Source organism: Nitratireductor lacus (assembly GCF_056431025.1).
Window position 1 is genome coordinate 1 of the sequence record NZ_JBWKMB010000030.1, and the last position, 42653, is coordinate 42653.

The following is a 42653-nucleotide window of genomic DNA, read 5'->3' on the forward strand; positions in this document are numbered from 1 at the left end:
CGAGGATCAGCGGCATCAGCGTTTCGGCAACGAACCGGCCACCGAAGATGCCGAACATGCCGTCATCGTCAGGGCCAATCCGGAAGGAATTGGGTTCTGCCGGTTTGTTCAAGCCACTCTCCTCATGCCGGAGCCGCGTCCGCTTCAAGCGCCTGCCGGATGGCGGCGAAGAACGCGCGTATCAGTTCCGGATCTTTCTCGCCGGGCGCGCTTTCCACGCCAGACGAAATGTCTATTCCGCGCGGCGACACGGCTTTCAGGGCCGCACCGATATTGGCCGCATTCAGACCACCGGAAAGCATGTAATCCACGTTATCGTCAAGGCCCGCCAGAAGCTGCCAGTCGAAGGACACACCATTGCCGCCGGGAAGCTCGGATCCTTTCGGCGGCTTGGCATCGAAAAGGAACCGGTCGGCGATGCCGCGATAGGGTGCGATGCGCTCCAGATCGGTCGCCTCGCGGATGGCGAACGCCTTCATCACCGGCAGGCCGTAGCGCGCTTTCACCTCGGCGACACGCTCCGGGCTTTCACCGCCATGAAGCTGCAGCATGTCTGGTCTGACCGTCTTCACGATGGCATCCAGTCCCGCATCACCGGCATTCACCGTGACGGCAACAGCCTGTGCGCGGCCAAGGGCTGCTTTTCGCAGGCTTGCAGCCGTATCGGCCTCCACATGGCGAGGGCTTTTCTCGAAGAAAATAAAGCCGATATGGCTCGCCCCGCCATCGAGTGCTGCCGCCATGGCGTCTTCGGTCTTCAGCCCGCAGATTTTCACGTCGAGTGTCATAACAGGGAAGTGGCACGAAATGGCGGCGGAGTCGAGGCTGGAGGCGGTCGCGCCAGGCGTCCTCGCCCTTCGACAGGCTCAGGATGAGGGCTACTTCAGCGTAGCCGCACAAAACGACTGAAGAAACACGCCAGTATCTCAACAGCCCTCATCCTGAGCCTGTCGAAGGGCGAGGGCGCTTGACTCAGTGGTTCGAATGAAATGCAATTTTTAAGTGCATTTAACGTTCTAGCGGAAAGCGCAATGGAAGCCACGGTCTACATCCTGCGTTGCGCGGATGACTCTTACTACACCGGATTGACCAAGCAGCCGGTTGAAAGCCGCGTTTGGGAGCACAATGCGGGGATTCTTGAAAGTTATACAAAGTCTCGCCGCCCGGTAAAACTGGTCTTTACCGAAACCTATGACCGCATGCTCGATGCGATTGCCCGGGAGCGGCAGATCAAGGGCTGGTCTCGGGCCAAGAAAGAAGCGCTGATTGCGCTTAACTATGAAGCGTTGCCGGAACTGTCGCGGAGCGGTCGGGGAGATGCCAGTGCCAGGCGCCCTCGCCCTTCGACAAGCTCAGGATGAGGGCTGTTGAATTGCTGGCGTGTTTCTTCAGTCGTTTTGTGCGGCGATGCTGAAGTAGCCCTCATCCTGAGCTTGTCGAAGGGCGAGGGCGCCTGGCACCGGCATCTCAACAGCAATCAGGCAAACCTGCCCTCAGAGACAGACTCGGCACAGCCCGCCCGTCACTCAAACCCGATGGCCTGCAAAGCCGTGCCGTTGCGCTTCAGCCAGTCCCTGCAGCGATCGGTTTCAGGGCAGAGCTCACGGCAGAGTTTCCAGAAGCGGGCGCCGTGGTTCATCTCTTTCAGATGCGCGACCTCATGAGCGACCAGATAATCGATCACCAGCGGCGGGGCCATCATGATGCGCCAGGAGAAGGAGAGAGCGCCGTCGGAGGTGCATGACCCCCAGCGGCTCTTCGTATCGCGGAAGCGGATGGCGCGGGCGCGTTTGCCGATTGATGCGGTATGCTTTGCCACCAGCGCCTCGATGTCGCGCTTGGCCTCGCGCTTCAGGAGATCGGCGACCCGGCGCGGCAGGCGTTCCCCATCACCCGGTACAATGAGCACAGGGGCACCCTCCTGCACAACAAGCCGCGCGGCACCCCGACCCGCAGGATCGTGCACGATGAGATGCGGCACGCCGCGCACAGGGATCTTGATGCCCGGCCGGACCAGAGGACGCTCAGGAAGTTTTTTCAGCTTTTCCTCAAGCCAGCCGGTGTGGCGGTCAAGAAACTCTTCAACCTCGCGGGAGCGGGAGAGGCCCGGCGGCACGGTGACGCGAAGCCCACGCCCACCTGGCTCGATGCGTAGGGTGAGACGCCTTGCTCTGGCATTTTCGACAATGCGCAGCGGCAGTTCCCGCCCGGCAACGCGGTGTATGCGCTCGGCCGGGGGAGCCGCCACTTTCAGCCCGATCATCTTGTTGAGGAAACCAAGCGCCATTGGGAAAGAATAAGCGATTCGTGGAGAAAAACGCGCAAAGAAAACGGCACCTCAATGAGATGCCGTTTCAACCGTTTACCTGTTGTCCACCGGATCAGGCCTCGTCGGTCACATCCGGGACGGACTTGCCGCGGCCCGATTTGCGACCCTTGTTGCGTTCGTTCATGAAGCGATCGAACTCTTCCTGATCCTTGGCCCGGCGCAGCTCGCGCATATAATCGTCGAACTCGTCGCGCATCTCATCGAGCTTGCGGCGTTCCTCGGCGAGGCGCTCCAGCTCCTTTGTGCGCCAGTCGTCAAAGGCAACGTTGCCTGTAAACGCATGACGTCTTGATGCACGCCGGCAGCCGGCAAAGACTTCATCGGTTTTTCGGTTTACGTCCTTCTTGAACTCCCCGAGCCGGTCACCCCACAGAATGTAGGCGAGCATGGCGAGGCCGAGCGGCCAGAACACCATGAAACCCACCACCATCAGAGCAATCGTCGCAGGCGTCCAGGCGGGACGGATAAGCGCAGAATTTGTCATGTTCACCCGTTCCTTTCCTTGAGCATGCAACCCCCGGGAAGCTGCATGATTTCGAGATGGGGGCTGTTTTCCCAGATTCAAGGAATTGATAAACGAGAATCGCACAAATCATTGTTTTTTCGGTATTTATTTGCGGGATTCTGCCACACTCCGGCAACCGGGCTAAACGACGCGGTCCATCAAACCTTCCAGTGACCGCAGGATCAGGGCTATGTCCTGCGGTCTGGAAAGCCGGTGGTCGCCGTCGCCAATGAGCGACAGTGTGACGTCGTCTGCCGGCAGATGCTCGGTCAGCCGCATGGCATGGGTGAAGGGGACGTCGGGATCGGCCTTGCCCTGAAGGATATGGACCGGGCAGTGGGTATCGAGAATGCCATTGAGCACCAGATTGCGCTTTCCGTCTTCAAACAGCGCGCGCGTATAGATGTAGGGCTCGTCGGAATATTCGGAAGGTTCTTCCATATAGCCCTTCTCCTCAAGCTCCCGCCGATTTGCGTCTGACAGTTTGGGCTCGACCAGTTCGCTGGTGAAATCGGGAGCGGGAGCCAGAAGCAGAAGGCCGGCGAGACGGCCGCCCTCACCTGCCCGGTGCAGTTCCTGCGCCATGCGCAGCGCGATCCACGCGCCCATGGAAGATCCGACGAGGATCTGCGGCCCTTTCGTGAAAGCCCGGAAGACACCGAGGCTTTGCTCCAGCCATAGCGAGATCGTGCCATCCGTGAATGCACCGCCGGATTCACCGTGACCGGAATAGTCGTGCCGCAGGAAGGCGTGCCCCTTCTCAGCGGCCCAGCCGCCCAGCGCCTCGGCTTTGGTGCCGAGCATGTCGGACTTATAGCCGCCCAGCCAGACGACGCCCGGTGCGCGGCCCTCCCGACGCCGGTATGCGATCTGCGTATCGCCAATCGTCAGAAAGCTCGCCCTGCCCTCACTCATCTACTGTCTCCCATGCCGGAACCAACCATCGATCACACGCATTCCCATTCAGGCAAAACGAGAAACGTGATTCTTTTGCCCTTATATGCTATTGACACTTCGCCTGCCGAGACGACATACGCCTCGGCCTGAAGACAATGCCGTAACCAGTGATTTAACAATTCGAGGAGATCACGACCATTCGCAGACCATTCAAAGCGCCGCCTCAGAAAGTAGAAGGCCCGCGCGCAAACCGCGACATCCGGGTTCCCCAGATTCAGCTCATCGACGACGAAGGCAACAACCGTGGCGTTCTCGACACGGAAGATGCCCTGCGTCTTGCCGAGGAAGCCGGCCTTGACCTGGTCGAGGTGGCGTCCAACGCCAAGCCGCCCGTCTGCAAGATCACCGATCTTGGCAAGATGAAGTATCAGAGCCAGAAGAAGGCTGCCGAGGCGCGCAAGAAGCAGAAGACCATCGAGATCAAGGAGATCAAGATGCGTCCGAACATCGACACCCATGACTATGAGGTGAAGATGAAGGCCGTGCGCCGCTTCTTCGAGGCTGGCGACAAGGTCAAGCTGACGCTGCGTTTCCGCGGCCGCGAAATGGCGCATATGGAACTCGGCATGCAGCTCCTCAACCGGGTCAAGGAAGAGGTCGAGCCAATTGCCAAGGTGGAAGCCGAGCCGAAGCTCGAAGGCCGCCAGATGATGATGGTTCTGGCGCCGCGCACGACCTGATTGGCACTGCGCCCGTAAAGACGCACACCAACACGACAACAAGCCGGGGCTCGCTCCGGCTTTTTCTTTCGCAAATGCGCCGCATTCTGTCCCTACGCATTGTGCCCCGTGCGCCCAAGAGCATGCATGGCGCTGTGGCAAACCATCATCGAGGGATATGAAATGTCGATCCATCAAATTGCGCTGGGGCAGTTCCAGCGCCTGCGCATCGCGAGTTTCTGGCTTATCGCGGCGCTGCTTTGTGGCTTCGTTCTCTTCTTCCACTCGGGCTGGGCGCACTATCAGCCTCTCGGCATCGATATCGAGGAAATCATCGAGATAGCGGGGCTCGGCCTGATCGGCATCGCCATCGCGGGCAGGCTCTGGTGCACGCTTTATATTGGCGGGCGCAAGGCAGCAGAACTCGTGCAGGACGGCCCCTATTCCATAACCCGCAACCCGCTCTATCTCTTCTCCACCATCGGAGCCATGGGGGTAGGTGCCCAGACCGGAAGCATGGTGGTTGCGGCGATCTGCGGCGTTCTGGCAGCCTTTATTCTCAGCATCACCACGCGCCGGGAAGAACACCACCTGCGCGAAACCTTCGGCGAGGCCTATGACGCGTACCTGGCGCGCGTGCCGGCCTTCATCCCGAACCCGAAGCTCTTCCACGATCCAAAGACGCTGACCATTCTGCCTGAGCGGCTATACGGCACGCTGCGGGACGGGCTGATCTTCTTCCTGGCCATGCCGGCCTTCGAGCTGGTCGAGTATGTTCAGGATCTCGGACTGCTGCCCATTCTGTTCCGTCTCTACTGAGCCGGCGCCGCCACGCGGTCAAATCAGGAGTTGCGCAAACGGCCCGCCGCCGCTATAAGGCCGCGTTCCTGGACCGGCCGGCAGGGCATGCCGTGGCGGTCCTTAATGCTGAAATGCGCATGCGCGACACTGTGGGAAGCCGACGCCACCCGGCGCGCTTTTTCCGCAGACCGGCGCAGGCGATAGAACGGAGAAGCAAAATGCCCAAGATGAAGACGAAGTCTTCTGTCAAGAAGCGGTTCAAGGTAACCGCCACCGGCAAGGTGAAAGTCGCAGCCGCTGGCAAGCGCCACGGCATGATCAAGCGTTCCAACAAGTTCATCCGCGATGCCCGCGGCACGATGGTTCTTTCCGATCCCGATACGAAGATCGTGAAGAAGTTCATGCCCTACGGCCTGTGATCGCAGGAACCCGGAACAGATTTAAGGAGATCATGTCATGGCACGCGTAAAGAGGGGCGTTACCGCCCACGCCAAGCACAAGAAGGTCATGAAAGCCGCCAAGGGTTTCTACGGCCGTCGCAAGAACACCATTCGCATCGCCAAGCAGGCGGTCGAAAAGTCGTTGCAGTACGCCTACCGCGATCGCAAGGCCCGCAAGCGCAATTTCCGCGCTCTGTGGATCCAGCGCATCAACGCCGGCGCACGCGAACACGGCCTGACCTATGGCCGCTTCATCGACGGCCTCAACAAGGCCGGCATCGAGATCGACCGCAAGGTGCTGGCCGACATGGCCGTGCATGAGCCGCAGGCCTTCGCCGCTCTGGTGAAGAAGTCCAAGGAAGCGCTCGTGTACCTCAAGGACACCACCCCGAATGCTTTTGAAAGCGCTGTCGCTTAAGGCTGGCGCTTCCCGAAGCAATCAAATTTCGTTCGGGAAACCCGCGCTGGCAGGGCTGGCGCGGGTTTTTCTTTGTGATGATGACCATGGACAACGAAACGACAAGCGAAAAGGACGTGCTTTCGCCAGCGGCGACGGCGGAGCTCCTGCGCCTGCTCATCACCGGTGAGCATCAGCGCGTTTCGTCAACCGTGCTGGACGGACATACCGTCTGGATCAAACGCTATGACGTGGAGCGGCAGCCCTTGGCCAAATGGCTTCACGGGGCAATGACGCCGCTGATGCCGGCCGCCTTCCTGCGCGCCTCCCCCAGCACGAACACCGCGTCCGCCATCGAGCGTGAAGTACGCAAGCTCGATGCCTTCCGCGAGGCAGGGCTGCCGACGGCGAAACTGCTTTTCCGCAACGACCGGGTTCTGGTTCTGTCGAATGTCGCGCCCATCGCCCAGAGCGAGCTCGACATGCTCGCGCGCCATGGCGAGGACGGCGCCCATGACGGGCTTCTGGTGCAGGCAGCGGAGGCGTTGCGCAGGGCACATGGCCTTGGCCTGTGCCATGGCAGGCCGCACCCGCGCGACATGTTCATCACCAGTGACGGCCGCTGGGGCTTTGTCGACTTCGAAGAAGAGCCCGAAGCCGCCATGCCGCTGGCGACGGCGCAGGCGCGCGATGTGTGGCTTCTTTTCCTGCAGATCTGCATGCAGGCGAAGCGGCCCGACACGCCGCAAAGTGCATTCGATGCCTATTTCGCCGAGCCGCCGCGGCTGGTGGCGGAAGAACTGCGGCGGATCATCCGATTTTTCGCGCCGCTCATCCCCCTTCTCGGCGCAATCGAGCACTGGGGGCTTGGCAGCGACGGCAAGCGCGTGTTGAAAGCAACACGGTTTTTGAAAACGGCTCTCGGCAACGCGGCGGCCACGCCCGCAGAAATGAGCCAGCACGACATCAAACCCAAAAAGGGCTACGAGGCATGAGCGAACTCGAGGAACTGGAAAAGACCATCGCCGGGCAGATCGCCACGGCCGCCGACGAGCAGGAGATCGAGGCAGTGCGCGTCGCCACGCTCGGCAAGAAGGGCTCGGTCTCGCAGATGCTGAAGACGCTCGGCTCCATGTCACCGGAAGAGCGGCAGGTGATGGGCCCCGCGATCAACGGGCTGAAGGCGCGCGTCACCGAAGCGCTGACTGAACGGCGCGACGCGCTACGCAATGCCGCCATCGACGCACGGCTCGAGCGCGAGAAGGTGGATGTCACCCTGCCGGTGCGTCGGGCACCCGCCGAGCGCGGCCGCATCCACCCGATCAGCCAGGTGATCGACGAGATCACGGCGATCTTCGCAGACATGGGTTTTTCCATCGCCGAAGGGCCGGACATCGAGACCGACTATTACAATTTCACGGCGCTGAATTTCCCCGAAGGTCACCCGGCCCGCGAGATGCACGACACCTTCTTCTTCCCGCCGGATGAGAAGGGCGAGCGCAAGCTCCTGCGCACGCACACTTCGCCGGTGCAGATCCACACGATGGAGACGCAGGAACCGCCGATCCGCATCGTCATTCCCGGCAAGACCTATCGTCAGGATTCGGACGCGACCCACTCGCCCATGTTCCACCAGCTCGAAGGGCTGGTGATCGACAGGACGGCCAATGTCGCCAACATGAAGTGGGTGCTGCAGGAGTTCTGCAAGGCGTTCTTCGAAGTGCCGCAGCTCAACATGCGCTTCCGCCCGTCCTTCTTTCCCTTCACCGAGCCGAGCCTGGAAGTGGACATCCAGTGCGACCGCTCGCAGCCGGGCGAAGTGCGCTTTGGCGAGGGCAATGACTGGATGGAGATCCTCGGCTGCGGCATGGTGCACCCCAATGTGCTGCGCGCCTGCAATCTCGATCCCGATGTGTATCAGGGTTTTGCCTGGGGCATGGGCATCGACCGCATCGCCACGCTGAAATACGGCATGCCGGACCTGCGCGACTATTTCGACGCCGATGTGCGCTGGATCGAGCATTACGGCTTCCGCCCGCTGGACCTGCCGACGCTTTTCGGCGGATTGAGCGGTTGATGACTTCGCCCGATAGCCATGGCGAGGCGGTTCGTTTCGCGTTCGGCGACAGCCCGGCACTGGCAGATGAACTGCTGGAGCTGGTGCTTGCCGGGCGAAAAACAGCGACCTGCGGAGCCTTGAACGACTTCGAAGCCGGCGGCGAGCCGATGCCGCAGGTTGGGCGGCAGGATATCGTCCTTGACGGCAAGGGACGCCCTGCCGCCGTCATAGAGACGGTAGAGGTTACCATTCGCCGCTTTGACGAAGTGGACGAAGATTTTGCATGCGCCGAAGGCGAGGGAGACCTCTCGCTGACATGCTGGCGCGAGGGACACGAAGCCTATTTCCAGCGAAATGGCGGCTTCAGCCCCGATATGAAACTGGTTTGCGAGCGGTTCCGGCTGGTGAAAATCCTGGAACGGCAAGACCCGAAGGAATGATGCCATGAAATTCACGCTCTCCTGGCTCAAGGAGCACCTTGAGACCGATGCCACGCTCGACGAGATCGTCGAAAAGCTCACCATGATCGGCCTTGAGGTCGAAGAGGTGGACGACAAGGCTTCGCTCAAGCCCTTCGTTATCGCGAAAGTTCTGACCGCCGAGCAGCATCCCGATGCCGACCGGCTACGCGTGCTTTCCGTCGACACGGGCGACGGCAAGCCGGTGCAGGTGGTGTGCGGTGCGCCCAATGCGCGTGCCGGTCTCGTCGGCGCCTTTGCCGCACCCGGCACCTATGTCCCCGGCATCGACGTCACACTCTCGGTCGGCAAGATCCGCGGCGTGGAAAGCCACGGCATGATGTGCTCGGAACGCGAATTGCAGATGTCGGAGGAGCATGACGGCATCATCGACCTGCCCGAAGACGCCCCTGTCGGCACCTCCTTCGCGAGCTGGGCGAAGCTCGACGATCCGGTGATCGAGATCGGCCTGACGCCGAACCGGCCAGACTGTACCGGTGTCCACGGCATTGCGCGCGATCTTGCGGCGGCGGGCCTTGGCACCCTGAAAAATACGCCCATCGCACCGGTTGCCGGCAAGGGGGCCTGCCCTGTCGACCTGACCATCGAAGCGCCGGAGCTCTGCCCCGGTTTCGCGCTGCGGCTCGTGCGCGGTGTGAAGAACGGCCCCTCGCCCAAATGGATGCAGCAGCGCCTGACGGCCATCGGCCTGCGCCCGATCAATGCGCTGGTCGACATCACCAACTATGTGACCTTCGATCGGGGTCGCCCGCTCCACGTTTTCGATGCCGCCAAGGTGAAAGGGAACCTCACCGTGCGTCGCGCCGGGGATGGCGAGACGGTGCTCGCGCTCGACGAGCGCGAATACAGGCTGACGCCGGAAATGTGCGTCATTGCCGACGAAAACGGCGTGGAATCCATTGCCGGCATCATGGGTGGCGAGCATTCGGGCTGTGATGAGAACACCACGGATGTGCTGATCGAATCCGCCCTCTGGGACGCGATGAACATCGCCCGCACGGGCCGCGATCTCGGCATCATCACCGATGCGCGCTACCGCTTCGAGCGCGGCGCGGACCCGGAGATGATGGAACCCGGCCTGGAGCTTGCCACGCAGCTCGTTCTCGACCTGTGCGGCGGCGAGCCGACGGAAAGCCGCGTGGTTGGATACAAAGGCTATGAGCCCCGCAGCATCACCTTCCCGGTGAGCGAGGTGAAGCGCCTGACCGGTCTCAACGTGTCGAGCGCCGAGAGCAGGGACATTCTCAACCGCCTCGGCTTCGCCTCCACCGGCGATGGCGATGTGCTGGACGTGTCCGTGCCATCCTGGCGGCCGGACATCGACAGCAAGGCCGATCTGGTGGAGGAGGTGATGCGCATTCACGGCGTGAACGAGATCGCGCCCGCCCCCCTGCCCGCTCATGGGGCAGTCAACGGCCAGATTCTGACCGTTCTGCAAAACCGCACCCGCCAGGCGCGGCGGGCGCTCGCCGTGCGCGGCATGATGGAGGCGGTGACCTGGACTTTCATCGACGAGGCCCAGGCAAAGCTCTTCGGCGGCGGCGATGCATCGCTCAAGCTGTCCAATCCGATTGCCGCCTCCATGTCGGACATGCGCCCCTCGCTTCTCCCGGGCCTCATCGCAGCCGCCCAGCGCAATGCCGCGCGTGGCTATGCCGATGTGGCGTTGTTCGAGGTTTCGAGCACTTATGAGAACGACAGCTATGAAGGCCAGCGCCGCGTGGCCGGCGGCATTCGCCGTGGTACGGCAACAATGGACGGTGCCGGGCGGCATTGGTCTGGCAACAGCGCGGCGGTCGGCGTGTTCGATGCCAAGGCCGATGCGCTGGCGGCCCTTGAAGCTGCGGGCGCTCCGGTGGACAAGCTGCAGATCGTGGCCGGCGGCCCGGACTGGTATCATCCCGGTCGCTCGGGAACGATCCGTCTTGGACCGAAGATCGTGCTCGCCACGTTTGGCGAAATCCACCCGCGCACGCTGGAGGCGCTGGATGCCGAAGGGCCGATCTGCGGTTTCGAGGTGTTCCTCGACGCGATCCCCGAACCAAAGGCCAAGGCGACACGCACCAAGCCGCGCCTCGACCTTTCGCCCTTCCAGCTCGTGCGGCGCGACTTCGCCTTTGTGGTCGACAAGTCTGTCGAGGCGGCAACCATCGAGCGGGCGGCGGCGGCAGCCGACAAGAAGCTCGTCACCGGTGTGCGCGTGTTCGACATTTTCGAGGGCGCCTCGCTTGGCGAAGACAAGAAGTCCGTTGCCATCGAAGTCTCGATCCAGCCGCGCGACAAGACGCTGACGGATGAGGAACTGGAAGCCATCGCCGGCCGCATCGTCGCCAATGTCGGCAAACAGACCGGCGGCACACTGCGGGGTTAATATGGTGTTCTGATCTGAAAAAGGCGGCGGGCGAGCCGCCTTTTCTTTTGCCGCCTTGATCGATAGGGTCTGCCCGCACAGGCAGCAGGAGGAAAGTGCATGTTCCGTTGGGGCGTTCTTTCGACGGCCAGGATTGGTCGCGAGCAGGTTATTCCGCAGATTCAGGATTCGGAAAACGGCGTCGTGACGGCGATCGCCAGCCGCGATGCCGCGCGGGCGGAAGCGGTGGCAGCGCGTTTTGGCATACCGCATGTGTTTTCTTCCTATGACGCGCTTCTCGCCTCGCCCGATGTGGATGGCGTCTATATTCCGTTGCCGACCTCCGACCATGTTGCCTTTGCCATCAAGGCCGCGGATGCCGGAAAGCACGTTCTGGTGGAAAAGCCGCTGGCGCTCGACGCCAAGGACATCGCCCGCGTCATCGAGGCACGCGACCGCAACAATGTCGTCGTCTCGGAAGCCTTCATGGTCACCTACCACCCGCAATGGCACAAGGTGCGCGACCTGATCGCGGAGGGCGCGATCGGACGGTTGCGGCATGTGCAGGGCGTGTTCTGCTACCACAATGTCGATCCCGACAACATGCGCAACAAGCCCGAGCTCGGCGGCGGCGGTCTTCCCGACATCGGCGTCTATCCGACGGTGACCACGCGCTTTGCCACCGGCCTGGAGCCCGAACGCGTCCAGGCCATAGTGGAGCGCGATCCCACCTTCGGCACCGACATCTATTCAAGCGCCAAGGCCGATTTCGGGTCCTTCGAGCTGAGCTTCTACGTGTCGACACAGATGGCGCTTCGCCAGAGCATGGTGTTCCACGGCGACAAGGGCTTCATCGAAGTGAATGCACCCTTCAACACACCCGATTACGGCGACACGCGGGTGACGATGTTCAGCGCTGATCACAACAGCGCCAGCGTCTACCGCTTTCCTCGCGCGCGGCAATACCGATTGCAGGCGGAAGCCATCGTGGCGGCGGCGCGGGGCGAGAGAACGCCGATCTTCACGCTTGAGGATTCGATGAAGAACCAGAAGCTGATCGACGCCATCTATCGCGCTGCTGGCCATGATGGCTGGGAGGTCGTTTAAGAGCTCACTCACGCTCAGGCCTGATCCCCGCCCTTCGTGGTGAAGAAAATGTGCCGGCCTATCCGCCCCAGCCTGTGCAGACGTCGTGCCCATCCAGGCCGAACATAGCTGGCGTGGTAGTGCGTGGCAGCGCTCACGGCGTGCAGGCCGCGATCCTCTGACCCGGCTTCGACGCGACAGTCTGGCGTGCAGTTCTGCATGGAAACGGCGATTTCCTGCGCAAGACGCCATGGCCGCTTTTCCTTCGGGAGAAGAGCGATACCGGTGCATGTGAAAGAGAACTGGCAGCGGTATGGCCTGTGCGCATTCTGAAACACCACGCCGCAGATGGTGTGGGGAAACGACGGCGAGCGAACACGGTTCACGATCACCATTGCAACTGCCCTCTGTCCGCTCAGAGGCTCGCCCCGCGCTTCGTGATAGACGGCGGCGGAGAGGCAGGTCATTTCGACCTCCCTTCTGAGCGCCGGCAGCATTGCGCGGAAAGCCGAACGCTGCTGCGAATGAGAACCCTTGTCTCTCACGTCCGCAACCATGCTGGAGGCGGTCGGGAACAGGGTGGCGGGCTCCCACGCCGGTAACGCCTGAAGCAAAGAAGAAACGTACAATCCCCCAGACACGAGACTTTCTGCGAGCATCGGCACTCCTGCGGGCACCGAGCCGATGCCACACCTGTCTGCCCCCAGACGAAAAGCACTCACACAACCTATGCGCGCAAGCAAATTGGCTTTGTTTCAAATGTCGATATGAATGTCCGGTGCACCCGAGAGCGGGCCTGGTGGAGATGCGCGTTACCGAACCGAGGGCCGGTTCGTTCCAAATCGAGGCAAATCCCGCCTTGCGTTGCAAAAATAGCGTTCTTATATACGCCCCGAAGCTGTTCGGCGCGTTTCGCCCAGAGATGCTGCCGCAGCAAATTCGTGTGAACAGGGGCTGTCATCTGGAACGCCGGAATGGGTCCTGACAGTCTGCTTTGCGGAGAGAAGACATGGCTAAAGTAATCGGTATCGACCTCGGAACAACCAATTCCTGCGTCGCCGTCATGGACGGCAAGGACGCCAAGGTTATTGAGAACGCGGAAGGTGCACGCACCACGCCGTCCATCGTGGCCTTCACGGATTCGGACGAGCGTCTGGTCGGCCAGCCGGCGAAGCGCCAGGCGGTCACCAACCCGGAAAACACCCTTTTTGCAATCAAGCGCCTGATCGGCCGCCGCTTCTCCGACCCCACGGTCGAGAAGGACAAGAAGCTGGTCCCCTACAAGATCGTCAAGGCTGACAATGGCGATGCCTGGGTCGAGGCGCATGGCAAGACCTATTCGCCCTCGCAGATCTCGGCGATGACGCTGCAGAAAATGAAGGAAACCGCTGAATCCTATCTCGGCGAAAAGGTCGAGAAGGCGGTCATCACCGTTCCCGCCTATTTCAACGACGCCCAGCGCCAGGCCACCAAGGACGCCGGCAAGATTGCCGGTCTTGAAGTGCTGCGCATCATCAACGAGCCCACGGCTGCCGCGCTCGCCTACGGCCTCGACAAGAAGGACGGCAAGACCATCGCCGTCTACGACCTTGGCGGCGGCACGTTCGACATCTCGATCCTCGAGATCGGCGACGGCGTGTTCGAGGTGAAGTCCACCAATGGCGACACGTTCCTCGGCGGTGAAGACTTCGACATGCGTCTGGTCGAGTATCTCGCAGCCGAGTTCAAGAAAGAGCAGGGCATCGACCTGCAGCAGGACAAGCTTGCCCTTCAGCGCCTCAAAGAGGCTGCCGAGAAAGCCAAGATCGAGCTGTCGTCCGCCTCGCAGACCGAAATCAACCTGCCCTTCATCACCGCCGACCAGTCGGGTCCGAAGCACCTGACCATGAAGCTGACGCGTGCCAAGTTCGAGAGCCTCGTCGAGGATCTGGTCAAGCGCACGGTCGAGCCCTGCAAGGCGGCGCTCAAGGATGCCGGCATGAATGCCGGTGAGATCGACGAAGTGGTTCTGGTCGGCGGCATGACGCGCATGCCGAAGGTCCAGGAGACCGTGAAGAGCTTCTTCGGCAAAGAGCCGCACAAAGGCGTGAACCCGGATGAAGTGGTCGCCATGGGTGCTGCCATTCAGGCCGGCGTTCTGCAGGGCGACGTCAAGGACGTGCTGCTGCTCGACGTGACCCCGCTTTCGCTGGGCATCGAAACGCTGGGCGGCGTCTTCACCCGCCTGATCGACCGCAACACGACGATCCCGACCAAGAAGAGCCAGGTCTTCTCGACTGCCGAGGACAACCAGAATGCGGTGACCATCAACGTGTTCCAGGGCGAACGCGAAATGGCTGCCGACAACAAGAGCCTTGGCCGCTTCGACCTGACCGGCCTTCCGCCCGCGCCGCGCGGCGTGCCGCAGATCGAGGTCACGTTCGACATCGACGCCAACGGCATCGTCAACGTCTCGGCCAAGGACAAAGGCACCGGCAAGGAACAGGCGATCCGCATCCAGGCCTCCGGCGGTCTGAGCGACGATGAAATCGAGAAGATGGTGAAGGACGCCGAGTCCAACGCCGAGGCCGACAAGAAGCGCCGCGAGGCCGTGGAAGCGAAGAACCAGGCCGAAGCCCTGATCCACTCCACCGAGAAGTCCCTCGGCGAGTATGGCGACAAGGTCTCCGAAGAGGAGAAAAAGGCCATCGAAGACGCGCTCGCCGAGCTGAAGACAGCTGTCGAAGGCGACGACGCCGAGGACATCAAGGCCAAGACCAATGCGCTCGCCGAGGCTTCCATGAAGCTTGGCCAGGCCATGTATGAGGCCAGTCAGGCAGAAGCGGCAGAAGCAGACGCTGCTGCCGATGCAAAGGCTTCGGGCGATGATGTCGTGGATGCCGATTTCGAGGAAATCGACGAGGACGACAAGAAGTCGGCCTGAACGCCCTGACAGAACGACCAGGAAAGCCCGGGATTTGCGTCCCGGGCTTTTTCACATCTTCTTAAACCTCCTCCCAATAGACTTGCCGGCAAAATAAAAACTGCGGATTGGCCAGGGGGAGGCTAATGATCCGGTACCGGCTCTTCGAGATATGGCGCTTTGTCGCTGCGCTGTTGATCATGCTCTACCACTTCGGGCATTTCGCGCCCGGTGACGGGCTTGCCCTGAAAAACGAACTGGCGCCGCTCAGGCCGTTGCTCGACATGTTCTTCATCATATCGGGCTTCCTGATTTTCACGCGTTATGGAGAGCAGGTCCGCGATGCCAGGAGCTACGGCATCTATCTCTACAAGCGGCTGATCCGCCTTTACCCGCTCCATCTCGCCACGCTCTCCTATTTCGTGCTGATTGGCCTTCTCGTCTCCGTGGGCGTCTTGCGTACGGGTGGGGAGCCGCAGCTCTACGACTGGAGCGCACTGCCCTCGAACCTGTTGCTCATACAGGCCTGGGGGGTAGAAGACAGGCTCTCCTTCAACTTTGTCTCCTGGTCGCTTTCGGCGGAGTGGTTTGCCTATCTCCTGCTGCCCGTCATCATCGTCGCCTTTCGCCGTGCCGGACTTGCCGGGCTCTTCGTCCTGCTTGTTGCCTGCTATGCGGTGCTTGAGCTGATGGTGCACACCGGCGTGATGCCGTTCGAAAGCTGGGTCATGGCCGATACCTGGGGCGCATACCGCACCTTCGCCGATTTTGTTCTGGGCGCCCTGCTCGCGGTTCTCGTGCACCGCTCTGCCTTGACGGTTTCAGCGCGATGGCCCGCCTGGGCCGCCATCCTGCTTGCCTGCGCCTCCATGCTGCTGCAACTGAACATCTATGTGACGCTGCTTCTGCTGGCGGTCGCGGTCTTCCTGGCGGGGCTTGTCGAGCGCAACGATCCTGAACGGTACAGCTATCCGGCCTTCCTGCGCCCGGCCGCCGCGGTCTCGTTCGGTGTTTATCTCTGGCACCCGGTTACCGAGAGCCTCTTTTATTCCTATCTATGGAGCCATCACATTCAGTCGCATTCCATTGCACTTTTCTTTGGCTATACGGGCTTTGTGATGCTGGTGACGGTGATCGTTGCCATGGCGTCTTTCCGCTTCTTCGAAAACACGCTGTCCGGATATCTGTTGCGGGCCGCCGGTCTTACACGGCCGAAACCTGGTCCGGCCAGGGCCGCAGCCGAGATGAACTGAAAGCGGCCCCATGCCGCCAAATGGAACCGCTGTCCCGCTTACATGGCTGGCAATCTCATGAAAACTATGGCATTCGCTGTCGCGAATACCTAAATAACGGACACTGATCGGGGGAATGGTGTTCGCTCCAGATAGACTATGCGGGACTCTCATTGATGAAGGCAGATTTTTACGAGACGCTCAGCGTGTCGAGAAACGCCGACGAGAAGGAACTTAAGAGCGCTTTTCGCAAGCTCGCCATGCGGTATCATCCTGACCGCAATCCGGGCGACGACGAAGCCGAACAGAAGTTCAAGGAAGTCAACGAAGCCTACGAAACGCTGCGCGATCCACAGAAGCGCGCAGCCTATGACCAGTTCGGTCATGCCGCTTTCGAGAATGGCGGCATGGGCGGCCGTGGTGGCTTCGGTGGTGGCGGTGGCGGTTTCGCCGATATATTCGAAGACATTTTCGGCGACATGATGGGCGGCGGCGGACGACGCCGCGGTGGCCGCCAGCATGGCGCGGATCTGCGCTTCAACATGGAAATCACTCTTGAAGAGGCCTTTACGGGCAAGACCGGGCAGATCCGCGTGCCGACAGCCGTGGCCTGTGACGACTGCGCCGGCACGGGTGCCAGGCCCGGCACTTCGCCGACACAGTGCCAGATGTGCCACGGTTCCGGCCGGGTGCGCGCCGCGCAGGGTTTCTTCTCCATCGAGCGCACCTGTCCGACCTGTCAGGGGCGTGGCGAAACCATTTCCGACCCCTGCCCCAAATGCTCCGGACAGGGACGCGTGGCCGAGGAGCGGTCGCTCTCGGTCAACATTCCCGCCGGCATCGAAGACGGCACGCGCATCCGCCTTGCGGGTGAGGGCGAGGCGGGCCTTCGCGGCGGACCGGCCGGCGATCTCTACATTTTCCTTTCGGTCAAACCCCATGAGTTCTTCCAGCGCGACGGAGCGGACCTTTATTGCAAGGTGCCGATTTCCATGACCACGGCGGCCCTCGGCGGTGCCTTCGAGGTCACCACGCTTGATGGAACCCAGACCCGGGTGAAGGTGCCCGAGGGCACTCAGAACGGCCGGCAGTTCCGCCTGAGCGGAAAGGGCATGCCGGTTCTCCGGCAACCCAAGGTCGGCGATCTTTACATTCAGGTGGCCGTAGAAACGCCGCAAAACCTCACCAGGAAGCAACGGGAGCTTCTTGAGGAGTTCGAGAACATTTCCTCCAAGGAGAACAGCCCCCAGTCGGCTGGCTTTTTCTCGCGGATGAAGGACTTCTTCGAATCCTTCGGTGAGTAGCCAAACCGTGCTAAGAGGAACCACCGGGCCGTTGCCCGGTTGTTCTTATGCGGCAGGGCATTCTGACAGGGCCGCAGGGAGATCGGGAACGTGACGGAGGACGCCGGGAAGATGAGCAAGGGCTTGGATGTGCGCAAGGCCATCGCGGATCGCTTTGGAGAAGAACTGCGTTTCTTTCGTGGCTGGATCGAGCAGCCCAAGGCCGTCGGCTCCATCATTCCCACAAGCGGCGTAACGGCGAGGCGAATGGCCTCGGTCATCAACACGGGTTCCGGCCTGCCGGTTCTCGAGGTAGGGCCCGGTACAGGCGTCATCACAAAGGCCATTCTGGCCCATGGCGTGAAACCCGATAATCTCTATGCGGTCGAATACTCGCCGGATTTCGTCAAACACCTGCGGGAAGCCTATCCCGGAGTCCACGTCATTCAGGGCGATGCGTTCAATCTGGACCAGACACTGACGCAGGCCCTGGGAGACAGGGCGCCACAGGTCTTCGACAGTGTCATCTCCGGCGTGCCCCTGCTCAACTTCCCCGTTGAAGCGCGCATCGCCTATCTGGATTCCCTGCTTGATCGCATTCCCGACGGGCGTCCCGTAATCCAGCTCACCTATGGACCGAAATCGCCGATCCCGCCCGGACAGGGCGATTACACGGTCGAGCATTTCGATTTCGTGCTGCGCAACATTCCGCCGACGCAGCTCTGGGTCTACCGCCGCGGCAAACACTGATTTTTTGCACCGCTTCCTGACCTAACCGCCAGGCCCGGATTCGGGGCCTGTTCATCCACGCCGACATTGGCTATACGGCTCTCTCAAAAAGGAGCTGTGGCCAATGACCCCCAAGATTCTGGTTTTCGCGGGATCGATCCGCACCGGCGCCTTTAGCGGCCAGACTGCCGACGCCGCCATGAAAGAACTCGCGCAGCAGGGCGCCGAGGTGACGCGCATCTCGCTGGCGGACTACCCGCTTCCCATCATGGATCAGGATCTGGAGAAGGAGAAAGGCATTCCCGAGAATGCCTACAGGCTCGGCCGGCTGATCGCCGCCCATGACGGCGTGCTGATCGCCAGCCCGGAATACAACGCCTCCATCCCGCCTCTGTTGAAGAACACCATCGACTGGGTAAGCCGCATCTCGAAGGACGGTGGAAAGCCACTGCGCCCATGGGCCGGAAAGTCCATCGGGCTGTGCTCCTCCTCGGACGGCAATTTCGCCGGCATACGCGGGCTCTATCACCTGCGCGCCGTGTTGATGAACTGCAAGGCCGACATCATCACCCAACAGTGCTCCGTTGCCCGCGCACAGGACGCCTTCGACGAGAATGGCGACTTCAGGGATGACCGCACACGCGGGATGATGGAAGCCGTGTGCAGCAGCCTGATCGAACGCGCCAGATTGACATCGACAAGAGTGGGAGCCTGACCTTATGAGCGAAGCAATGCGGGACCGCCTGATCGTAGGCCTGGATGTGCCGACCCTGACCGAAGCCGACCGGGTGGTCGCAGCGCTCGGTGACACCGTTTCATTCTACAAGATCGGCCACCAGCTTGCCTTTGCCGGCGGGCTGGGCTTTGCGCGCGAGCTGGCCGGCTCGGGCAAGAAGATCTTCCTCGACATGAAACTCCTCGACATAGACAACACCGTGGCCAAGGGCGTGGAAAACATCGCCCGTATGGGCATGACCATGCTGACCATCCATGCCTACCCCAAGGCGATGCGCGCAGCCGTGCAGGCGGCGGAGGGCTCGGGGCTGACGCTGCTTGGCGTGACGGTTCTGACCTCGATGGACGATGCGGACCTCAACGAGGCCGGTTATGCGTTGACGGCGCGCGAGTTGGTGAAGAAGCGCGCCGCGCAGGCGCGCGAGGCAGGGATGGGCGGCATTGTGTGTGCACCGACCGAGGTGAGCGAAATGCGCGATGTGGCAGGACCCGGCATGGCGCTGGTGACCCCCGGCATCCGCCCGGCAGGCAGCGACCATGGCGACCAGAAGCGTGTGATGACGCCCGGCGATGCGATCCGCGCGGGAGGCTCCCACCTGGTGGTGGCCCGCCCGATCGTGGCGGCGCAGGATCCGAAGGCGGCGGCGCAATCCATTCTCGACGAGATGGCCGCAGCCTGACAGAGTGGACGGACGTCCACCACGGAGGAGAAAACCATGCCCAAAGGATACTGGATTGCCCATGTCGATGTGCGCGATCCCGAGCGCTACAAGGACTATGTGGCTACGGCCAAACCGGCCTTCGAGAAGTTCGGTGCGCGTTTTCTCGCACGCGGCGGCGACTGGGAAGGGCTGGAAGGTACGGGACGCGGGCGCAATGTGGTGATCGAGTTTCCCTCGCTGCAGGCAGCGCGCGATTGCTACAACTCGCCTGAATATCAGGCCGCAAAGGCGATCCGCACGACCGTGGCACAGGCCGACATGATCCTTGTCGAAGGCGCGGAATAAGCAGCGCGGGGAGAGGACAGAGCCACGCTCGATCTGCCTGAGAATTATACGATCCGGCGCTATCGGAGCGCAGACGCCGCGCTGCTGCCGGCGGTGGAGGCGCGTGCCGCACGGCTCTTTGCCGCGCATGGATATGCCGGCCTGGCCGCCACACCGGCCATGGCGTCGAACGCCTTCGACCGGATCGCCCTTGAGAACCACACCCTTGTCGCGGAGCACGAAGCCGATGGTGCCGTCGGCTTCGCCATTTGCGGCAACATCGGTTTGTTTCTTCATCTGAAGGAGCTTTCCGTCGCGCCGGAGCACGGCAAGCGCGGGCTGGGCAGTGCGCTGCTCAGGGCGGTGGTTGCCGAAAGCGTCTCGCGCGGCCTTGACGGCGTGTCGCTCTCCACCTTTCGGGCCGTGCCGTTCAATGCGCCGTTTTATGCGCGGCATGGCTTTGCGGAGCAGCCGCTCATTTCAGTGCCCGAAGCGCTGAAAGAACGCTTTTTCTCCGAGATTCCGCCCGGAATTGCGGCGGAAAGCCGTGTTTTGATGCTGCGTCGCAACAGACCCGGCTAATATTGCATGCCTAATTTTTTATTAATATCAATACGTTGCAACTTCTACACTGCCCAATTGCCGAGAAACCAGCGGTTCTATTGCAACGCAGCAAAAGTCGTTTACTCTAATTGGTATGCAAACGACCAAGGCTACACCGCTCTACACACACCTCCCCCGGCGGTCTGGCCATAGCGAAGGTCCTCCCAGGAAACCTAGCAATGTATTATCAGCTCTATGAATTCAACCACGCCGCGATTCAACCGGCGCGGGCTTATGCCGACGCGGTTCGGCTCTTTTACAGCAATCCTTTAAACCCCGTCGCCAAGACCTATTTCGGTCGCACGGTGGCCGCGGCCGCGGAGGTCTTCGAGCGCAGCACGCGCCGCTATACCAAGCCCGAATTCGGCCTCAAGGAGACCAGCGTCAACGGCGTGAAAGTGGCCGTGCGCGAACAGACCGTCTGGTCGCAACCTTTCTGCAATGTCATACGCTTCAAGCGCGACCTGCCTAAAAGCGCGCATCCGGGTCCGAAGATCCTGATGGTCGCGCCGATGTCGGGCCATTATGCCACGCTGCTGCGCGGCACGGTGGAGACCATGCTGCCCTATGCGGATGTTTACATCACGGACTGGGCGGACGCGCGCATGGTGCCGGTCGCCGATGGGTCGTTCGATCTCGACGACTATATCGATTACCTGATCGACATCTTCGACCATATGGGCCCCGACACGCATGTGATGGCAGTCTGCCAGCCTTCCGTTCCGGTGCTTGCGGCCATCGCGCTGATGGAAGCGCGCGGTGAGAAAAACGTGCCCGCCAGCATGACGCTGATGGGTGGGCCGATCGACACGCGCAAGAACCCGACCGCCGTCAACGAACTGGCCGAGCAGAAGGACATATCCTGGTTCCGCGACAATGTGATCATGCCGGTGCCGTGGCCCAACCCCGGTTTCATGCGGCATGTCTACCCGGGTTTTCTGCAGCTCTCCGGCTTCATGAGCATGAACCTCGACCGGCACATCACGGCGCACAAGGACTTCTTCATGCACCTTGTGAAGAATGACGGCGATTCTGCCGAGAAGCACCGCGACTTCTATGACGAGTATCTCGCCGTCATGGACCTGACCGCCGAGTTTTACCTGCAGACCGTGGAGACCGTGTTCATTCGCCACGACCTGCCGCGCGGGCAGATGCGGCATCGTGGCGAGCTGGTGGATCCCGCCGCCATTCGCCGTGTGGCGCTGTTGACCGTGGAAGGCGAGAACGACGACATTTCCGGCGTCGGCCAGACGAAGGCCGCGCATGATTTATGCGTCAACATTCCCGAAGACATGCGCCATCACTACATGCAGCCGACAGTTGGCCATTATGGTGTCTTCAACGGTTCGCGTTTCCGCTCCGAGATCGCGCCACGCATTCTCGACTTCATGCGCAGCCACCCTGCCGGCGGGCTGAAAACCACGGCAAAAGCCCCCACCGGCGTTTCCCGGAAAAAGGTCCAGAAACGACAAATTCGGGCCAAGCAGCCCTGAAATTCCGGAAAACGGGACCGTTTTCCGGAATTTCCTGGCACGTCGAAGACCCCTGCATAAAAGCTACCTCGACTCGCTGTGCATTTCAGCAACAGAGCAGATGAAACCAGCGCCGCGATCCGGCGCTGGTAACCATAGCTGGTAAGATTGCCCGCCCGCCGATTGACAGCGACCCCTCGCGTTTCTTAACGTTTCGTTAACGATAGAAACAAGCGGGGAGCGGCATGATGGCTGCTTTGCGGGGGGTAATCCGCAACGGGGTTTTTGCGGGCCTGATTCTGGCTGGCGCCATGACGGCACCGGCCGGGGCGACGGGCATGATGGCGACCGGCGGGTTCACGTCCCAGCCGATCGGGCATTATGAGTTCTGCAAGGCCAATCCCGTTGAATGCTCCATTCGCCTGCGCGACCAGGGGCCGGAGCACATGACGAAGTCGCTCTGGAAGACGGTCAGCGATGTCAACGCGGCGGTGAATCGCGCCGTGAAACCGATGAACGACATCGACATCTATGGCGCGGAAGAGGTCTGGACCTATCCCTCGACCGGGGTGGGCGACTGCGAAGACTATGTTCTGGAAAAGCGCCGGGCGCTAAAGCGTGCAGGGTTATCGCTTACCAACCTGCTGATCACCGTTGTCCGCAAGCCCAATGGCGAGGGCCATGCCGTCCTGACCGTGCGCACCGACCGGGGTGACTTTGTGCTCGACAACCTGAATGACAGCGTGAAGCTGTGGAGCGCCACGAACTATCGCTACCTGAAGCGGCAGGCCAGCAACCACACGGGACGGTGGGTCAGCCTTCGCGAAGGCAACAACCCGGTTGTCGGCGCGGTCAGCGAATAATCGATCACGTCGCCCCCATCTTCGTCACAATTGGCTTCTAGATCGCTGTGCGTCCATCCGGACGCACAAAAGACGATCTAAACCATTGATGAAGCATCGGAATAGCCCGAAAATCGGATTCCACTTTTCGGTCCGATGCCCTAAACTCTCCGACCCTGCTGAAACGGGAGTTCTGGATGCATGGCTTCATGTCTTTGCCGGGCCGACAGGTTTTGTGCCTTGTGGCGGCGCTTCTGATGGCTGTGGCCTCTCACACCGGCGCTTTTGCGCAGACCCCTCTCATCGCGGCTGCCGAAGGCGGCGACCTCGCCGCGCTACAACGCGCGCTCCAGGCCGGCGCGGCACTCGAGGAACGCGACGCGCGGCAAAGAACGGCGCTGATGGCCGCCGTCCAGACAAACCAGACCGACGCCGCACGTCTTCTCATCGAAGCGGGTGCCGACGTCAATGCGCGGGACGGGATCGACGACAGCCCCTATCTTCTTGCAGGCGCGCGGGGCTATCTGGAAATTCTTCGCCTGACGCTCGAAAACGGGGCCGATCTTGAAAGCACCAACCGGTTCGGTGGCACGGCACTCATTCCCGCTGCCGAACGTGGCCATGTCGAAACCGTGCAGACGCTGATCGCTGCCGGCGTGGACCCGGATCACATCAACAGGCTTGGCTGGACGGCGTTGCTGGAGGCGGTGATCCTGGGCGACGGAGGGCCGGACCATGTGGCCATCGTCAAACTGCTGGTCGACGCCGGTGCCGACACCAACATCGCCGACCGCGCGGGCATGACCGCCCTGCAGCATGCAAAGCGCAGCGGCTATGCGGAGATCGTTGCGATATTGCAGGCTGCAGGCGCACATTAGATCGGCGCGCACTGCTACGCGCCACGCTCCATCGCATGGTCTTGACAACTCATAACCGGAGAGCTATCGGTTTAATTCATAGCCCTCTAGCTATGAGTTGTAATGCAGCAGTCCCGCGATATCCTCTTTCGTACGCTGGCGGACCCGACGCGCCGCGCGATCTTCGAACGTCTTTGCCGTGACGGCGACCTGACGGTCGGGGTGCTGACGGCCGGCGCCGGTGTGTCGCAACCCGCCGTCTCAAAACACCTCGGCGTGCTGAAACGCGCGGGGCTTGTACGCGATCATCAGGAGGGCCGGCAGACCCGTTACAGCGCGCAGATCGAAGCGCTGGCTCCCCTCATCGACTGGACAAAAGAGATGAACGGCTTCTGGCAGAGCCGCTTCGACGACCTTGAAGACCTGCTCAACAGGATGGATCAATGACACATGCCGCAACCGAAACGCGCTCCGTGGTGGTCGAGCGTGAGATTCCGCACCCGCCGGAAAAGATCTGGCGCGCGCTCACGCAGCCGCACCTGATCGCGGAATGGCTGATGAAAAACGATTTCGAAGCGCGTGAGGGCCACCGGTTCAGCCTGACCGCCGACTGGGGCGGCGTGGACTGCGTGGTAGAGACGGTGGAACCGCACAGGGCGCTTTCCTATGCCTGGGACACGAAGGACCTGCGCAGCACCGTCAGCTGGATCCTCACTCCCACAAAGGACGGGACGCTCCTGCGCATGGAGCAGGAAGGGTTTCAGCCGAACCAGAAGCCCTATTTTCAGGGCGCAAGTGTGGGATGGCCGCGCTTTATCTCCGCGCTCGAACGGGTGGTCGAGAGGCTCGACTGAGGCGGCTGCGCAAAGCCGAACGAATGCGAACCTGGAATGCATGAGGACGATACATGACCACAGCCGATACCGGAAAATCACCGCCCGAGCTGATCGACGCCAGGATCGCGGAACTGGGCGACTGGCGCGGCGAGTTGCTTTCAAGGCTTCGCGACATCATCAAACAGGCGCTTCCCGACGTGATCGAGGAGTGGAAATGGCGCGGCGTGCCGGTCTGGTATCAGGACGGTATGCTCTGCACCGGCGAGACCTACAAGAAGGCCGTGAAAATGACCTTTGCCAAGGGTGCTTCGCTTGAAGACCCTTCCGGCCTCTTCAACGCCAGTCTTGAAGGGAACACACGGCGCGCCATCGATTTCCATGAAGGGGAGGCCATCGACGAGGACGCGCTGAACGCGCTCCTTCGCGCCGCCGCGCGACTGAACGCATCGACACAGAAACGGGAGCGCACCAGATGAAGTGGAATCTCTGGCTTCGACAGGCGCATCGCTGGATTTCGATCGCCTTCACGCTTGGCGTGATCATCAACACCATCGCGGCGATGCGCGGCCAGGAACCGCCCGTCTGGGTTTACTTTCTGGCCGGTGGCCCGCTTATCCTGCTGCTGATCACCGGACTTTATCTTTTTGCGCTTCCCTATGTGACGCGCCGCCGCGCGCATGGAAAAGCCAACGCATAACAATATCAGGAGGCATGCAGATGCCTGCGAAATCTTCCGGGAAAGCACAGGGCAAGACGGAACCGCCACGCCTCCTCTCCGGCGGAAACCCGCAGATACCCAAGGGCGATGGGGATGCGCCCGTTCAGGCCTACATCGCGGCGATGCCAGGCTGGAAGCGTGAGGCCGGTCGCCTGATCGACCGGTTGATCGTGCGCGAGCTTCCCGAGGTTCGCAAGGCGGTGAAGTGGAACTCACCGCTCTACGGGATCGAGGGCCAGGGCTGGTTTCTCGGGCTGCACTGCTACACGCGCTATATCAAAATGGCGTTCTTTCACGGCGCCGCGCTTGAACCGCTGCCCCCCGTGGCATCCAAAGACGCCAACACGCGCTATTTTCACCTTCATGAGGATGAAGTGCTCGACGAAGCCCGCTTCGCCTCATGGGTGCGGCAGGCATCCGCCCTGCCCGGCTGGGTTCCCTAGATCGCCGTGCGTCCATCCGGACGCACAAAGGACGATCTAAACTATTGATAGAGCATCGGAATAAACCGAAAACCGGTTTCCACTTTTCGGGCCGATGCTTAAGATCGCCGTGCGTCCGTCCGGACGCACAAAGGACGATCTAAACTATTGATGGAGCATCGGAATAAACCGAAAACCGGTTTCCACTTTTCGGGCCGATGCTCTGGAACAGTTCACCGTTTCATGATCCAACCCTGACGCCCTGGCGCGGTGCATTAATTAGCCAGCTTTATTCCTCGTCAGAGGCATCATCTTTCCTGCAGGGCAAGACGTGCGCCGAGAGCCAGATAGATGGTGCCGACGACGCGCCCCTGCCAGCGTGCGACCGCAGGGTTGCGCCGCAGCCACGCACCGACCGAGCCGGCGCCGATCGCAATGAGCGAGGTGAAGGCCGCGCTCATCACGACAAAGACAAATCCCAGTGTCGCGAGCTGGAGGACGGCCGAGCCTCCCGGCTGAACGAACTGCGGCAGAAAGGCAAGGAAGAACAAAGCCGTCTTCGGGTTGAGCACCTCGGCAAGCAGTGCCTGCCGAAAGGCCCGTGGCGCCGTCAGCGGCCGCACGACGGGCAGATCAAACCGATCCGTCTTCTCCAGAAAAGCACTGATGCCAAGGTAGATCAGATAAGCGACACCGATATATTTGACGATGGTGAAGGCCAGCGCCGAGGTCATGAGGATCGCGGACAGGCCGACTGTCGCCATGATCGTGTGAACGAGATCGCCCGCCGCGATGCCGAGCCCTGTAGCAATGCCGATCCGCCGACCGCCGCTGGCGGCACGGGCAAGTGTCATCAGCACTGCAGGACCGGGGATCAGAAACAGTCCCAGGACAACGAGTACGTAGGTCAACAGGGTTCCGGTCTCGACCATTTCATCCTCTCCGTGGAGCGCCATGCGCCCTTTCGGGCACTTGAAGGACGTTCAATTTCTGCACTCTTCCCCATCCATGCGGACGCCAGATGATCCCATCTGACCGCAAGATGCTCCAGCCACCGGCGCAACTATGCGGTGCTTTTCAGGCTGCGGCAACCTCGAACCCCGCGCGCGACAGATTCAGGCAATCTCCGCCCTTGCCTGCCCGGCCATGCGATAGGAAATCGATTCGGCGATATGGGGTCGCGCAACGGCATCGGCACCGTCGAGATCCGCCAGCGTGCGCGCTACCTTGAGCACGCGATGATATGCGCGGGCAGAAAAGCCAAGTTTCTCGCTCGCCTGACGGATCAGGGCCGTGCAATCGGCATCGAGAGAAACGACGTCTTCGATGAGTGCTGCGGAACAGGATGCATTCGTGGTCCACGCCGGCAGGCCATGCGCCGTGTAGCGTGCCTGCTGCTTTTGCCGGGCAAAGGCGACACGCTCGGCCACGGCAGCGCTCGTTTCAGCCCGCCCTGCCCCGCCGATGAGATCTCCAGCAGAAACCGCCGGAACATCGATGCGAAGATCGATGCGGTCGAGCAGCGGACCTGAAATGCGCGCCTGATAATCCGTCACGCAGCGCGGCCCGCGCCGGCAACGATGGCCGGGCTCCCCCGCCATGCCACAGCGACACGGGTTCATGGCGGCGACAAGCTGGATGCGCGCCGGGTAGCTGACCCGGTGATTGGCACGGGCGATCACGCATTCGGCTGTCTCCAGAGGCTGACGCAGGGAATCGAGAACCTGCGGGGAGAACTCCGGCAATTCATCGAGAAACAGAACGCCATGATGGGATAGCGAGGCCTCGCCGGGCCGGGCCTTCAACCCGCCGCCCACGATGGCCGCCATGGATGCGGAATGGTGCGGCGCGCGAAAGGGGCGACGGTCCGACAGTTTCCCATCCGCCAGTTCGCCGGCGATGGAGGCGATCATCGAAACTTCCAGAAGCTCGCGCGGCGAGAGCGGCGGCAGGATGGACGGCAGGCGCTGCGCCAGCATGGACTTGCCGGCGCCCGGTGGCCCGACCATCAGGAGATTGTGGCCACCGGCAGCCGCCACTTCGAGCGTTCGCTTGGCGGCTTCCTGCCCGCGAATATCGGCAAGGTCCGGAACCGTGGCCGGCGGCGGATAGAGCGCCGGCTCCGGCCGGCTCATGACCTGGCTACCCCGGAAATGATTGGCCAGCGCGATGAGGCTGCGCGGAGCGAGAATATCTATATCCGCTCCGGCCCATGCCGCTTCCGCGCCACAGGCGTGGGGACAGATCAGGCCGCGTTCCATGGCGTTTGCACCAATGGCAGCCGGCAAAACACCATTGACCGCAGCGACCGTGCCATCGAGCGACAGTTCGCCGAGGACGACGTAACCCGCCAGCGCATCCGAAGGGACAGCGCCGAGCGCCGCCATCAGCCCAAGAGCAATGGGGAGATCATAATGGCTTCCCTCCTTCGGCAGATCGGCGGGGGCGAGATTGACCGTCACCTTCTTCGGCGGCATGGACAGGCCGGAGGCATGAAGTGCGGCCTGCACCCGCTCCCGGCTCTCCGCCACCGCCTTGTCGGCAAGCCCGACGATCTGCATTCCCATCTTGCCGGGGGCAACCATGACCTGCACGTCGACGGGAACGGCCTCCACCCCCTGAAAGGCCACAGTGCGGACATGCGAAACCATGCGTTATCCCCCCAGCCACGCCTGAACCGGCTGTTCTGAATCGCCATGCGCCCATTCGGGCGCAAAAGGGCGGTCCAGGTCTTTGAAAGGGCATCGGAACAACCCGAAAACCGGTACCCACTTTTCGGTCCGATGCCCTGGCACTCACAAGACACAGCATCCACAAGACGCAGGCAAGCCTGCATCCCAGCGAGACGCACCAGAAAATACAGCCAGAACAAGAAATCTCATCGCCCTGCAACTGTATTGAAGCAGTTTCCGGCGATCAGATCAAGAACGTTTCGGGAACGAGAAAGCGTATGAGTTGTTTTCAGGTTGCAGGTGGTTGTGCCGGCGGAACAGGGCCATATCAGCCGCCGGCCCGACGCGCCTCAACGGCCTCCCAGAACAGGGCGGCAATGTCGGCTCCGCCGAACCTCTTCACCTCCCGGATGCCCGTTGGCGAGGTCACGTTGATTTCCGTCAGCCAGTCACCGATGACATCGATGCCGACCAGGGTGAAGCCGCGTTCGCGCAGGGACGGGCCGATGCGCGCGCAGATCTCGCGCTCGCGGTCGGTCAATTCCGCATGTTCCGCGCGGCCGCCGACATGCATGTTGGAGCGGGAATCATGCTCGGCGGGAACCCGATTGATGGCACCGACGGGCTCGCCCTCGATGAGGATGATGCGCTTGTCGCCGCCCCGCACCTCTTTCAGATAGCGCTGCACGATGAAAGGTTCGCGGAAGGCGCCCATGAACATTTCCAGCAGCGAGGCGAGATTGCGGTCGCCCTCCCTCAAATGGAAGATGCCCGCGCCGCCATTGCCGTAGAGCGGCTTGACGATGATGTCGCCATGCTTTTTCCGGAAATCGTCGACCTCGCGCGTGTCGCGCGTGATGAGGGTTTCGGGCATCAGGTCCGCAAACTCGGTGACGAAGATCTTCTCGGGACTGTTGCGCACCCAGGATGGATCATTGACGACCAGTGTCTTCGGGTGGATGCGGTCGAGGATGTGGGTGGTGGTGATGTAATTCATGTCGAAGGGCGGGTCCTGGCGCAGAAGCACCACGTCCATCTCCGACAGATCGAGCCGCTGCGGCGCGCCCAGCGTGAAGTGATTGCCCTCTTCGTCCCGCACTTCCAGCGTCTCTGCCCAGGCAATGACCTTTCCATCGACCATGGAAAGCCTGTCCGGCGTGTAATGCCAGAGCGCATGGCCCCTCGCCTGCGCTTCCAGAGCGAGCGCAAAGCTCGTGTCGCCGGCAATCGAGACGGTAGAAATGTGGTCCATCTGGACCGCGACTTTAAGGGACATGGAATAAACTCCGGAGGGAAACTGGCAGCTCGCCTCCAACATTCGCATCCCATCCGCTTCGACGGCGAGAGCAAAGGCTGGAAACAACGGTGCCACTGGCCGCTTTATATTTCCTGGGTCGGGACCCTGATGGAATTTATGAATTCGACATTCGATCTCAAGATGGGACCAAGCAAATATCGACGTCAAACTCATTCCAGTGGCGGCAGCAGATGACGGCGCGAGCGCGCCCGTGTCAAGCCAGTGGGGCGGTCCGCGCGCGGTGCCGCGCCTGGATCGGCGACAATCACGTGCGCATTATCCGAATATTGGATACGATTCCTAAACAATTTAGGTCCATGGTTCGGCGCATGTGATCAAAAAATCGCCAGAGCAACGGAGTTTCGATGCAGCCGGCGCCCGCACAAGAACGGACGATAACGGCAGACCAGTCCGACTTTGCCTTCACCGATGCGTTGACGGGCCTGGGAAACATGCGTCGGTTCTTCGACAAGATAAACCGACTGATCGAAGAACGCGCCGACGACCCCGCCCCCTTTGCGATTGGCGTTCTCGACCTTGACGGCTTCAAGCCGATCAACGACCTCTTCGGCCGCGCTGCCGGCGACGAAATCCTGCAACAGGTTGCCATGCGGCTTCGGGCGGCGATGGATGCGCACTCCACGGTGACGCGGATCGGCGCGGATGAGTTTGCGTTTCTGTTTCCTCTCGTCTTCAGCGAGGAGGCGGCACGCGAGAAGACCAGGCTCCTGATCGAAATCCTTTCCGCCCCCTACGATGTGGGGCAGCGCACGGCCAGGCTTTCGGCTTCGGCCGGCTGCTCGCTCTATTATTCGGAAGAGGAAACGAGCGAGGTTCTGCTCAACAAGGCGGAGACTGCGCTCTACCAGGCCAAGCGTACCGGCCGTGGGGCCGTGGTGGTCTACACACGCGAAATGGAAGAAGCCGCCAAGCGCGTGACCCATATCGAACAGGCGCTGAGACGCGCCGTGGCTGCCGGCGAGGTGGAGCCGCATTTCCAGCCGATCGTGGACCTGAACACACGCCGTACGGTGGGTTTCGAGACGCTCGCCCGCTGGACGGACAGGGACCTTGGACCGGTTTCCCCAGGCATATTCATTCCCATCGCCGAAGAACGCGGCATTATCGGCCAGCTCTCGCAGCTCGTTCTGCGCAAGGCCACGGAAGCCGCGCGCGACTGGCCCAAGGACCTGTTCCTGTCGTTCAATCTCTCGCCATCGCAGCTCGTCGACCACAATACCGGGCTGCAGATTCTCTCCATTCTGGAACGGACGGGCTTCGACCCGCGCCGGCTGGAGATCGAGATCACCGAAACCGGCCTGATGAACGACCCCGCCTCGGCGCGTCGCATCGTGGAAGATCTGCGCCGTGTCGGCATCCGCGTATCGCTGGACGATTTCGGCACCGGCCAGTCCAGCCTCGGGCGGCTGCGCGAGTTCCATTTCGACAAGCTGAAGATCGACCGCGCCTTCGTGGCATCGATCCTCGACGACCGGCCGTCGGAACACATCATCCGGGCTATTCTTGCCATGTGCGAAGGGCTGGGCATGGATGTTGTCGCAGAAGGCATCGAGGCCGAAGCACAGGCCGACCGGCTGGTGCAGTTTGGCTGCGCGGGCGGGCAGGGCTATCTCTTCGGCCGCCCCTGCAACGCCGATGCGACGCTTGGCTATCTTCGCCAGAACAACGAGGCGCCGGCGCAGCGCAAAGCCGTCATCTGACCGGGTCGCGCGCAGGGCGTCACTGCGCCTTGAGGCAGACCCTGGCATGCCCGGCCCGGATGAAGCCAAGCCTTGCGGCAGCCGCTTTCGACAGATCCAGTATCCTGCCGCGCACGAACGGGCCGCGATCGTTGATCCGCACCACCACGCTGCGGCCATTGCGCTTGTTCGTCACACGCAGCTTCGTGCCGAAGGGAAGGGTGCGATGCGCCGCTGTCATCGCCGCGGGGTTCATTCGCTCGCCGGAAGCGGTCATGGAGGTCAGCGCGTACCATGATGCGCTGCCGCATTGCGCGAAGGCCGGCGCAGAAAGCACGGTGACGAACAGGGCGGCTGCGGGCGCGATCTTCGCGCCGCGGGAAAGTCGCTTGTGCATTTTTTCATCCTGGATTGTCGTTGCCGGGGCCTAACGGCCAAATGAGGCGAGGACGGGGCACGTTCCCCAACGGCAGGGCCCGACGCCCTTAACGTTGGGGTAAGGGGCGGCTGATATCCGCCAGATCATGAAACTGGTTGTCCTCAAAGCTGTCACTGCAACGCTGTTGTCCATCACCGCCTCTCTGGCGATCTGCTGGATTGCCATCCATCTGACCGGCGGTTCCATGAACTGGTTTGCGGCGCTGCTGAGCGCACTCTGCCCGCTGCTCATCGCCTTTCCTGCCAGCATGTACACATTTTACCAGAACCACAGGATCGCGCTGGCGCACCAGGAGCTGGAGGCGACCCATCGCGAGCTGGCCGGCGTCTATCGCAAACTTGCCGCGGCGGCGCGCCTCGACGAGATGACAGGGCTGCTCAACCGCAGCACGTTCATCGCGGAACTGAACCAGGCCGGGCAGCGGGGCGCCGGTGGCGTTCTGCTCGTGATTGACGCGGACGACTTCAAGGGAATCAACGACACACACGGGCATCTGACCGGGGACCGCGCACTGGCGGCCATCGCAGATGTCATCCGGGACGTGTTTTGCGGAGGCGGTCTTGCCGGCCGCATCGGCGGCGAGGAATTCGGCGTGTTTCTCGAAGCGGCCACACTTTCAAAGGGCGAAGCGCTTGCCGAACGGCTGCGGCGCGGCGTCGAGCGCATCGAGCTTCACACGGAACGGAACGGGCTCGCGCGGCTCAGCGTGAGCATCGGTATCGCCTTTGTCGAGGAAGCCGCAGACTTTTCCAGCCTGATGGCGACCGCCGACGAGCAGCTCTATGTGGCGAAGCGGCGCGGCCGAAACCAGGTTTCCGTACCGGAGATGCAGAGCGGGACAGTGCAGCTGCGCACGGCTTCGTGAAGCGGCAATCCTGATCGACATACAAAAAGCGCTGCGGAAACAAACGCGCAGCGCCGGGAGATGCTCGTATCGAACTGGAAGAATGGTGCCCAGGAGAGGACTCGAACCTCCACGCCTCGCGGCACACGGACCTGAACCGTGCGCGTCTACCAATTCCGCCACCTGGGCAGGTGTGCGATGCCGATGTAAGGGCCAAGCCGTTCCGTGTCAACGCGGATTCTTGCTGTTTGTCAGGAAAATGACAAAGGCTCGCGCGCGGGCCTCGCGCAAATGCGGGCGGGGGCGCTTTCGGGCGCCCCCGAAAGGGCGCTCAGTCGTCCAGAACCTCTTTCGAGGCCACGGTCGAATCAGCGTTGAGCCGATAGACGATGGGAACGCCGGTGGCGATTTCCATCTTCACGATCTCCTCGCCCGAAAGGCCGTCGAGCGCCATCACGAGAGAGCGCAGCGAATTGCCGTGCGCGGCCACCAGAACCGTCTCGCCACGCAGCACATGCGGCAAAATCTCATGCAGGAAATAGGGCCACACGCGCGCGCCCGTGTCCTTCAGGCTTTCGCCGCCGGGGGGCGGGGTGTCGTAGGAACGGCGCCAGATATGCACCTGCTCCTCGCCCCATTTTTCGCGCGCATCGTCCTTGTTGAGGCCCGACAGATCACCATAGTCGCGCTCGTTGAGCGCCTGGTCGCGGATGGTCTCCAGATCCTCCATCCCGAGCTCCTTCAGGATGTGATCATTGGTGACCTGTGCGCGGGAGAGGACCGAAGTGTAGGCGATGTCCGGCTTGAAACCGCGCGCCTTCAGCCGGCGCCCGGCATCCTTCGCCTCTTCATGGCCCTTTTCGGTGAGGCCCGGATCGCGCCAGCCGGTGAACAGGTTCTTCAGGTTCCATTCGCTCTGGCCGTGGCGAACGAGAATAAGGGTACCGGACATGGTGCGTTCCTTGTTGCTTCGTGATGGTGGGGTCAGTTGAGCCCGAGCACGTCGAGCATGGAATAGAGGCCGGGCTTGCGGCCATGCGCCCAAAGCGCGGCCTTTGCCGCACCATGGGCGAAGATGCCGCGATCCTCGGCCTGGTGCGAAAGCGTGATGCGCTCGCCGGAACCGGCGAGAATGACGGAATGCTCGCCAACGACAGATCCGCCGCGCAGCGTGGCAAAGCCTATCGTGCCCTCCTCGCGCGGGCCGGTCTGCCCATCGCGTACGCGCACGCTCTTTTCCGCCAGCGCGATCTCGCGACCCTTTGCAGCGGCCTCGCCCAGCAGGAGTGCTGTGCCCGACGGGGCATCGACCTTGTGACGGTGGTGCATTTCCAGCACCTCGATATCGAAATCGGACGCCTCCAGCGCACGGGCTGCTTTCTCCACCAGAACGGCGAGAAGGTTCACGCCGAGGCTCATATTGCCGGATTTGACGATGGTGGCGTGGTGGGAAGCGGCCTTGATCTTCGCTTCGTGTTCCGGCGCAAGGCCGGTGGTGCCGATTACGTGGACGATCTGCGCCTGCGCGGCGTAGCCGGCAAACTCCACGCTGGAGTCCGGCGAGGTGAAGTCCAGCACGCCATCGGCCTTTGCGAAGGCGGCGAGCGGGTCGTCGGTGATGGAGACATTGATCGTGCCGATGCCGGCAAGCTCGCCCGCATCGCGCCCCAGGAAAGAAGAGCCCGGACGCTCCACCGCAGCGGCGACACGCAGCCCGTCCATCGCGTGCACGGTGCGGATCAGCGTCTGGCCCATGCGACCAGCCGCCCCAACGATGACAAGCCCCATATCGCTCATGTGTTCTGCTCCTGCTGCTCTGCTGTGGTGTTGGCGAGCAGGTTCTCGCCCTTCTGGCTCTGCATGCGGTGGAAACGCGCATAGATGCCGTGCGGCTTGGCAAGGAGGCTCTCATGCGTGCCTTCTTCCACCAGATGGCCTTCTTCAAGCACGACGATGCGGTCGGAATTGACAACGGTGGAAAGCCGGTGCGCGATGACGAGCGTGGTGCGGCTTTCCATGATGCCTTCCAGCGCCTGCTGGACTCGGGCCTCCGACTCGTTGTCGAGCGCGGAGGTCGCCTCGTCCAGAAGGAGGATCGGCGCGTCGCGCACAATGGCCCGGGCGATAGAGATGCGTTGGCGTTGCCCACCGGAAAGATTGGCGCCATTCTCGCCAACCAGCGTGTCGTAACCCTCTGCCTGCTGGCGGATGAAATCGTCGGCGAAGGCAAGCCTTGCCGCTTCCTCGACCTCGGCATCGGTTGCATCGGGGCGGCCATAGCGGATGTTGTCGCGGATCGTGCCTTCGAAGAGATAGGGCTGCTGCGAAACATAGGCGATGGCATTGCGCAGCGAGCTCTTGGTGACGGTGGATATGTCCTGCCCGTCGATTTCGATCCTGCCGCCATCGAGATCGTAAAAACGCTGCAGAAGCGCGAAGAGCGTGGACTTGCCGGCGCCGGATGGGCCGACGATGGCCGTGGTCTCACCCGCTCTGGCGACAAAGCTGATGCCGTGCAGCACCGGCAGATCGTCGCCATAGGAGAACGCCACTTTGTCGAAGGTAACGGTGCCCTTGTTGACCGAAAGCGTGCCCGCACCTGGTGCATCGCGCTGCTGGGGCTCGGTGTCGAGGATCTCATAGATCATGCGGGCATTGACCAGCGCGCGTTCGAGATTGACCTGCACGCGGGCAAGCTTGCGCACCGGGTCATAGGCGAGGAGCAGGGCGGTGATGAACGCGAAGACGGAGCCCGGCGGCTGCGCACTGACGGAGGCGCGCCAGGCCGCGTAGCCGATCACGCCGGCAATCGCCAGCCCCGCCAGAAGCTCGGTGATGGGGCCAAGGCGCTCGGAGACACGGGCGATCTTGTTGGAACGGTCCTCGGCATAGGAGATCAGCCCCGACATCTTGCCCGAGAGCTGGTCTTCCATGGTGAAGGCCTTGATGATGGCGATGCCCTGGACCGATTCCTGCATGGCGCCCAAGAGGCGGGAGTTCACATCCACCGCCTCGCGTGTCACGCGGCGCAGCCGGCGCATGAGGTAGTTGACCGAGTAGATGAGCGGCGGGCCGATCACCAGCGCGATGACCGAGAGCAGGGGATCCTGCATCACCATCACGGCAACGAGACCGATGAGGGTGACGAGATCGCGGGCGATTGAGGCGACCGTCATGTTGAGCAGGTCGCGGATGCCGGTCACGTTCTGACTGATCTGGGCGGCGAGCTGGCCGGAACGGGTGGCCGTAAAATAACCGATGCCGAGCCGCATCAGATGGTCGAACATGCGTTGCTGATAACGGGCGACGATGTTGTTGCCGATCTTTGCCAGCATGACCGACTGGCCATAGGTGGCGAAACCGCGAATGGCGAAGGCGGCAACAATGGCGCCGCAAATCCAGCCAACCAGTTCCCAGCGCTGGCGGTAAAAGACCTCGTCGATGATGTCGCGCATGATCCACGCGCTGAAGGCGGTGGTGGCGGCAATGGCCAGCATGCAGGCAATCGCGATCAGATAGTGGCCGATATAGTCGCGGCCGTTTTCCGCGAAGATGCGGCGAATGACCGGGAGAACCTCTCCCACATCCGCCTTGTTCTTTCCAAGCTTCAAAACATCCGTTCCTGTTCAGCCGGGCGACCGGGCGTTGAGCAGCCGCGCTTTTCCAGCAACAGGCTATGCCCGTTCGACTGCGCTCATGCAACGGTGAATCCGGCTCTGGCCGGCGCTTTTCATGCGGCCTTCCAGCGCCGCCCCTGGGTTTCGATGCCGAAACGGACCGGAGTGCGCGCATAGGCGGCGAGGCCGACAAGAGCGGCCTTTGGATGGGTGATGACATAAACGGGGATGTCTTTCACCAGAGCGCTGTGGGGCGCCTTGTCTTCGAATGCCGCCCTGAAATGGCCATTCTTGAGCGTCGGAACGATCTTCTGCGCAATGCCGCCGCTCAGATAGACACCGCCGCGCGCCATGAAGATGAGCGCCATGTCACCGGCCAGCCGCCCCAGATAGGTCACGAAGAGATCGAGCGTTTCCATGGCCACGGGATCGGACCCGTCGAGCCCGGCGCTGCTGATCTCTGCCGGCGTCTCGTGGACGGGTTTCGTGCCGTCGGCAGCGTTGATCGCGCGGTAAAGGTTGACCATGCCGCGCCCGCACAGGATCTGCTCGGCCGCGACACGGCCCTCGATCCGCTCCAGATGCGGGAAGATTTCCAGATCCCGCCCGGTGCGCGGGCCCAGATCCACATGCCCGCCTTCGCCCGGCACAGGAAACCAGGTGTGCTGCGCATGAACAAGCCCGGCCATGCCGAGGCCCGTTCCGGGCCCAAGCACCACGCGGCTGCCCGTGGGCTGCGATGTGCCGGGGCAGACCATCTCAAGATTGTCGTCGTCGAGCGCCACCACGGCCAGCGCCTGCGCCTCGAAATCATTGATGACGATGATGTCGCTAAAGCCCATCGTCTCCATCATCTTCCGGGGGCGCACCACCCAGTCGCAATTCGTGAGGTCGATCTCGTCGCCCTCCACCGGACCGGCCATCGCCAGCACCGCCGATTGCGGGATGATGGAGGTGCGGTCGAGGATGGCGCTCTGGATGGCTTCGTCGATGGTCGCGTAGTCCGCGGTCTGCACCACCGGAAAGGCTTTGGGCTCGGCGTTGGAGTCCACCAGAATGGCAAAGCGCGCATTGGTGCCGCCGATGTCGCCGATCAGGACGGGAAATCGCAGGGCTGTATCGTTCTCATTCTTGAAATGCATGGCACAGACTCTGACGATTTGCCGCTCCAAAGACCAGGTAAAAGCGGATTAAATCGGTTGAAGGCGGAAGGCAAGCGCATCGTCGGCAAAAAGTCGACGCGCCCACCACTTCAAAGCCGGGCGGTTTTACTGAAATCCGGGCCGACTGCTCGGCCTGGGCACCTGAGCCGGCGGAATCGCGGACAGGACACCTGCAGGGCTGACCGCCTGATAGCCAAGTGCCGGCAGATCCGCTGCGGCGGCCTGCGGAACACCGCCCTGGCCGGCGACGGTGACCGCGGCTTCCGACGCGGGATTCGGCGCATCGAGCACGGCGCGGCACGCGGAGGGCAGGGCCGCCATGGTCATCACGTCGCGGGCTTTCGGCTTGGCCGGGCCCTTTGCCGGTTTCCACGGTTCGTCGGTAAACCACCAGGCGAGTGAATCATCGCATCCCTCGCTGCGCGGCGGCGGGCTTTGCGGCTTGCAGCCGGTGGAGCCGGCTGGGCAGCCGATGCGGACATGAAAATGATAGTGATGTCCCCAGAATGGTCTGACCTTGCTGAGCCAGGAGCGATCGCCGCGCACCGTGTCGCAGAGCTTTTTCTTAATGCCGGGATGCACCAGAATGCGCTCCACTTCCGGATAGTTCGCCGCACGCCGCAGGACCGCTTCATGAGCCGGGGTCCATTTGCGGTCATCGACGTAGAGCGAATCCTTTTTCAGCATCGAGATGGCGCTGATGCGTTCGCGGTCGGCCACGCTCATGCGCTGCGCCGGCATCGGCGTGAACCAGATGTCGGCATCAAGGCCGATCTGATGCGAGGCGTGGCCCGTGAGCATGGGGCCGCCACGCGGTTGCGAAATATCCCCGACGAGAAGGCCGCGCCAGCCATCCTGCGCGGCTTCCCGCGACAGGCGCTCGATCAGCGAGATGAGGACCGGGTGCCCCCAGCGACGATTGCGCGACAGGCGCATGGCCTGCCAGTGCGGCCCGTCACGCGCGATGGCGACACCGCCGGAAAAACACCCTTTCGAATAGAAGCCATAGGCCGCCGGCCTGGTGGCGGCGGGGAGCTGCTTGGCTCCGAACAGATCCTTGGCGAGAGGCTCGGCCTGAACGGCGGCAACCGTGGTGGAAAGTCCCAGCAGGGCCATGGCCACCAGTTTCAGAGTCCGTTGGAATCGCATCGCTTCCTCGTTGTGAGCCTACCCCCGCGATTATCGAATCATAGCACAGCTTGCGATTCGCTTACCGCCGTCGTTTACGATTCTTCTGCGCGCCAGCTTTCATCCGCCCACATGGTTTCGAGCGCTGCGCGATAATCCGGATGCCGCATCCGGTAGCCCGTGCTTTTGAGACGCGCATTCGAGACACGTTTGCATTCGCCATAAAACGACCGCCCCATGGGGGAGAGGCCGGCATCTTCGAATGCAACCTCCGGCGGGGCGGCCTGCCCGGCCAGTGCGGCCGCATATGCCACCACGTCCTGCGGGGGCGAGGGAGCATCATCGGTCACATTGAAGATGCCCGTTTCGAAACGGCGCGCGAGATGGGCCGTCGCGCCCGCGATGTCGTCGACATGAATGCGGTTGAACACCTGGCCCGGCTTGACGATGCGCCGCGCCTTGCCGGCCTCGAGATTGCAGAAGGGGTTGCGGCCCGGACCGTAAATGCCGGACAGACGGATGATGGCCACGGGGAGGCCGAGCTCCTCGCCGAGCCGGAGCCAGTCGTTCTCCGCCACAAGCCTCTGTTTCGAGCGATCCGAGACCGGATCGCAGGGCGCCGTTTCATCCACCCAGGCACCGCCGTGATCGCCGTAAACGCCAACGGTCGAGAGATAGCCGATCCATTTGAGCGCGGGCATTGCGCCGGAAATGATCTCGCGGGCGGCGATCAATACGGGATCGCCCGCCGCATCCGGTGCGACGCTGACGATGAGATGCGTGGTGGTGGCCAGCGCTTCCTTCGCATCGAGAGAAACGGTGTCCTGAAACAGAAAGGGCACAATGCCTGCGTGCTTCAGCCTCTCGGCGTTCCCGGCGCTGCGCGTGGTGCCGGCCACCAGGGCGGCTTCGCCGGCGACCTCACGGGCGATGGCCCGGCCCGAATAGCCTGCGCCGAAGATGAAGAATCGCTTGGTCATGATCGTCCGTCCCATTCAGCCTGCACCTGTGCGTCCGTTTCCTGCGGGCGCAGCCGGGTTTCGATTGCCCGGAAGGCCTTGTCGTCCAGAAGTCGGGACAGCGCCCAGACGGCCGCGCCACGCACGAGCGGCGCATCATCTTCGGCGAGGCGCCTGCACGGGTCAACCAGGCTGGCTTCGCCGGAATTGCCCGCCGCAATCAGCACGTTTCGGATGAAACGGTCGCGGCCGATGCGCTTGACCGGCGAGCCGGAGAAGAAGGCGCGAAAACCGGCATCGTCCAGCTCCAGAAGCGTGGAAAGCGGTGGCTCCTTCAGATCCTCGCGCGCCTGAAGCTTCGCCTCGGCGGCGCCTTGAGCGAACTTGTTCCACGGGCAGGCGGCGAGGCAGTCGTCGCAGCCATAGATGCGGTTCCCCATGGGGACGCGGAATTCGCGCGGGATCGGCCCCTTGTTCTCGATGGTGAGATAGGAGATGCAGCGCCGCGCATCGATCTGATAGGGGGCGGGGAAGGCCCTGGTCGGGCAGATGTCGAGGCAGGCGCGGCAGGAGCCGCAATGGTCGCGCTCCGGCGCATCCGGCGACAACTCAGCCGTGGTGAAGACGGAACCGAGAAACAGCCAGGAGCCGAATTCACGGCTCACCAGGTTTGTGTGCTTGCCCTGCCAACCGAGGCCGGCCTCGCGGGCCAGCGGCTTTTCCATCACCGGCGCGGTGTCGACGAAAACTTTCACATCCTCGCCGGTGCGGGCGGCGAGTTTGCCGGCAAGCTGTTTCAGCCGGCCTTTGATCACATCGTGATAATCGCGGTTGCGCGCATAAACGGAGATTGCCGCCCGGTCCCGACGCTCCAGGATCTCGAGCGGGTTTTCGTCCGGGCCGTAGTTCATGCCGAGCATGATGACAGAGCGCGTCTGCGGCCACAGATCGCGCGGATGGGCGCGGCGGTCCGCCGTTTCCTCCATCCATTGCATGCTGCCGTGCCGGCCTTCCTTCAGGAAATGGCCAAGCTCGGCCGCACGCGAGGGAGCACGCTCTGCCGAGGCCACGGCCACGGCATCGAAGCCCAGCGCGCGCGCCTCCTTTTCGACGAACGCGCGAAGCCTGTCGGCCTGCGCGCTTTTCATCAGAAATCCAGATCCGCGTAGTGAGAGACGGGAGAAAGCCCGCGCACGCGGTCAGCCAGAATGGAGCGGAAAGAGGGGCGCGATTTCATGCGGGTGTACCAGTCGCGCGCCGCCGGATAGTCACGCCACTCGATCTCGCCCAGATAGTCGAGCACCGAGAGCGTGGCCGCGGCAGCGAGATCCGCATAGGAAAGCCTTTTGCCGGCCATCCAGTCGCGCGTGCCGGCAAGCCAGTTCGTGTATTTCATGTGCTGGCGCACATTGGTGCGCGCAGCGCGGATGGCTGCCGAATCCGGCGAACCGCCACCTTCCGACCCCGCCATCTGCGGCTTCAGCGCCCTCTCACGCACCAGATGCCGGGTCACGTCGGCGTCGGCCTTGAGAAGATACCATTCGACAAGCCGGCGAATTTCCGCGCGGTCGACAGAATCCTCGGCCATCAGACGCTTGTCGCGCTTCAGCGCGCCACGCGTCTCATCGAGATATTCTGCGATAACGGTTGCACCGACAATGGGATGGTCGCCCTCGGCAAGCAGGACGGGGATCGTGCCCGCCGGATTGAGCGTGAGAAACTCCTCGCGGCGCGCCCAGGGGCGCTCCTCGATCAGGGCGAGTTCCTCGCCATATTCGCCAAAGGAAAGCCGCACGAAACGGCAGGAAGCATAAAGGGGATGGTGAAAGAGCGTCAGCATGCGTCTGCTTCTAGAGGAAGGCTCTGGCCATTTCATGGCCGTGACGGTAATCCTTCGATTACCTGATTCTGCGAGTTCTTCCCTCAGCTATAGGGGGAGACTTATCTGCTGACAAGCAAGCCTTGATTGAGGAGCGAACATGACGGATCAGACCATCGTGGGGGCGCTCCTTCTTGGCATCCTCGAAGGACTGACGGAGTTCATTCCCGTCTCCTCGACCGGGCACATCCTGCTCGCCGGCCATTTCCTCGGTTTCAAATCCACCGGCAAGGCCTTCGAGGTTCTGATCCAGCTCGGCGCCATCCTCGCAATTCTCAGCGTCTATGCGGCGCGGCTCTGGCAGATGCTGATCGACCTGCCGCGCGACCCGGCAACGCGGCGCTTCGTCATCGGCATTCTGATCGCCTTTCTGCCGGCTGCGGTGATTGGTGTTCTGGCTTACAAGATCATCAAGACCGTGTTCTTTGAAACACCGCTTCTGATCTGCGTGATGCTCATTCTGGGCGGCTTTGTGCTGCTTTGGGTGGATCGCTGGGCAACGAAACCGCGCTATCACGACATCACGAAGTTCCCGCTTTCCATGTATCTTGGCATCGGTCTGTTCCAGTGCCTGTCGATGATCCCCGGCACCTCGCGCTCCGGCGCGACGATCGTCGGCGGGCTCCTGATGGGAGCGGACAAGCGCTCGGCGGCGGAGTTTTCGTTTTTCCTCGCCATGCCGACCATGACCGGCGCCTTCGCCTATGATCTCTACAAGAATTACGATCTGTTATCGGCAGCGGATGTGAAGATCATCGCCATCGGCTTCATCGCCGCCTTCATTGCCGCGCTTATGGTCGTGCGCTGGCTGCTTGGCTACGTATCGCGGCGCGGCTATGCGCTGTTTGGCTGGTGGCGGCTGCTCGTGGGCAGTGTCGGGCTGATCGCACTGCTTGTGTGGGGGTAGGGCCTCCCGAAATCGAAGTGTGGAATCCGGTTTTCAGATTGTTCCGCCTCGATTTTATGGCAGCGGCGTGGTGCGTGGTTCGACAAGCTCACCATGAGGGAAGTGGAGCATCGCGGAAAAGCCTGCTTCGGTGAGGTTACGGACGGGAACTGCAATCATCTACCTCCCTCATGGTGAGCTTGTCGAACCACGCACCCCATCAATGCCATGGCGGCGCGTCCACATGAACACAGATCACCCAACCAACAAAAAAACCCGGCGCGAGGCCGGGTTTCAGACCACTGACAAACCCCGTCGATTTTCGGCGGGGTTTTGTTCAAGTGTGTGCGGTTTCTGGTTTTTGCCTGTCAGGAACAGGCGTCATCAGGC

General features: G+C 62.1%; 46 protein-coding genes and 1 tRNA gene. 29 read left to right on the plus strand and 18 right to left on the minus strand.

The window, feature by feature from the left end; all coding sequences use genetic code 11:
• Positions 1-122 precede the first annotated feature (122 nt).
• On the minus strand, positions 123-788 hold the full coding sequence (locus tag AC07E3_RS19495; RefSeq protein WP_478364216.1) for a phosphoribosylanthranilate isomerase: 666 nt from the start codon (positions 786-788) through the stop codon (positions 123-125).
• A 243-nt stretch (positions 789-1031) separates the two neighbouring features.
• On the opposite strand from AC07E3_RS19495, the gene AC07E3_RS19500 reads away from it, so the two are divergent.
• Positions 1032-1361, plus strand: coding sequence for a GIY-YIG nuclease family protein (locus AC07E3_RS19500; protein ID WP_478364218.1), 330 nt, complete (start codon positions 1032-1034; stop codon positions 1359-1361).
• A gap of 161 nt (positions 1362-1522) precedes the next feature.
• Here AC07E3_RS19500 and AC07E3_RS19505 read toward each other — a convergent pair whose 3' ends face one another.
• From AC07E3_RS19505 to AC07E3_RS19515, 3 genes are all read right to left on the minus strand, one after another.
• Positions 1523-2287 (minus strand): M48 family metallopeptidase, encoded by a 765-nt coding sequence (locus tag AC07E3_RS19505; RefSeq protein WP_478364220.1) that lies wholly within the window; start codon positions 2285-2287, stop codon positions 1523-1525.
• A 94-nt stretch (positions 2288-2381) separates the two neighbouring features.
• A complete protein-coding gene (locus AC07E3_RS19510) occupies positions 2382-2813 on the minus strand; it encodes a DUF2852 domain-containing protein (protein WP_478364222.1) in 432 nt (143 codons plus the stop codon).
• Positions 2814-2975: 162 nt separating this feature from the next.
• A complete protein-coding gene (locus AC07E3_RS19515; RefSeq protein ID WP_478364224.1) occupies positions 2976-3749 on the minus strand; it encodes an alpha/beta hydrolase in 774 nt (257 codons plus the stop codon).
• Between the two features lie 179 nt (positions 3750-3928).
• On the opposite strand from AC07E3_RS19515, the gene infC reads away from it, so the two are divergent.
• The 9 genes from infC (at position 3929) to AC07E3_RS19560 (ending at position 12083) form a co-directional block, all read left to right on the plus strand.
• Entirely contained in the window at positions 3929-4471 is a 543-nt protein-coding gene (infC, locus tag AC07E3_RS19520) for a translation initiation factor IF-3 (protein ID WP_081487733.1), read from the plus strand.
• A gap of 162 nt (positions 4472-4633) precedes the next feature.
• Entirely contained in the window at positions 4634-5269 is a 636-nt protein-coding gene (locus AC07E3_RS19525) for a methyltransferase family protein (protein WP_336070763.1), read from the plus strand.
• A gap of 200 nt (positions 5270-5469) precedes the next feature.
• Entirely contained in the window at positions 5470-5670 is a 201-nt protein-coding gene (gene rpmI, locus AC07E3_RS19530) for a 50S ribosomal protein L35 (protein ID WP_007009054.1), read from the plus strand.
• A 37-nt stretch (positions 5671-5707) separates the two neighbouring features.
• Positions 5708-6109, plus strand: coding sequence for a 50S ribosomal protein L20 (gene rplT / locus AC07E3_RS19535; protein ID WP_025029706.1), 402 nt, complete (start codon positions 5708-5710; stop codon positions 6107-6109).
• 86 nt (positions 6110-6195) lie between these two features.
• The gene (locus AC07E3_RS19540) at positions 6196-7083 is read left to right on the plus strand and encodes a BUD32 family EKC/KEOPS complex subunit (RefSeq protein WP_478364226.1); all 888 of its coding nucleotides are present in this window, start codon (positions 6196-6198) and stop codon (positions 7081-7083) included.
• Entirely contained in the window at positions 7080-8165 is a 1086-nt protein-coding gene (pheS, locus tag AC07E3_RS19545) for a phenylalanine--tRNA ligase subunit alpha (protein WP_478364228.1), read from the plus strand. Before AC07E3_RS19540 ends, pheS begins: the two co-directional genes overlap by 4 nt.
• The gene (locus AC07E3_RS19550) at positions 8165-8587 is read left to right on the plus strand and encodes an ASCH domain-containing protein (RefSeq protein WP_478364230.1); all 423 of its coding nucleotides are present in this window, start codon (positions 8165-8167) and stop codon (positions 8585-8587) included. Before pheS ends, AC07E3_RS19550 begins: the two co-directional genes overlap by 1 nt.
• Positions 8588-8591: 4 nt before the next feature.
• The gene (gene pheT, locus AC07E3_RS19555) at positions 8592-10997 is read left to right on the plus strand and encodes a phenylalanine--tRNA ligase subunit beta (protein WP_478364232.1); all 2406 of its coding nucleotides are present in this window, start codon (positions 8592-8594) and stop codon (positions 10995-10997) included.
• 99 nt (positions 10998-11096) lie between these two features.
• Complete coding sequence (locus tag AC07E3_RS19560) at positions 11097-12083, plus strand: Gfo/Idh/MocA family protein (RefSeq protein ID WP_478364234.1); 987 nt, start codon at positions 11097-11099, stop codon at positions 12081-12083.
• A gap of 14 nt (positions 12084-12097) precedes the next feature.
• On the opposite strand, the gene AC07E3_RS19565 is transcribed toward AC07E3_RS19560, so the two are convergent.
• Positions 12098-12529 carry a cell wall hydrolase gene (locus AC07E3_RS19565; protein ID WP_478364236.1) on the minus strand — a complete coding sequence of 144 codons (432 nt, stop codon included), beginning with the start codon at positions 12527-12529 and terminating at the stop codon, positions 12098-12100.
• A 542-nt stretch (positions 12530-13071) separates the two neighbouring features.
• On the opposite strand from AC07E3_RS19565, the gene dnaK reads away from it, so the two are divergent.
• From dnaK to AC07E3_RS19645, 16 genes are all read left to right on the plus strand, one after another.
• Positions 13072-14985: a molecular chaperone DnaK gene (gene dnaK / locus AC07E3_RS19570; protein ID WP_336070778.1), complete on the plus strand. Its 1914-nt coding sequence runs from the start codon at positions 13072-13074 to the stop codon at positions 14983-14985.
• 125 nt (positions 14986-15110) lie between these two features.
• Positions 15111-16217: an acyltransferase family protein gene (locus tag AC07E3_RS19575; protein WP_478364238.1), complete on the plus strand. Its 1107-nt coding sequence runs from the start codon at positions 15111-15113 to the stop codon at positions 16215-16217.
• A gap of 155 nt (positions 16218-16372) precedes the next feature.
• On the plus strand, positions 16373-17500 hold the full coding sequence (gene dnaJ, locus AC07E3_RS19580) for a molecular chaperone DnaJ (protein WP_336070782.1): 1128 nt from the start codon (positions 16373-16375) through the stop codon (positions 17498-17500).
• Between the two features lie 111 nt (positions 17501-17611).
• Positions 17612-18229 (plus strand): phospholipid N-methyltransferase PmtA, encoded by a 618-nt coding sequence (gene pmtA / locus AC07E3_RS19585; RefSeq protein ID WP_478364240.1) that lies wholly within the window; start codon positions 17612-17614, stop codon positions 18227-18229.
• Between the two features lie 103 nt (positions 18230-18332).
• Complete coding sequence (locus tag AC07E3_RS19590) at positions 18333-18923, plus strand: NADPH-dependent FMN reductase (RefSeq protein WP_478364242.1); 591 nt, start codon at positions 18333-18335, stop codon at positions 18921-18923.
• A 16-nt stretch (positions 18924-18939) separates the two neighbouring features.
• Complete coding sequence (gene pyrF / locus AC07E3_RS19595) at positions 18940-19623, plus strand: orotidine-5'-phosphate decarboxylase (RefSeq protein ID WP_478364271.1); 684 nt, start codon at positions 18940-18942, stop codon at positions 19621-19623.
• A gap of 36 nt (positions 19624-19659) precedes the next feature.
• Positions 19660-19950, plus strand: a complete 291-nt coding sequence (locus tag AC07E3_RS19600; RefSeq protein ID WP_025029697.1) for a DUF1330 domain-containing protein — start codon at positions 19660-19662, stop codon at positions 19948-19950.
• A gap of 93 nt (positions 19951-20043) precedes the next feature.
• Positions 20044-20511 (plus strand): GNAT family N-acetyltransferase, encoded by a 468-nt coding sequence (locus AC07E3_RS19605; protein ID WP_478364244.1) that lies wholly within the window; start codon positions 20044-20046, stop codon positions 20509-20511.
• 200 nt (positions 20512-20711) lie between these two features.
• Positions 20712-22025: a polyhydroxyalkanoate depolymerase gene (locus AC07E3_RS19610; RefSeq protein ID WP_336070790.1), complete on the plus strand. Its 1314-nt coding sequence runs from the start codon at positions 20712-20714 to the stop codon at positions 22023-22025.
• 227 nt (positions 22026-22252) lie between these two features.
• Positions 22253-22867, plus strand: a complete 615-nt coding sequence (locus AC07E3_RS19615) for a transglutaminase-like cysteine peptidase (RefSeq protein WP_478364246.1) — start codon at positions 22253-22255, stop codon at positions 22865-22867.
• Between the two features lie 236 nt (positions 22868-23103).
• A complete protein-coding gene (locus tag AC07E3_RS19620) occupies positions 23104-23724 on the plus strand; it encodes an ankyrin repeat domain-containing protein (protein WP_478364248.1) in 621 nt (206 codons plus the stop codon).
• 102 nt (positions 23725-23826) lie between these two features.
• Positions 23827-24150: an ArsR/SmtB family transcription factor gene (locus tag AC07E3_RS19625; RefSeq protein WP_322340143.1), complete on the plus strand. Its 324-nt coding sequence runs from the start codon at positions 23827-23829 to the stop codon at positions 24148-24150.
• Positions 24147-24557: an SRPBCC family protein gene (locus tag AC07E3_RS19630; RefSeq protein WP_478364250.1), complete on the plus strand. Its 411-nt coding sequence runs from the start codon at positions 24147-24149 to the stop codon at positions 24555-24557. Before AC07E3_RS19625 ends, AC07E3_RS19630 begins: the two co-directional genes overlap by 4 nt.
• 53 nt (positions 24558-24610) lie before the next feature.
• Positions 24611-25015: a DUF1801 domain-containing protein gene (locus AC07E3_RS19635; RefSeq protein ID WP_478364252.1), complete on the plus strand. Its 405-nt coding sequence runs from the start codon at positions 24611-24613 to the stop codon at positions 25013-25015.
• On the plus strand, positions 25012-25236 hold the full coding sequence (locus tag AC07E3_RS19640) for a hypothetical protein (protein WP_065816722.1): 225 nt from the start codon (positions 25012-25014) through the stop codon (positions 25234-25236). Before AC07E3_RS19635 ends, AC07E3_RS19640 begins: the two co-directional genes overlap by 4 nt.
• 20 nt (positions 25237-25256) lie before the next feature.
• Positions 25257-25700: a DUF1801 domain-containing protein gene (locus AC07E3_RS19645; protein WP_336070801.1), complete on the plus strand. Its 444-nt coding sequence runs from the start codon at positions 25257-25259 to the stop codon at positions 25698-25700.
• A 287-nt stretch (positions 25701-25987) separates the two neighbouring features.
• Here AC07E3_RS19645 and AC07E3_RS19650 read toward each other — a convergent pair whose 3' ends face one another.
• The 3 genes from AC07E3_RS19650 to gshB form a co-directional block, all read right to left on the minus strand.
• Positions 25988-26611 carry a LysE family translocator gene (locus AC07E3_RS19650; RefSeq protein WP_292899980.1) on the minus strand — a complete coding sequence of 208 codons (624 nt, stop codon included), beginning with the start codon at positions 26609-26611 and terminating at the stop codon, positions 25988-25990.
• 183 nt (positions 26612-26794) lie between these two features.
• On the minus strand, positions 26795-28330 hold the full coding sequence (locus AC07E3_RS19655; RefSeq protein WP_478364254.1) for a YifB family Mg chelatase-like AAA ATPase: 1536 nt from the start codon (positions 28328-28330) through the stop codon (positions 26795-26797).
• Between the two features lie 349 nt (positions 28331-28679).
• Complete coding sequence (gene gshB / locus AC07E3_RS19660) at positions 28680-29627, minus strand: glutathione synthase (RefSeq protein WP_007009078.1); 948 nt, start codon at positions 29625-29627, stop codon at positions 28680-28682.
• Positions 29628-30013: 386 nt separating this feature from the next.
• Here gshB and AC07E3_RS19665 point away from each other — a divergent pair, with 386 nt between their 5' ends.
• Entirely contained in the window at positions 30014-31369 is a 1356-nt protein-coding gene (locus AC07E3_RS19665; RefSeq protein ID WP_065816724.1) for a putative bifunctional diguanylate cyclase/phosphodiesterase, read from the plus strand.
• Positions 31370-31388: 19 nt separating this feature from the next.
• Here AC07E3_RS19665 and AC07E3_RS19670 read toward each other — a convergent pair whose 3' ends face one another.
• Positions 31389-31745 carry a septal ring lytic transglycosylase RlpA family protein gene (locus AC07E3_RS19670; RefSeq protein WP_336070810.1) on the minus strand — a complete coding sequence of 119 codons (357 nt, stop codon included), beginning with the start codon at positions 31743-31745 and terminating at the stop codon, positions 31389-31391.
• 127 nt (positions 31746-31872) lie between these two features.
• On the opposite strand from AC07E3_RS19670, the gene AC07E3_RS19675 reads away from it, so the two are divergent.
• A complete protein-coding gene (locus AC07E3_RS19675) occupies positions 31873-32652 on the plus strand; it encodes a GGDEF domain-containing protein (RefSeq protein WP_478364256.1) in 780 nt (259 codons plus the stop codon).
• An 83-nt stretch (positions 32653-32735) separates the two neighbouring features.
• Here the strand turns inward: AC07E3_RS19675 and AC07E3_RS19680 are convergent.
• The 9 genes from AC07E3_RS19680 to AC07E3_RS19720 form a co-directional block, all read right to left on the minus strand.
• Positions 32736-32820 (minus strand) — tRNA-Leu (locus AC07E3_RS19680).
• 142 nt (positions 32821-32962) lie between these two features.
• Complete coding sequence (locus tag AC07E3_RS19685) at positions 32963-33583, minus strand: 2,3-bisphosphoglycerate-dependent phosphoglycerate mutase (RefSeq protein ID WP_025029687.1); 621 nt, start codon at positions 33581-33583, stop codon at positions 32963-32965.
• A gap of 32 nt (positions 33584-33615) precedes the next feature.
• Entirely contained in the window at positions 33616-34428 is an 813-nt protein-coding gene (dapB, locus tag AC07E3_RS19690; RefSeq protein ID WP_478364258.1) for a 4-hydroxy-tetrahydrodipicolinate reductase, read from the minus strand.
• Positions 34425-36242, minus strand: coding sequence for an ABC transporter ATP-binding protein (locus AC07E3_RS19695; protein ID WP_478364260.1), 1818 nt, complete (start codon positions 36240-36242; stop codon positions 34425-34427). Before AC07E3_RS19695 ends, dapB begins: the two co-directional genes overlap by 4 nt.
• Positions 36243-36361: 119 nt before the next feature.
• Positions 36362-37390 carry a glucokinase gene (locus AC07E3_RS19700; RefSeq protein ID WP_478364262.1) on the minus strand — a complete coding sequence of 343 codons (1029 nt, stop codon included), beginning with the start codon at positions 37388-37390 and terminating at the stop codon, positions 36362-36364.
• Between the two features lie 126 nt (positions 37391-37516).
• Positions 37517-38560 (minus strand): penicillin-insensitive murein endopeptidase, encoded by a 1044-nt coding sequence (mepA, locus tag AC07E3_RS19705; protein ID WP_478364264.1) that lies wholly within the window; start codon positions 38558-38560, stop codon positions 37517-37519.
• Between the two features lie 74 nt (positions 38561-38634).
• On the minus strand, positions 38635-39519 hold the full coding sequence (locus AC07E3_RS19710) for an SDR family oxidoreductase (protein WP_478364266.1): 885 nt from the start codon (positions 39517-39519) through the stop codon (positions 38635-38637).
• The gene (queG, locus tag AC07E3_RS19715; RefSeq protein WP_478364268.1) at positions 39516-40646 is read right to left on the minus strand and encodes a tRNA epoxyqueuosine(34) reductase QueG; all 1131 of its coding nucleotides are present in this window, start codon (positions 40644-40646) and stop codon (positions 39516-39518) included. The genes AC07E3_RS19710 and queG overlap by 4 nt, the downstream gene beginning before the upstream one ends.
• Positions 40646-41338 carry a glutathione S-transferase family protein gene (locus tag AC07E3_RS19720; RefSeq protein WP_007009090.1) on the minus strand — a complete coding sequence of 231 codons (693 nt, stop codon included), beginning with the start codon at positions 41336-41338 and terminating at the stop codon, positions 40646-40648. Before AC07E3_RS19720 ends, queG begins: the two co-directional genes overlap by 1 nt.
• 139 nt (positions 41339-41477) lie before the next feature.
• Here AC07E3_RS19720 and AC07E3_RS19725 point away from each other — a divergent pair, with 139 nt between their 5' ends.
• Positions 41478-42284 (plus strand): undecaprenyl-diphosphate phosphatase, encoded by an 807-nt coding sequence (locus AC07E3_RS19725; protein ID WP_336070849.1) that lies wholly within the window; start codon positions 41478-41480, stop codon positions 42282-42284.
• Positions 42285-42653: the final 369 nt, after the last annotated feature.

Bases quoted from the DNA above. Each gene is read 5' to 3' on its own strand.
- AC07E3_RS19495 (WP_478364216.1), bottom strand. From the start codon at position 788: ATGACACTCGACGTGAAAATCTGCGGGCTGAAGACCGAAGACGCCATG.
- AC07E3_RS19500 (WP_478364218.1), top strand. From the start codon at position 1,032: ATGGAAGCCACGGTCTACATCCTGCGTTGCGCGGATGACTCTTACTAC.
- AC07E3_RS19505 (WP_478364220.1), bottom strand. From the start codon at position 2,287: ATGGCGCTTGGTTTCCTCAACAAGATGATCGGGCTGAAAGTGGCGGCT.
- AC07E3_RS19510 (WP_478364222.1), bottom strand. From the start codon at position 2,813: ATGACAAATTCTGCGCTTATCCGTCCCGCCTGGACGCCTGCGACGATT.
- AC07E3_RS19515 (WP_478364224.1), bottom strand. From the start codon at position 3,749: ATGAGTGAGGGCAGGGCGAGCTTTCTGACGATTGGCGATACGCAGATC.
- AC07E3_RS19525 (WP_336070763.1), top strand. From the start codon at position 4,634: ATGTCGATCCATCAAATTGCGCTGGGGCAGTTCCAGCGCCTGCGCATC.
- rpmI (WP_007009054.1), top strand. From the start codon at position 5,470: ATGCCCAAGATGAAGACGAAGTCTTCTGTCAAGAAGCGGTTCAAGGTA.
- rplT (WP_025029706.1), top strand. From the start codon at position 5,708: ATGGCACGCGTAAAGAGGGGCGTTACCGCCCACGCCAAGCACAAGAAG.
- AC07E3_RS19540 (WP_478364226.1), top strand. From the start codon at position 6,196: ATGGACAACGAAACGACAAGCGAAAAGGACGTGCTTTCGCCAGCGGCG.
- pheS (WP_478364228.1), top strand. From the start codon at position 7,080: ATGAGCGAACTCGAGGAACTGGAAAAGACCATCGCCGGGCAGATCGCC.
- AC07E3_RS19550 (WP_478364230.1), top strand. From the start codon at position 8,165: ATGACTTCGCCCGATAGCCATGGCGAGGCGGTTCGTTTCGCGTTCGGC.
- pheT (WP_478364232.1), top strand. From the start codon at position 8,592: ATGAAATTCACGCTCTCCTGGCTCAAGGAGCACCTTGAGACCGATGCC.
- AC07E3_RS19560 (WP_478364234.1), top strand. From the start codon at position 11,097: ATGTTCCGTTGGGGCGTTCTTTCGACGGCCAGGATTGGTCGCGAGCAG.
- AC07E3_RS19565 (WP_478364236.1), bottom strand. From the start codon at position 12,529: ATGACCTGCCTCTCCGCCGCCGTCTATCACGAAGCGCGGGGCGAGCCT.
- dnaK (WP_336070778.1), top strand. From the start codon at position 13,072: ATGGCTAAAGTAATCGGTATCGACCTCGGAACAACCAATTCCTGCGTC.
- AC07E3_RS19575 (WP_478364238.1), top strand. From the start codon at position 15,111: ATGATCCGGTACCGGCTCTTCGAGATATGGCGCTTTGTCGCTGCGCTG.
- dnaJ (WP_336070782.1), top strand. From the start codon at position 16,373: ATGAAGGCAGATTTTTACGAGACGCTCAGCGTGTCGAGAAACGCCGAC.
- pmtA (WP_478364240.1), top strand. From the start codon at position 17,612: ATGAGCAAGGGCTTGGATGTGCGCAAGGCCATCGCGGATCGCTTTGGA.
- AC07E3_RS19590 (WP_478364242.1), top strand. From the start codon at position 18,333: ATGACCCCCAAGATTCTGGTTTTCGCGGGATCGATCCGCACCGGCGCC.
- pyrF (WP_478364271.1), top strand. From the start codon at position 18,940: ATGCGGGACCGCCTGATCGTAGGCCTGGATGTGCCGACCCTGACCGAA.
- AC07E3_RS19600 (WP_025029697.1), top strand. From the start codon at position 19,660: ATGCCCAAAGGATACTGGATTGCCCATGTCGATGTGCGCGATCCCGAG.
- AC07E3_RS19610 (WP_336070790.1), top strand. From the start codon at position 20,712: ATGTATTATCAGCTCTATGAATTCAACCACGCCGCGATTCAACCGGCG.
- AC07E3_RS19615 (WP_478364246.1), top strand. From the start codon at position 22,253: ATGGCTGCTTTGCGGGGGGTAATCCGCAACGGGGTTTTTGCGGGCCTG.
- AC07E3_RS19620 (WP_478364248.1), top strand. From the start codon at position 23,104: ATGGCTGTGGCCTCTCACACCGGCGCTTTTGCGCAGACCCCTCTCATC.
- AC07E3_RS19625 (WP_322340143.1), top strand. From the start codon at position 23,827: ATGCAGCAGTCCCGCGATATCCTCTTTCGTACGCTGGCGGACCCGACG.
- AC07E3_RS19630 (WP_478364250.1), top strand. From the start codon at position 24,147: ATGACACATGCCGCAACCGAAACGCGCTCCGTGGTGGTCGAGCGTGAG.
- AC07E3_RS19635 (WP_478364252.1), top strand. From the start codon at position 24,611: ATGACCACAGCCGATACCGGAAAATCACCGCCCGAGCTGATCGACGCC.
- AC07E3_RS19640 (WP_065816722.1), top strand. From the start codon at position 25,012: ATGAAGTGGAATCTCTGGCTTCGACAGGCGCATCGCTGGATTTCGATC.
- AC07E3_RS19645 (WP_336070801.1), top strand. From the start codon at position 25,257: ATGCCTGCGAAATCTTCCGGGAAAGCACAGGGCAAGACGGAACCGCCA.
- AC07E3_RS19650 (WP_292899980.1), bottom strand. From the start codon at position 26,611: ATGGTCGAGACCGGAACCCTGTTGACCTACGTACTCGTTGTCCTGGGA.
- AC07E3_RS19655 (WP_478364254.1), bottom strand. From the start codon at position 28,330: ATGGTTTCGCATGTCCGCACTGTGGCCTTTCAGGGGGTGGAGGCCGTT.
- gshB (WP_007009078.1), bottom strand. From the start codon at position 29,627: ATGTCCCTTAAAGTCGCGGTCCAGATGGACCACATTTCTACCGTCTCG.
- AC07E3_RS19665 (WP_065816724.1), top strand. From the start codon at position 30,014: ATGCAGCCGGCGCCCGCACAAGAACGGACGATAACGGCAGACCAGTCC.
- AC07E3_RS19670 (WP_336070810.1), bottom strand. From the start codon at position 31,745: ATGCACAAGCGACTTTCCCGCGGCGCGAAGATCGCGCCCGCAGCCGCC.
- AC07E3_RS19675 (WP_478364256.1), top strand. From the start codon at position 31,873: ATGAAACTGGTTGTCCTCAAAGCTGTCACTGCAACGCTGTTGTCCATC.
- AC07E3_RS19685 (WP_025029687.1), bottom strand. From the start codon at position 33,583: ATGTCCGGTACCCTTATTCTCGTTCGCCACGGCCAGAGCGAATGGAAC.
- dapB (WP_478364258.1), bottom strand. From the start codon at position 34,428: ATGAGCGATATGGGGCTTGTCATCGTTGGGGCGGCTGGTCGCATGGGC.
- AC07E3_RS19700 (WP_478364262.1), bottom strand. From the start codon at position 37,390: ATGCATTTCAAGAATGAGAACGATACAGCCCTGCGATTTCCCGTCCTG.
- mepA (WP_478364264.1), bottom strand. From the start codon at position 38,560: ATGCGATTCCAACGGACTCTGAAACTGGTGGCCATGGCCCTGCTGGGA.
- AC07E3_RS19710 (WP_478364266.1), bottom strand. From the start codon at position 39,519: ATGACCAAGCGATTCTTCATCTTCGGCGCAGGCTATTCGGGCCGGGCC.
- queG (WP_478364268.1), bottom strand. From the start codon at position 40,646: ATGAAAAGCGCGCAGGCCGACAGGCTTCGCGCGTTCGTCGAAAAGGAG.
- AC07E3_RS19720 (WP_007009090.1), bottom strand. From the start codon at position 41,338: ATGCTGACGCTCTTTCACCATCCCCTTTATGCTTCCTGCCGTTTCGTG.
- AC07E3_RS19725 (WP_336070849.1), top strand. From the start codon at position 41,478: ATGACGGATCAGACCATCGTGGGGGCGCTCCTTCTTGGCATCCTCGAA.